Origin of the sequence: Pseudomarimonas salicorniae (genome assembly GCF_023156535.1) — a bacterium.
In the GTDB taxonomy this organism is placed as follows: Bacteria; Pseudomonadota; Gammaproteobacteria; order Xanthomonadales; family Xanthomonadaceae; genus Pseudomarimonas; species Pseudomarimonas salicorniae.
In genome coordinates this window covers 1-56,399 of the sequence record NZ_JALNMH010000012.1, presented here as the reverse complement: position 1 = coordinate 56,399, position 56,399 = coordinate 1, and the positions used below count along the sequence as shown (strand labels likewise).

The window sequence follows — 56,399 nt, the reverse complement described above, 5'->3', positions numbered from 1 at the left end:
CCGGCTCAGGCGATCGATGTCGTCGTAGCTGAGGCTCTTGCCCATGTTCTCGAACGCATCCTTGTCGCGGAAGCGCTCGCATGAAGACTCGAGGATGTCGACGATCGAAGCGAATTCGTCCATATCGACTTCCGGGCCGATACCGGCTGGATAGCTCGACAACCAGGGCCGATCGGTGCTCATTCGCTTTTCCCCCACAGGTTGATTACCGTGCCGTTACCACTGGCGTTTTGCCCGGATTGGAGCATAGGAGGCGTGATGGCACAAGGAATCCATGCTCGGGCGTATGGGGCCTTGCGCGGCGCGATGGCGCTGGCCTGCGGGGCCCTCCTTGTGCTGGCCACGGGCTGCTCCCGGCCGGCCGACGAGCAGGCCCTGCGTGACGCCATCGAGGCCATGCAGGCTGCCGCCGAGGAGCGTGATGCCTCTGCCCTGATCGATCACCTGGCCGGCAATTTCGCCGGCGAGGGCGGGCTCGACCGCGACCGTCTGCGCCGCATGCTGGTCGTCCAGTTCATGCGCAACCAGCGTGTCGGTGTCACCCTCGGTCCGATCGAGACACGCATTGAGGGCGAGCGCGCCGAGGCCCGATTCACCGCCGTCCTCACCGGCTTCGAGAACGGGCTGCTGCCGGTTCGCGCCGACGGCTACCGCATCGTCACCGGCTGGCGCATCGAGGACGGCCGCTGGGTGATGGAGCGGGCGAGCTGGGAATAGCCTAGTCGGCCACCGGCCCCTGGGCGGACCGATCCGCCTCCGGCAGCGGATAACGGCGGCGGACCCAGAGGATGCAGACGGCCGCGACCGCGAGCGGCCCGAGCACGCTGGCTTCAAAGGTCAGGCCAAAACTGACGCCGATCCGCACCAGGGCCATGACCCCGATGGTGAAGGCGAGGATCATCCGGGTCAGGTGGCGCCGCAGCCAGACATGGCGATGCACGTCAGGGTTGCGGAGCACGCGCAGGTCACCGACCAGCAGCCCCGTGAACATCGCCGCGAGGACCGCCGGGCCGACGAACAGTCGCTCGGCCCCCAGGTTGAAGCGGAAGAACTGGATCGCGGCGAACAGCGCGAGCAGGGCGGCGATGCCACGCACGGCGCAGCGTTGCCAAGGCACGCTCTTCTTCTCGCCTGCGCAGCGGCCGTCTGGTTCGGGCGCAAAGCGGACATTCATAGGGTGCGGCTGGCCGCACCGGGCGTAGCGTCCGAACGCCCGTATCGGTGCGCCCAAGGCGCACCCTATGGGGCTTCGCCGACGCCCAAGGAGGCCCGACTGTGGGAGCGCCCTTGGGCGCGACCGCGGAGATCCGCTCTGGCCGCGGTCTGTGGTGAATCCGTAGCGCTGCGGTCGCGCCCAAGGGCGCTCCCACAATTTGACTGCGGCAAGGCCTGCTTTGCGGCGCAAACCGGACCTTGCAGCACCGTTGCGTGTAGGAGCCAGCTTGCTGGCGATAGGCGCCACGGATGGGACGATCGCCAGCAAGCTGGCTCCTACATTCGGGTGTTGTGGAAGGTCTTCTTTGCGCCCGAAATACGCCATCGGTTCTGATCCGTCAGGGGAAGGGGACCCGGGCGGGAAAACACTGGCCAGGAGCCATCGACTGGTCGCCGGAGGGCGGGCGGCGGCCGGCTGCTGGGTTTCGGGCGGTCACTGGCCGCCTGCTTCGTCGCAGGCGGCGTAGCCCGGGACATAGAGCCCCAGCTGGATATCGCGACGCACCGACCAGCCCTGCACCTCGCGTGCCGGCGTGGCGATGCCGCTGCCGCCGCGGGCGCTGGCGGCGCGCTCGCGATGCTGGGCGGTAAGCAGGGGGTCGTCGTCGAAAAGCAGATCGCCGAGATAGTAGGTGCAGCGGCCGGGCTCAATCACATGCATGTGCACATGCTGTTGCACCGTGCTGCCGGGATAGCTCGCCGGACGGATACTGTCGAAGGCGTATTCGCCGGCGGCGTCGGTCAGCGCCCAGGCGCGCAGTCGGCCGTGGCGGGCGCCTGGGCTCCGCGGATCGCGGGCCTTTGGGTAATGACCCTGCGCGTCGGTCTGGTAGGCGTAGACAACGACCCCCGGCTGCGCCACGCCGGCGGCGTCGGTGACCCGGCCGCGGATGCGCAGTCGCTCGCCGGGCTCCTCCGGGCCGGCCAACCGGGCGTGGGCGGACAGGCGGGCAGGCAGGCCGGCGAACACCGCCTCGCAGCCCTGGCAGGGTAGTCCGACAATGGGTTCGGAGCCGGTCACGCGGTTGGCGTGGGCGTCAGCCTTCCGGACGGACTCAGAGGCGCCCACCTGCAGCCACAGACTGCGCGGCGCCCGACGCCAGCCGAACAGTTCCAGCCGGACGCGGGACGGTCGGCTCGAGACCTGCAGGCAACCGTGCTCGTCCGTGCGCGCCCAGCCGGTCGAGGCGCCGGACTCCGGCGACACGCCGCGGACCAGGGCGTGGGCCACGACTTCACCTGGCGTTTCATCGATGCATGCGCGGCGCAGCTCGTCCGCGTCCGCATCGCCCAATACATTGCCGAGCTGCCTGGGTGCCGCCCAGAGCAGGCCCTTGGGGGTGTCGGGATCGCCGGGGGCGACCGGCTCGGCGTAGGCATGGGCCAGCAGTCTGCGTGCCCAGGCGACATCCTCGGCCAGGCCCCTGTCGAGATCGCCGCCGATCAGCGGGTCGGCGCGCAGGCTGCGCCGCTGGGCGAAGACATGGGCGACGCCGCGAGCCGTCACTTTGTCGCCCAGGTCGGCGATCAGCTTGTCCTTCGCGGGGTCGACCAGTTGGCCGACGTGCCAGTCAGGCGGCAGTGAACCCAGCCTTGCCTGCAGGGCCGCTTCGGGCGCGCCGATCGTCAGAACAAAGACGCGAAAGCGCGGATCCTCAAGCTCGGCCGCGGCGCTTTCGAGGCTTCTGAAGGCGGCGGCCAGCGCATCGTGCTGCGCCGTCCCGGGAAGCAGGACCAGCAGCCCGGCGTCGTAGCCATGTCGGCACATCGGGCAGGCAGTGCTGCCGGCCAGGGGGCCTTGCCAGAAGCGGGCTTCCATCGCCGGCAGGCCGTCCCAGCGGGTGACCGGGACGCCGTCGGCCGGCAGGGCGAAGGCGCACAGGAGCAGGGCAAGAAGACGCAGGGCAGGGGTCATGATCGGCTTCCCGGTTAGAGTGACCGGTAGACGCGACCGACGTCCGCAGGTGTTAACCGCGCAGCGCATTTCGGCCCGGCTGTTAACACCCGGTGCGCCGGGCGCCTCTTCCTGCCATGAACGGGAGGCATGCGGTGCAGCAGGACGCGCAAGCGCCAGTGGAAATGGAGGTCGGCCGCTGGGTCGCCGCGGCGCGCGGCGGCTCGCAGGCGGCGTTCGCCTCGCTGTACCGGCGCTTCCTGCCGCTGGTCCACGGCATCCTGATCAGTCGCTGGCCGCCGGCGGATGCCGATGAGCTGACCCAGGAGTGCTTTGCCCGCGCCTTCGAGCGCCTGCACCAGCTTCGCGAGGAGCAGCACTTCGGCGCCTGGGTGGCGAGCATCGCCCGCCATGCCCGCCCGACCCTGCGCGAGGTGTCAGGCAACGAGGCTTCGCTGGAGCGATTGGCCGATCGCGGCGCCACGCCGGAGCAGTGCAGCGAAGCCGAGGTCATCCTGCGCGCTCTGGGCGGGCTGCCCGAGGCCTACCGCGAGACCCTGGCCCTGCGCCTCATCGAGGGGCTCAGCGGGCCCGAGATCGCTGCGCTGACCGGGCTCGCCGCCGGGTCGGTGCGGGTCAACCTGCACCGGGGCATGGCCCGCCTGCGCGAGGCGCTGGGTCTCGCCCCCGCCGGCCATGACGAGGAGGCCGCCCGTGCCTGAACATGACGATTCACTGTGGAACCCGCAGGCGGCGGGCGATGCCGAGCTGGCGAGGATCGAGTTGCAGCTTCGGCGATATTCCGCACAGGCGCGGGGGCTGGCGGAGGCAACGCCGGTCCGGCTGCCCACGCGGATGCGGCGACGCCGCTGGCCGCTGGCGGTGGCGGCCGCGCTGCTGGCCTGCGCCGTGCTGGGTCCGGTGCTGCATGCCTATCGCCTGCACTGGCAGGATGGCGCTGCCTGGTCGGTGCGCGGTGCGGACAGCGTCCGGGAGGCCCTGGCGCCGGGCGGCACCCTGCGCACCGGCGCCGGCCAGCGCCTCGAAGTGAGCATCGCGCGCATCGGTGCCCTGTGGCTGTCGCCCGACTCCCAGCTCGCCATGCTGCGCACCGCGCCCGGCGGCCACCGCGTCCGCCTCGACCACGGCCACCTGCGCGCCCGCGTCTGGGCCCCGCCAGGCTATTTCGGCGTGAACAGCGGACAGGCCGAGGTGATCGACCTCGGCTGCGACTTCGATCTGTGGGTGGAGGACGACCGCTCCGGCCGGGTCGCGGTGCGTAGCGGCTGGATCGTCATGCGCCTGGCAGGGGTGGAGCAGACCGTCCCCGCGGGCCACGTGCTGCATTTCGACGCCACCCGGCCCGGTATTCCGTTGCGCGATGAGGCGCCCGCCCCACTGGGCGAGGTGATCGGGAAACTCGATGCAGGACTGGCCTCGGGCGCCCTGACTCCCGCGGAGCGCGGCGACCTCGTTGCCGCGATCCTTGCCGGGGCCGAGGATGCGGACGCCTTCACCCTGCTCAGCCTGCTGACCCGACATCCGGATCTGGCAGCCGGACCGCTCTATCCCCGTCTGGCCCAGGCTTTGGGGGGGGCGCAGATCGAGCCGGCCCACCGGCAGCGCTGGGTCGAAGGCGATGCCGAAGCCATGCACGCGTGGTGGCGGAAGCTGCCCGTGCCGCCCAAGCAGTGGTGGCGCTACTGGCGGGACGGGTTCGATGCGTGGATAGGTGAGTGAGTCGGGGGCTGTTAGGTGAGGGGGGATGCTGACGGGCGGGGGCTTCGCTCCTCCCCTTGCGCGCCCGGAGGGCGTGTAGGGGGAGGCTGGGAAGGGGTTGTTCGCTCCCCTGCGTCCGCCAGCTCCATGCATCCCCAAGCCATATAGGGTGCTGCCTTGGCGCACCGTGCTCTTGGATGGAACGATATGTTGTTCCCGCAGGCACGTGCGGTGCGCCAAGGCAGCACCCTATGGGCTGTCGCGCGCGTAGCGACCACGTCGACCGTTCGCGGTGAGGTATCGAACCGCGAGCGATGGTTTGGCGGTGCCGTTCGGGCTTCGATACCTCAGCCCGAACGGGTGTAGGTTCGAGGCGACTTTGTGGTCGACTTCGTGGGTGCGCTGGGTGGTCCAGCCACCCCCTCCCCATCTCCCCCTACGCCGCTGCGCGGCGTAGGGGCGGGAGTGACAGAAGGATTCGGTGGACCTCAGGCCGCCTTGGGCGCGGCGGCGAGCTGGCGGAGGACGTAGTGCAGGATGCCGCCGTGCCTGAAGTATTCGACTTCCTTCGGCGTCAGCAGCAGGACGTCGACCTCGAAGCTGAACTTCGAGCCGTCGGGGCGGGTGGCGCTGACCTTGGCGGTGCGCGAGGCGCCGTCATCAAGGCCGGTGATCTCGAGCACCTCGTCACCCTTGATGCCGAGCTCCTTGACGCCGTCGCCGTCCTGGAACTGCAACGGCAGCACGCCCATGCCGACCAGGTTGGAGCGGTGGATGCGCTCGAAGCTCTCGGCGATCACCGCCTTCACGCCGAGCAGCAGGGTGCCCTTGGCGGCCCAGTCGCGGGACGAGCCGGTGCCGTATTCCTTGCCGCCGACGACGATCAGGGGCACGCCCTCTTCCTTGTACTTCATGGCGGCGTCGTAGATCGCCATCTTCTCGCCGCTGGGCTGGTGCAGGGTGTTGCCGCCTTCCTCGCCACCAAGCATCAGGTTCTTGATGCGGATGTTGGCGAAGGTGCCGCGCACCATCACGTCGTCATTGCCGCGCCGCGAGCCGTAGGAGTTGAAGTCGGCCGGCTGCACACCGCGCGACTGCAGGTAGCGGCCCGCCGGGCTGTCCTTCTTGATGCTGCCCGCCGGGGAGATGTGGTCGGTGGTGATGGAGTCGCCGAACACGCCGAGCAGGCGGGCGCCGTGGATGTCCTGGATCGGCGCGGTCTCCATCTTCATGCCGTCGAAGTAGGGCGGGTTCTTGATGTAGGTGCTGTCGTCCCAGCGGTAGGCCTCGCCGTCCGGTGATTCGATGCGGTTCCAGCGGCTGTCGCCGCGGAACACATCGGCGTAGTTGGCCTTGAACATCTCCGGGCCGACCGTGTCGGCAATCGCCGCGCTGATCTCCTTGCTTGAGGGCCAGATGTCCTTGAGGAAGACCGGGCTGCCGTCCTTGGCGGTGCCGAGCGGCTCGCTGGTGAGATCGATGTCGGTGCTGCCGGCCAGCGCATAGGCGACCACCAGCGGCGGCGAGGCGAGGTAGTTCATCTTGACCTCGGCGTGCACCCGGCCCTCGAAGTTGCGGTTGCCGGAGAGCACCGAGGTGACCACCAGCTCGCCCTGGGCGATGCCGGCGCTGACCTCGACCGGCAGCGGGCCGGAGTTACCGATGCAGGTGGTGCAGCCGTAGCCGACCACGTGGAAACCGAGTGCTTCCAGGTCGTCCATCAGCCCGGCCTTCTTCAGGTAGTCGGTGACCACCAGCGAGCCCGGTCCGAGCGAGGTCTTCACCCAGGGTTTCACCTTCAGACCCTTCTTCACCGCATTGCGGGCAACCAGGCCGGCGCCCAGCATCACCGCCGGGTTGGAGGTGTTGGTGCAGGAGGTGATCGCCGCGATCACCACCGCGCCGTCGCGCAGGTCGATCTTCTCGCCGCCCATCTCGATGGTGGCGCGGCCCTTGGCCTCGACCTGGTCGTTGCCGACCGCCGTGCCGCCGCCTTCGGAGGCGAAGGCCGCCGCCTGGAGCGAGGCCTTGTCGCGGGCGGCGACCATCGGGGCCAGGCTGTCGCGGAAGTTCTGCTTCATGTCGCTCAGCAGGACGCGGTCCTGCGGGCGCTTGGGGCCTGCCAGCGAGGGCTTGACCTCGCCCATGTCGAGCTCCAGCACCGAGCTGTACTCCGCCTCCACCGACGGATCGCGCCACATACCCTGCGCGCGCGCATAGGCCTCGACCAGGGCGATCTGCTTCTCGCTGCGTCCGGACAGGCGCAGGTAGGCCAGGGCCTCGTCGTCAATCGGGAAGATGCCGCAGGTGGCGCCGTACTCCGGCGCCATGTTGGCGATGGTCGCGCGGTCGGCCAGCGGCAGGTGGTCCAGGCCCTTGCCAAAGAACTCGACGAACTTCCCGACCACACCGTGCTTGCGCAGCATCTGGGTGACGGTCAGCACCAGGTCGGTGGCGGTGGCGCCCTCGGGCAGCTTGCCGGTCAGGCGGAAGCCGACCACCTGCGGAATCAGCATCGAGCTGGGCTGGCCGAGCATGGCCGCCTCGGCCTCGATCCCGCCGACGCCCCAGCCCAGCACACCGATGCCGTTGATCATCGTGGTGTGCGAGTCGGTGCCGAATACGGTGTCGGGGAAGGCCTCCAGCACGCCGTCCACCTCGCGGGTCATGACCACGCGGGCGAGGTGCTCGAGGTTCACCTGGTGGACGATGCCGGTGTTCGGCGGCACCACCTTGAAGTTGTCGAAGGCCTTCTGGCCCCAGCGCAGGAAGCTGTAGCGCTCGCGGTTGCGCTCGAACTCGATCTTGCCGTTGAGGTCCAGCGCCTCGGGCTTGCCGAACACGTCGACCTGCACCGAATGGTCGATGACCAACTCGGAGGGAATCAGCGGATTGATCCGCTTGGGATCGCCGCCGAGCTGCTTGACCGCGTCGCGCATGGCCGCGAGGTCGACCACGCAGGGCACGCCGGTGAAGTCCTGCAGCACCACCCGCGCCGGCATGAAGGCGATCTCGGTGTCCGGCGCCTTCTTCGCCTCCCAGCCCGCCACGGCCTCGATATGCGCCTTGGTGACGCTGACGCCGTCCTCGCAGCGCAGCAGGTTCTCGAGCAGGATCTTCATCGAATAGGGCAGCCGCCCCAGGTCGAAGCGATCGCCCAGCTCGGCGAGTCGATGGATGCGGTATTCGGTGCCGTCGACGTTCAGGGTGCTGCGGGTGGCAAAGGAGTTGCTCATGGAGGGGCTCCTCGGGCTGGCAGGACGGGACACGCATTGTCGCGCGTTTCGTGAACAGGCGAAGTATGTCTCATTGAGTATGAATTTCCCGGTACGTATAATCGAAACGGACTCGCTGTACCGCCGATGCGCTGGAGGATCGCCATGGAAGCCACCGTTGCCGAACGCGGCCAGATCACCCTGCCCAAGGCGGTGCGCGATGCGCTGGGACTGACCAAGGGCACCACGCTAAAGGTCGAGCTCGATGGGGGGCGGATCATCCTGCGCAAGGACGTCAGCGAAGCGCTGCGCAAGGTCCGCGGCAAGTTCAAGCTCGTCGATGGGCTTTCAAGCACCGACGAGGCCATGCGCGCCATCCGCGGCCGTGCGCCGGGCGACCCGGCCGACGTCTGAGCGCCCCGCATGATTGCCCTCGATTCATCCGTGCTGTTCGACATCCTGATCGGCGACCCCGAGCATGCCGAGGCCTCCGAGGTGTGCATCGGCGACGCGCTGGCCCGGGAGGACGTAGTGGTCTGCGATGCCGTCGTCGCCGAGGTCCAGGCCATGCTCGACACTTCGGTCAGTCTGATGGACACGCTCGCCACCCTCGGCATTCGTTTCGAACCGACCCAGGAAGCAGCGGCCATGCGCGCGGGACACATGAACAAGCGGTTCCGTGCGCGCGGCGGACGGCGCGAGCGGGTGGTCGCCGATTTCCTGATCGGCGCCCACGCGATGCTGCAGTGCGACGGCCTGATCACGCGTGATGCCGGCTTCTTCCGCGACTACTTCAAGGGGCTGAAGGTCATCCTGCCCAAGCCTGCCTGAAATCCCCGTGGCCGAGCTTCGCGGCCCGGCCCTGAACCCGATCCAGTACACCGACCATTCCGGAGAACCCCATGTTGGAAGCCTATCGCCACCACGTAGCCGAGCGCGCCGCGCTGGGCATCCCGCCGCTGCCGCTCTCCGCCCAGCAGACCGCCGAGCTGGTCGAGCTGCTGAAGAATCCGCCGGCCGGCGAGGGTGAGTTCCTGCTCGAGCTGCTGACCGAGCGCGTGCCGGCCGGCGTCGATGATGCCGCCAAGGTCAAGGCCTCGTACCTCGCCGCCATCGCCTTCGGCAGCGAGAAGAACGCGCTGATCAGCCGCGAGCGCGCCACCGAGCTGCTCGGCACCATGCTCGGCGGCTACAACGTCGCCCCGCTGGTCCAGCTGCTTGATGACGCCACCCTCGGCGGCGTCGCCGCCAATGCGCTCAAGCACACCCTGCTGGTGTTCGATGCCTTCCACGACGTCGCCGAGAAGGCGCGCTCGGGCAATGCAAACGCCAAGGCCGTGATGCAGAGCTGGGCTGACGCCGAGTGGTTCACCTCGAAGCCGGAAGTTCCGGCCTCGATGACCCTGACCGTATTCAAGGTGCCGGGCGAGACCAATACCGACGATCTGTCGCCGGCGCCGGACGCCACCACCCGCCCGGACATCCCGATGCATGCGCTGGCCATGCTGAAGAACAAGCGCCCCGACGCGCCCTTCGTGCCGGAAGAGGACGGCAAGCGCGGCCCGATCGGCGAGATCCAGAAGCTCAAGGAGAAGGGCCACCTGGTCGCCTATGTCGGCGACGTGGTCGGCACCGGCTCCTCGCGCAAGTCGGCGACCAACAGCGTGCTGTGGTGGACCGGCGAGGACATCCCGTTCATTCCCAACAAGCGCTTCGGCGGCGTCTGCCTCGGCAGCAAGATCGCGCCGATCTTCTACAACACCATGGAGGACGCCGGCGCCCTGCCGATCGAACTCGATGTCTCGAAGATGGAGCACGGCGACGTCGTCGAGCTGCGCCCCTACGACGGCAAGGCGATCAAGAACGGCGAGACCATTGCCGAGTTCCAGGTCAAGTCCGACGTGCTGTTCGACGAGGTGCGCGCCGGCGGCCGCATCCCGCTGATCATCGGCCGCGGCCTTACCGCCAAGGCGCGCGAGGCGCTGGGCCTTGAGCCCTCGACCCTGTTCCGCCTGCCGCAGGCACCGGTCGACAGCGGCCGTGGCTACACCCTGGCGCAGAAGATGGTCGGCCGCGCCTGTGGCCTGCCGGAAGGCAAGGGCATCCGCCCGGGCACCTATTGCGAGCCGAAGATGACCACGGTGGGCTCGCAGGACACCACCGGCCCGATGACCCGCGACGAGCTGAAGGATCTCGCTTGCCTGGGCTTCTCCGCCGACCTCGTGATGCAGAGCTTCTGCCACACCGCGGCCTATCCGAAGCCGGTCGACGTCAAGACGCATCACACCCTGCCCGAGTTCATCTCGACCCGCGGCGGCGTCTCGCTGCGTCCGGGCGACGGCATCATCCACAGCTGGCTCAACCGCATGCTGCTGCCGGACACCGTCGGCACCGGCGGCGACTCGCACACCCGCTTCCCGATCGGCATCTCCTTCCCGGCGGGCTCGGGCCTGGTGGCTTTCGCCGCCGCCACCGGCGTCATGCCGCTGGACATGCCGGAGTCGGTACTGGTGCGCTTCAAGGGCCAGATGCAGCCGGGCGTGACCCTGCGTGACCTCGTGCACGCGATCCCGCTGTACGCCATCAAGCAGGGCCTGCTGACGGTCGAGAAGAAGGGCAAGAAGAACATCTTCTCCGGCCGCATCCTCGAGATCGAGGGCCTGCCGGAGCTGAAGATCGAGCAGGCCTTCGAGCTGGCCGACGCCTCGGCCGAGCGCTCCGCCGCCGGCTGCACCGTGCGCCTGGACCAGGCCCCGATCATCGAGTACCTCAACAGCAACATCACCCTGCTGAAGTGGATGATCGCCCAGGGCTACAAGGACGCCCGCACCCTGCAGCGCCGCATCGACAAGATGCAGGAGTGGCTGGCCAACCCGAGCCTCATGCAGCCGGACGCGGACGCCGAGTACGCCGCGGTGATCGAGATCGACCTCAACGAGATCGTCGAGCCGATCGTCTGCTGTCCGAACGATCCGGACGATGCCAAGACCCTGTCCGACGTTGCCGGCGACAAGATCGACGAGGTCTTCATCGGCTCGTGCATGACCAACATCGGCCACTTCCGTGCCGCGGCCAAGCTGCTCGAGGGCAAGCGCGACATCCCGACCCGCCTGTGGGTCGCGCCGCCGACCAAGATGGACCAGTCCGAGCTGACCAAGGAAGGCGTCTACGGCACCTTCGGCGCCGCCGGCGCGCGCATGGAGATGCCGGGTTGCTCGCTGTGCATGGGCAACCAGGCGCAGATCCGCGAGGGCGCCACGGCGATGTCGACCTCGACCCGAAACTTCCCCAACCGTCTGGGCCGCAACACCAACGTGTACCTGGGCTCGGCGGAACTGGCGGCGATCTGCTCGCGTCTTGGCCGCATCCCGACCCGCGAGGAGTACATGGCGGACATCGGCGTGATCAATGCCAAGGGCGCCGAGATCTACCGCTACATGAACTTCGACCAGATCGAGGAGTACAAGACCCCCACCGAGGGCGCCGCGGCTTAACGCGTCGTTTCAAGAAGTTGATTCCCAAGCCCGGCCCCGTGCCGGGCTTGGTGTCTGTGGAGGGCGCGATTGCGCAGCCGGTTTGAGTGCTCGGTAGCGCCAACCTCCAGGCTCGGGCTAAGCGAGCCAGAGGCGCAAACGGGTCGTCGGCCACCGCCCCCGAACGGACAGGCTCTTCGTAGGAGCGGACTTGGCCGCGACCGCGGAGACTCGCTCGGGCCGCGGTCTGTGGTGAACACGCCACGCTGCGGTCGCGCCCATGTGCGCTCCAGCTGGCTCCCGGTAAAAGGAGTGTGGTCGAAGGCGAGGGGATGTAGACGCGCAAGAATGGCGCGAAGTGCGCATTCGAACTGTCCCATCAAAGGGGCCGGTTTTCTGTGGGAGCGCCCATGGCGCGACCGCAGCGCTACAGATAGACCTCATACCGCGGCCAGAGCGAACCTCCGCGGTCGCGCCCAAGGACGCTCCCACAGTCGGGCTTCGTTGGGCGTCAGCGAAGCCCTATAGGGAGCGTCTTGGACGCACCCATACGGGCGGTCGGGCGGTATGCCCGGTGCGGCCAGCCGCACCCTATGAATGTCTTTTTCGCGCCCAAAACATCCACCCCTGCCTTGCCCCGCCCGGGTTTGCTGGCACACTACGCGCCCCGCGCGGGTCCCCGCGCCTGTCCCGGCATCGCGTGAAGACCCCCGAACCCCTGCAGGCCCTGATCGAAGACGGCCTGATCGATGAAGTGCTGCGCCCGCTCAAGAGCGGCAAGGAAGCCTCGGTCTACGTGGTGCGCGCAGGAGACGAAGTGCGCTGCGCCAAGGTCTACAAGGACATGGCACAGCGCAGCTTCAAGCAGCGCGTGCAGTACGAGGAAGGGCGCAAGCTGCGCGGCAGCCGCGAATCGCGGGCGGTGGGCCGGGCCAGCAAGTACGGCCGGCGCCAGCAGGAAGCGGCCTGGAAGAACACCGAGGTCGATGCCCTCTATCAGCTGCGCGATGCCGGCCTTCGCGTGCCGCAGCCGCATGGCTACTTCCACGGCGTGCTGGTGATGGAGCTGGTCACCGATGCGGAGGGTTTCAGCGCGCCGCGCCTTGGCGAGGTCGAGCTGGACGCCGACCAGGCGCGCGCCTTCCACGCCATCCTGCTCCGGCAGGTGATCGGCATGCTCTGCTGCGGCCTGATCCACGGTGACCTCTCGCCCTACAACGTGCTGGTCGGCCCCGAGGGCCCGGTGATCATCGACTTCCCCCAGGTGGTCAGCGCGGCCGGCAACAACGCCGCGCGGCGCATGCTGCTGCGTGACGTCAATGCGCTCACCGCCTTCCTCGGCCGCTCGGCGCCCGAGCTGCTCGACACCTGGTACGCCGAGGAGATCTGGGAGCTGTTCGAGCGCGGCGAGCTGCGGCCGGATACCGAACTTGCCGGCGACTGGCGACCCGATGAGCGCGAGGTCGACCTCGACAGCGTGCGCGAGGCGATCAACGACGCCCGCGAGGTTGCCCTGATCCGCCAGCAGGGTCGCGAAGAGGCCGAGGCCGACTGATCGCGCCCGGTACTCCGGCTACAGCGTCTCTCGCCGGCCGAGCCGCCAGGGCATCAGCACACAGCCGACGAGGCCTCCGGCCAGGCCGATCAGCAGGGCGAGGTCGGCGCGGGCGGGATCGGTCGCCAGCTGGTTGACCGGAATCTGCCAGGGCAGCACCACACCGACTTTCGCCGAGGTGGCGACCACGGCGAAGAAGGTTCCGGCGATGCCCAGCGCCAGCCCGGGCACGAAGCTGGCGTAGCGCAGGGCCACCCACAGCTGCACCACCACCAGCAGGCAGGCCGACAGCGCGATGCGGCCGAGCAGCTGCAGGTAGGCCGGGTAATCCAGCGGCCCGCTGGGCGCCGCTTCAGGATGGATCGCCGACGCCGCCATCAGGGCCAGCGGCGTCGCCAGCGCCAGCAGCGCGCTCATGCCCAGCAGCAGGCCCAGCACGCAGGCCAGCTTGGCCGCATACAGCTGCCAGCCGGGCAGGGGCAGGGCGCGCAGATGCTCCCAGCTGCGCGGGCCGTGGTCGGCGTGGGCGACCAGGGCGGTCAACGCGGTCAGGCTCATCGGCAGCATGAAGAAGGCCCAGATCGCTGCCGAGCTCATCAGCGCCATCGACCAGGGCATCGGCGCGTGCAGCCGCAGCAGGTTGAAGAACAGGAACACCGCGACCAGGCCGGGCGCCACCGCCGCCAGCACCAGGGCCAGCGAGCGGCGCAGCTTCATCACCTCGACTAGGACCACGCCCGAGAAGCGCACGGCAGGGGGATGCAGGGACATGGGCGGCCTCAGGCGGCGGGGGAGGGGGCGGCGTCGGCGCCGGCCAGGTGATACAGCGATTCCAGGCTGCGCGGCCGCGGCACCAGGGCGTGCACGCGCAGGCCGGCAGCGCAGAGCGCCTGGTTCAGCGCCGCCGCGGCCTGCTCGATGCCCTCGCCGGCGGCCAGTCGGGCCAGCAGACCCTCGGGGCCGGCTTCGACCTCGAAGCCATGCTGCCGCGCGATGGCCAGGGCGGCATCGGGGGCGTCTGTCCCGACCAGCAGTTCCGCCGGCAGGCCGGCCTTCAGCGCATCGAGCCGGCCCTGGCTGACCAGGCGCCCGGCGCAGAGGATTCCGACGTGGCTGGCGGTCTGCTCGATCTCACCGAGCAGATGGCTGGACAGCAACACGGTGGCGCCGCTGCGTCCCGGCAGGTCGCGCAGGAAGCCGCGCAGCTCGGCGATGCCTTCCGGATCGAGCCCATTGCTGGGTTCGTCGAGGATCAGCACCGAGGGCTCGCCGAGCAGAGCGCGGGCAAGTCCCAGCCGTTGGCGCATTCCAAGAGAGTACTCGGCAACCCGTCGTCCGGCCGCGGCACGCAGTTCGACCAGCTCCAGCACGCGATCGATCTCGCCGCGGGGAAGGGCGAGCAGGCGGCGGGTCAGGTCGAGGTTCTCGCGACCGCTGAGGTGGGGATACAGCCCCTGCGCCTCGAGCAGGGCGCCTACCCGGCGCGCCGCCGCCGGCCGGTCGCGGACCACGTCGATGCCGCAGATCCGCGCGCGGCCCGCGGTCGGTCGCAGCAGGCCGAGCAGCAGGCGGATCGTGGTCGTCTTGCCAGCGCCGTTGCGGCCCAGAAAGCCGTAGACGCTGCCGGTCGGCACCTGCAGGTCGACCTGGTCGACGGCCAGCCGCTCGCCGAAGCGGCGGGACAGGCCTTCGGTTTCGATGGCGAGGGTCATCGGCGAGGTCCGGACTTTAAGTAAGAGCTAAAACTACCCTGACGAAGAAATTTAAGTCAAGATTAAAACTGACGCGCCGCCCAACGAGGCCCCGATGAACGCCGAACGCCGTTTTCGCGCCCAGTGCCGCTGGCTCCGCCGGGCCACCCTGGTCGTTTTCGTCGGCCTTGCCCTGCTCCATGGTCTGGGCATGGTCGGCCTGCCGCTGCTGTTTCCTGCCGGCGCGGTCAGCGAGCCCGGCGATCGGCTGATCCGCCACGCGATCAGCGCCCTGCCGGGGCTCGGCTATCTGTGGGCGCTGTGGGCGGTGCAGCAGGCCCTCGGCCAGCTCGCCGACGGGGCGTTGTTCCAGCAGACCGTGGCCCGCGCCATGCGGCAGATGGGCGCGGGCGTGCTGACCGGCGCCCTGCTCAGCGTGTTCGTGGTGATCAACCTCGCCCGCTGGGCCAGCGGTGGCGGGGGCAGCTATCTCTACTTCGACCTCTCCGCCATCGTCCTCGGCGTGGTCGGCGCCGCCCTGATCATGCTGGCCCGGGTGGTCGACCAGGCCCGCGCACTGCAGTCCGAGCTGGACGAGATCCTCTGATGCCGATCCGGGTGACCCTCGATGCCATGCTGGCCCGACGCGGCATGACCGCGCGCGAACTCGCCGCCGGCGTCGGCCTCAGCGAGACCCAGCTCTCCCTGTTCCGCAGCGGCAAGGTCCGCGGCATCCGCTTCCGCACCCTGGCGAAACTGTGTGCGGTGCTGGAGTGCGCGCCGGGCGAGCTGTTGGGCTATGAGCATGATGAATCGGACCTCGCGGAAACGGACGGCGACTGACGCGTCGTGGGGTGTCCGGAGCCTCCTTGGTGTAGGAGCCAGCTTGCTGGCGATTGCTGGCTGATAGCTGCAATTCGCCAGCAAGCTGGCTCCTACGGTGAATCCCGCCGGGGGCGATGTCGGCCTGCGACATCTGGGTGCCCGCGAACCCATGCGCCCGATTGAACCGATTGCCCGCTCGTCGGCACCTTCACAATGAGGATCGACTTCGGCAGGGACGGACATGCAGCGCGACGCAGGGCGCATCTACGACGAATACCTGGTCAGCGCCGCTCGCAGCGGTGATCGCGCTGCCTGGGAACGGCTGGTCCAGCGCTGGCAACCGCGGCTGCTGCGCCATGCGCTGCGCCTGAGCGACGGCGCCGACAGCGCCCGCGACAGCACCCAGGAGGCATGGATCGAGATTTTCCGCGGCCTGCATCGACTGGATGACGTGGTGGCCTTCCCGGCCTGGGCCCTTCGCATCGTCACCCGGCGCTGCCAGCGTGCCTGGCGCAGACAGGACGGGGCAGCCGAGGAATCCTTCGACGAGCGCCACGAGCTGCCCTTGCCCGAGCAGGACAGCGCCGAGTTCGCCGTCGATCTGCAGACGGCGCTGGATGCGCTTCGGCAGCTACCGCCCTCGCAGCGCGCGACGCTCGCGCTGTATCACCTCGATCACCTGAGCGTGGCGGAGATCGCCATTGCACTTGACGTTCCACCGGGCACGGTCAAGACCCGGCTGATGCACGCGCGGCGCAAGCTGCGCGCAATGCTCGACCCCGAGCAAGGAGCCCACCATGGACAAGCATGACGACATCATCCGCAGCGCCCTCGACGCCGAAGACCGCGCCCTGCTCGCCGCCCACGCCGAACCCGGCTACTTCGCCCAGGCCATCGGCCTGTTCCGCGGACGCCTCGGCTGGACGATCTGGATCTCCTACCTCGGCGGCCTGCTCGCCTTCGCCGGCTCGATGTACGGCCTGTGGCAGGTCTGGCACCTCGAAGACCCCGCGGCCATGCTGCGCTGGGGCGTGCTCAGCGTCCTGCTGTTCCAGTTCTCCAGCGTCGCCAAGGGCTACCTAGCCAACCACCTCGAGGCCAACCGCACCCTGCGCGAGATCAAGCGCGTGGAGCTGCAGATCGCCCTGCTCCGGGAGCCTGCCAAGGACTGAGGCCCTCGAGCCCGGGGTCGACCTCGGTCGACCCCGGTCGATCCAGCGAAACGTTACCTTCGCAATGTAGGAGGGGGCTCGCCCCCGACCGCGGCGCCGCGCATTCACCCCAGACCGCGGCAGCCCGCAACGCCGCGGTCGCGGGCAAGCCCACTCCCACAGTCGGGTCTCGTTGGGGCGGTGGTGGCTCGGCCCGGCCCGGGCCGGCATACCAGCAGGCAGTTCCCGCGATCCGTCACCCGGCGAGCTTCTTGTAGGAGCGGACACGGCCGCGACCGCAGAGCCTCACATTCACCCCAGACGGGGGCAGATCCCAAACACCGCGGTCGCGCCCATGTGCGCTCCTACAGTCGGGCTTCGTTGTGGCGGTGATGGCGAAGCCCGGCTAGGCGGCCCTTGGGCTCCCACAGTCGGGCTTCGTCGTGGCGGTGATGCCGACACGCGGTTCGGCTGCCCACCAGGCAGTATCCGCGGTTCGTCTGCCGGCGAGCTTCTCGTAGGAGCGGACACGGCCGCGACCGCAGAGCCCCGCATTCGCCCCAGACCATGGCCGATCCCAGGCGCCACGGTCGCGGGCAAGCCCACTCACACAGTCGGGCTTCGTCGGAGCGGTGATGGCCGGGCCCGAGCCGGCATCCCAGCAGGCAGTTTCCGCGGTTCGTGAGCCGGCGAGCTCTTGGTAGGAGCGGACATGGCCGCGACCGCAGAGCCCCGCATTCACCCCAGACCGCGGAAGCTCCGAACCGCCACGGTCGCCGGCAAGCCCGCTCCTACAGTCGGGTTTCGACGCATCACCTCGATCGGATCGAAGCCCGGCAGCGGGCCGACCCCCTCCCCGAAAGTCGCGAGCCCGCAACCTACGGCTCCCGCATCACCCGCGCATGCGCCCGCACCGGAAACGTGCCCATTCCGCGCACCTTGGGCGGCACCGCTGAAAACCGGAATCCGGAAACCGGCAGCGCCGACAGCCCGGTCATATGCTCGACAATCGGAATGCCGGCGCCGAGCAGCACCGTATGCACCGGGCGCGTGCGGCCGCGGGTGTCGTCGATATTGTGCGAATCGATCCCCACCAGCGCCGCACCGGCATCGCGCAGGAACTCCGCGGCCTTTTCGGTCAGGAACGGATGGCCCTCGAAATAGGCATCGGTCCCCCAGTGCCGGTCCCAGCCGGTATGCACCAGCACCGCATGGCCGCGGCAGTCGAAGGGCGCGAAGTGCTGCCAGTCGATCGCCGGCCCTTCGCTGCCCTCGACCCGCACCAGCAGCCCCGGCAGGTCGGCTGCGCGGGCCAGCGGCAGGCCGGCCAGGTCATGGCCATCGGCGAACCGGTGGAACGGCGTGTCGATGTAGGTGCCGGTGTTCGAGACCATGTCGATCCGCCCGATCTGGAACTCCGTCCCCGCCTCATAGAACGCCCGCGAGTCCTCGCGCGACAGGTAGTCGCAGATCAGCGGCGCCGGCAGTCCCTTGTAGGTGATCGTCCCGTGCTCGATCGTGTGGCTGAGGTCGAACAGCCGCGATGCCTCGTCCGCCCCGCACTCGACCGCATCGCCCGCGGGAGCTACGCCCGAACCCTTGTGCCGCTCGACAATCACCCGCCGGTTGAGGATCCGCACCTCGCCCACCATCAGCAGCCGGAGCTCGCGAACCAGCCGCTCCGCCAGCGCCGCATCCCCGATGTCCTCGCCGTCGAGATCCAGACGGAAGTCCTGCCCCTGCAGCCCGCCGCCGTTGGAAAAGCGGATATCGAAGTCGAAGCAGATGCGGTGGTCGGGCATGGCAGGGTAGGGATCGCATGGGGAACGCTTCGGCAGTCTAGCCGCGCGTTGCCCCGGCGATCGGACAGGTCGCCACGAAATCGGGACAAGCAAAGCGCGCATAGGATGCGCCGTGGTGCAAACCGCCATCCATCTGACGTTCGCCACGCCAGTTGACCGCCTTTGCCAGCAACTCTGACCACGCCCGGCTGTTCGACTGGCCACGACCGGCAGTGGTGTGACCGGCCGGAACCGGCCAGGAGTGTGCGTAGCGGAAGGTGAACTCCGGGCGCGAAGTTCGCATTCGCCCCGGTCCCGCTGTAGGAGCCAGCTTGCTGGCGATAGGCGCCACGGACGGAACGATCGCCAGCAAGCTGGCTCCTACACGCAACGTCGCTGCCAGGTCCGGTTTGCGCGCCAAAGCAGGCCTTGCCGCAGTCAGATTGTGGGAGTGCCCTCGGGCGCGACCGCAGCGCTATTGATTCACCACAGACCGCGGCCAGAGCGGAACTCCGCGGTCGCGCCCAAGGGCACTCCCACAGAATATCGGCCCATTTGATGAACCGTGGCGAATGCGAACTTCGCGCCCAAAGTACACATCGCCGAACGCACGTTCTGGGTCGGTATCAGCCGGTCAGAAGACTGCCGGAAGTGGGCAAACGGCATGCCTATCGCGGTCAGAACGGCTGGCGACGCTGGTCATCCAGGCTGGCAAACCCCGGTCACATCGCGGGCAATACGCACCGTGGCACATCGGAATCGATGGCGTTGCGACTTGGCGGAGGCGCTGGTTGCGGGTGGGCTTCCACGGGTCTTGCCCGGAGCCCGAGCCGGGATCGGCGCGAAGAGTCCAGCCAACAAAAAACCCGCGACAAGGCGCGGGTTTCTTGGCTGCCGTCCGGATCGCGTTGCGCGTCGGCGGTCTTTCGATTGGTGCCCAGGAGAGGACTCGAACCTCCACGGTTTTACCCGCTAGTACCTGAAACTAGTGCGTCTACCAATTCCGCCACCTGGGCAGGTGGGTCCGCGTGGCGCCGTGCGCCAGCGAGCCGCGAAGATTAAAGAGCGTCGAATCGGTTGTCAATCATCCGGGTTGCCACTAGTCGGGTCAGCGTCGGTTGCTCGGGGCGGGTGGGGCCGGGAAGGGCCTTGGGCCACGGTTTCAAGCTGTCAGGGGCATGAACGGGGGACGGCCGCGGGCCAGCATTCATTGCGATTGCCGGCGGTGGCGTCCACCATGCCGCAAGAACGCGAAGAACAAACGAGAAGACCTGATGCCCAAGAAGAAATCCTCCCTGCCGCCCTGGATGCCCGACAGCCTGAAGCAGCGCCTCGACGAGCCCCCCAAGGGGGGAGGACGCGGCGACGCCGGTCGTGACAAGGGCGAGGGCAAGGGCCCGGGCCGGGGGCCGAAGCGCGGCAAGCAGGGCACGGCCAGCTCGGGCGCCAGCCGTGGTGGCAAGCGAAAGGGCACCGACCCCTACGCCCAGCGCGAGGCGGCGCGCTACGAGAATCCGATCACCAGCCGCGAGGCGATCCTGCAGTTCCTCAAGGACTATGGCGAGCCGCTGGAGGCCGACCGCATTGCCCATGCGCTCGGGCTGCGCGCCGAGGACCGCTTCGAGGCGCTGAGCCGGCGGCTGGCGGCGATGGTCCGCGACGGCCAGCTGCTGATGAACCGGCGAGGCGCCTATGCCCCGGCCGAGGCGCTGGCGCTGATCCCGGGCGTGGTGATCGCCAATGCCGATGGCTATGGCTTCCTCAAGCCGGACGCCGGCGGCGACGACCTGTTCCTGCCGCCGGCGCAGATGCGCGAGGTGATGCACGGCGACCACGTGCTCTGCTCGGTCACCGGCATCGATGCCCGGGGCCGCCGCGAGGGCGCCGTGGTCGAGGTGCTGGAGCGGCGCACCTCGCGCCTGGTCGGGCGCTTCGAGGAGCGCGACGGAGTGGGGCTGGTGCTGCCCGACGACCGCCGTCAGAACCAGGACATCGTGATCCCCCGCGACGCCCGCGGCGACGCGCGTCACGGGCAGATCGTGGTGGCCGAGATCACCACGCCGCCGACCCGCGGCCGGCCGCCGTTCGGCAAGGTGCTGACCGTGCTCGGCGACGCGCTGACGCCCTCGCTGGTGGTCGAGATGGCGATCAATGGCCACGGCATCCCGCACGAGTGGCCGCGCGAGGCGCTGGACGAGGCCAACGAGGTCTCGCTGGAGGTGCTGCCCGCCGACATCGAGGACCGCGTCGACCTGCGCGGACTGCCCCTCGTCACCATCGACGGCGAGACCGCCAAGGACTTCGACGACGCGGTCTACTGCGAGCCGCACCGCAGCGGATTCCGGCTGGTGGTGGCGATTGCCGACGTCTCCCACTACGTTCGCCCCGGCACCGCGCTGGACGACGAGGCAAGCAAGCGGGCGACCTCGGTGTACTTCCCCGGCTTCGTGGTGCCGATGCTGCCGGAGACCCTGTCCAACGGCATCTGCTCGCTGAACCCGAAGGTCGACCGGCTGTGCTTCGTCTGCGACATGATCGTCGACCACGAGGGCGTGGTCACCCGCTCGAAGTTCTACGAGGCGGTGATGCGCTCCCACGCCCGGCTGACCTATACCAAGGTCTGGGCGGCGATCGGCGAGAACGATGCCGAGGTGCGCGCCGAGCTGGGCGACCTGCTTCCGCATGTCGAGCGCTTGCATCAGCTGTTCGGTCTGCTGTCCAAGCAGCGCCGGGCGCGTGGCGCGATCGAGTTCGAGAGCGAGGAGATCGACTTCCGGCTCGGTCCGGACGGCGAGGTGGTGCAGGCCCAGGCCACCGAGCGCAATGACGCCCACAAGCTGATCGAGGAGTGCATGATCGCCGCCAATGTCGAGGCGGCGCGCTACCTGTTGCGCAAGAAGATTCCCGCGGCCTTCCGCGTGCACGACCGCCCGCCGGAGTCGAAGTTCGCCGACCTGCAGGCCTTCCTCTCCGAATTCGGCCTGCGCCTGCCGGCCTGGGAAAAGGTCACCCCGAAGGACTTCACCACCCTGCTGCGCAAGGTGCGCAAGCGCCCCGATGCCCTGCTGCTGGAGCAGGTGCTGCTGCGCTCGCAGGCGCTGGCGGTCTATCAGCCGGAGAACATCGGCCACTTCGGCCTGGCGCTGGAGGCCTACGCCCACTTCACCTCGCCGATCCGCCGCTACCCCGACCTGCTGGTGCACCGGGCGATCAAGCACGCCCTGCGCGGCGGCAAGGCCGCGGACTTCGTCTATGCCGCGCACGAGATGGCGGCGCTGGCCCTGCACTGCAGCGAGTGCGGCCGACGCGCCGACGAGGCCGAGCGCGAGGTCGACGAGCGCTACCGCTGCGCCTGGATGGAACGGCATGTCGGGGCGGAGTTCGCCGGTGTCATCTCCGGGGTGCAGAGCTTCGGCCTGTTCGTCGAGCTGACCGAGTCGCGGATCAGCGGCCTGGTCCACGTCACCCAGCTGCCGAACGACTACTACCGCTTCGATCCGCAGCGCAAGCTGATGGAGGGTGACCGCAATGGCCTCGTGCTGCGCCTGGGAGACCCGGTGCGCATCCTGGTCCTGCGCGCCTCGCTGGAGGAGCGCAAGATCGACTTCCGCCTGACCGAGCACAACGGCGTGCCGATGCTCGGCGGGGGGCGGCCGCCCCCCGACCGTCGTGGGCCCAAGCACAAGGGCGGGCGGCGATGAGCGAACAGTGGATCGTCGGCATCAATGCGGTCAGCGAGGCGCTTAAGTACGACGCCAGGAACCTGGCCGAGGTGCTGATCGAGCAGCGGGCCAAGAACCCGCGGCTTGCCGAGATTGCCACGGCGGCCAAGGCCGCCGGCGTCGCCGTGCGCCAGGCCGCGCCCGATGCGCTGGCGCGTGCCGCCGGCGGGGCTCGCCACCAGGGCGTAGTGGCCCAGGTGGCCATGACCCGCAACCTCGGCGAGGGCGATCTCGATGAGCTGCTCGGGCGCTGCGAGAAGCCGCTGCTGCTGATCCTCGACGGCGTGCAGGATCCGCACAACCTCGGCGCCTGCCTGCGCTCGGCCGAGGCCGCTGGCGTCGACGCGGTGATCGTCCCGCGTGACCGCGCCGTCGGCATCACCCCGGTGGTGCGCAAGATCGCCTCCGGCGCCGCCGACCGCGTCCCGCTGATCCGGGTGACCAATCTCGCCCGCACCATGAAGACCCTGCAAGAGGCCGGCGTCTGGATCGTCGGCCTTGCCGGTGAGGCCGAGCAGTCGCTGTACCAGGTCGACCTCTCCGGCCCCATCGCCATCGCCATGGGCGGCGAAGGAGACGGCCTGCGCCGGCTCTCGCGCGAGCACTGCGACTACCTGGCCAAGATCCCGATGCGTGGGCAGGTCGAGAGCCTCAATGTCTCTGTCGCCACCGGCGTCGCCGTGTTCGAGGCCCTGCGCCAGCGCGGAGGGTAGGCAACCGCTCCCGTCGCTGCGCGGCGTCGCGGCAGGTAGTTCGGGCTTCGATACCTCAGCCCGAACGGGTGAGCTGGTGGTCCAGCCCAGCGCGCGCCGTGCCCGGTCGCGGTCAGCGCTCCCGCCACTCCCGCGGGTCGCGGCCGCACGCGACGGTCTCCTCCCTTTGCGCACGCGCAGGGGGCGGAGGGGGCGGCGGGGAGAGGCGACGCCGGGGCGCGCCGTCGTTCCGAAAAGCACTGAAGCCATCGCCGACGCGGGCGCGCGCTTGACTGCCCATGCACGCGCAATTGCGGGATACTCCGGGGCCGTCCACCGGAGACCCGCGCATGCTTACCGTCGGCGACAAGGCCCCCGCGTTTGCCCTGCAGGATGACCAGGGAAAAACGCGTCGTTCCAGCGAACTTAAGGGCAAGCCCTACGTGCTGTTCTTCTATCCCAAGGACAATACGCCCGGTTGCACCACCGAAGCCTGCAGCTTCCGCGATCACCGCGCCGCTTTCGACAAGGCGGGTATCGCCGTATTCGGCGTCTCGGCCGACAGCAGCGCCTCGCATGCCAAGTTCGTCGCCAAGTACGGTCTCAACCTCCCGCTGCTGGCCGACCCCGAGCACAAGCTGCTCGAGGCCTATGGCGTCTGGACCGAGAAGAGCCTGTACGGGCGCAAGTTCATGGGCATCGTGCGCAGCACCTTCGCGGTGGGGGCCGACGGTCGGGTCAGCCATGCCTGGCCCAAGGTCAAGCCGGCCGGTCATGCCGAGGAAGTGCTGGCCGCCCTGAGCGGCAAGCCGGCCAAGGCCGAGGCCAAGCCCACGGCGACCAGGTCCAGGGCCGCGAGCGGATCGGCCACCAAGGCCCCCGCGAAGAAGACCGCCGGTTCGGCATCGGCGAGCAAGGCCGTAGCCAAGAAGTCGCCGAGCAAGAAGGCGCCGGTCAAGCAGCCGCCGGCCAGGAAGGCACCGGCGAAGAAGGCACCGGCCCGGAAGGCCCCGGCGAAAAAGGCGGCCGTGAAGTCGGCGCCGGGCAAGCGCTGAGTTCGCGGTGAACCCGGCTACGACATCGATGCAGCGGGCGGTGCCCTGGCTGACCCTGGCCGGGGCACTGCCTTTTGCCGCCTGCGTGCTGGCTGCCCTGCTCTGGCCGCAGCGCGGCGGCATGGCGCTCAATCTGTTCATCGCCTACGGCGCCCTGATCCTGAGCTTTATCGGCGGCACGAGATGGGGCGCGGCACTGCTCTCGGGCGCCGGGCCCTGGCGCTTCGTCGAGGCCGTGCTGCCCAGCCTGCTTGGCCTTGCCGCACTGGCCACCCACTTCCGCCCCTCGATCGCGCTCGGCCTGCTGGCCGGCGGATTCCTGGTCTGGTGGTGGCTGGACCGCGCCGACCCCCGCTGGCCCCCCGCCTACCGCACCTTGCGCGGCGTCGTGACCTCGATCGTGGTGCTGCTGCACCTCAGCTGGTGGGTGCTGCCGCGCTGAGCGGCCGAGGCGCCCGGACACCATTCGCGAAGAGGATTCCGACCACAAGGGGCGGTTTGCGGCGGCGCCCGGCGTCGATCCCACCGCCGGCACGCCAAGGTGGCGAAGCGGCGTAGGGCCCGGGAAACGCACGTTCGTCCGGCTCCGCATGTCCCGTGCGGGGGAACGGTGCTGCGACGTCAGCAGTGGTGCTACAGGCCGTGCGCGCCTCTCGCCTGCGTCAAGGCGGCAAGCGTCGACTCAGCCCGTGCCTTGCCGGGAACCCGGCGCCGGTCCCTTGATCAAGGTAGGGCATCGCCGCCTGAGGGTAGGCCTCGTGTCCAGTTGCACCTACCATACGCGCCCGAGGCGACGTCCAAGACCGCCTCACGGCGGCCGGCCTTTCGGCACCTGCCCACCCCCACACCTGGCCGATCAAGGCCTTCACGTTCAACCAGGAGAAGGCCAGCATCCGGTGGCCTGGCAGCGAGGGAATGCATGTACGTTAGTCGTTGGTCGTCGCGGATCGGTCGCCTGCTCGACCGCCTGCCGCCGTTTTCCTGGATCAATCGCGCGCTCTACAAGCGTGCGTTCGCGCGCAACCGCCACGAGAACCTGTTTCTCGGCGTCTATGGCAGCTTCGCCGAGGCGGCCGCGGCGGCCCCGCAGGTCAAGCCGGTGGGCTATGACAACGAGGGCTCGGTGGCCCTCTACGGCGACGAGCTGCGCCCGCGCGATTACCCGGCGGTGTTCTGGATCGACCGGCTGGTCGCCGCGGGTGCGCGTCGGGTCTTCGACCTCGGCGGTTACACCGGGATCAAGCACTACGGTTTTTCGCGCCTGATCGACTACCCGGAGGACCTGGTGTGGACGGTCGGCGACGTGCCGGCGGTGGTCGAGGAGGGGCGTCGTGTTGCCGAGGCGCGCGGCCTCGAGTCGAGGCTGAAGTTCACCACCGACATGGCCGACATGGTGACCGCCGACCTGCTGTTCGCCTCGGGCAGCGTGCAGTTCCTCGAGGAGTCGCCGGGCGCGATCCTGCAGCGGACCGGTGCGCGTCCGCGCTGGATCGTGCTGAATACCTCGGCCATCCACCCGAAGCTCAGCTACATCACCCTCAACAGCATCGGCACGGCCTTCTGTCCCTACCGCGTGCAATCGCGGGACTCGCTGGTGGCCGAGCTCGAGGCGCTGGGTTATCGATTGGTGGATGAATGGCGCAACCCGGGCAAGGGCATCACCGTGCCCTTCCACCGCGAGTGCGACCTTGAGGAGTACCGCGGATTCTGCTTCGAGCGCGCGAACGCCGGCTAGAAACCTGTTCTTTCACGCCCCGATCCTGCACGAAGGGTGTCATGAGCGCCCGCTTCGAAGCAGGACGGTGGCGAGGGCGCGGATGAATCCGCCGCCGACGTGAGAGAAGGAGCGCCGAGCCGATCATCCGGTGTCGTGCTGGTGAGCCACGACGCGGCCGGGCAGATTCGAAAGCAGGGGCTACTCAGGCTTGGGCGCAAGGCACCGGTTCCGGCCCCGGTTCGGGCGCAGAGCGGACGTTCGCCACCGCCCCGGATCGGGCGGGCTCTTCGTAGGAGCGGACATGGCCGCGATCGCGGAGATTCGCTCTGGCCGCGGTCGGTGGAGAATACGCCGCGCCGCGGTCGCGCCCATGTGCGCTACGGTCGGGCTTCGTTGGGCGTCAGCGAAGCCCCATAGGGTGCGTCCTGGACGCACCGATACGGGCGTTCGGACGGTACGCCCGGTGCGGCCAGCCGCACCCTATGAATGTCTTCTTTATGAATGTCTGCTTCGCGCCCGGATTGATCCTTACCGCTCCCGTCTGACACGGGCGCGGCGCAGGTCGGCGAGGAGGGTCTTTTCCGCCTCAGCGCGGCGGGGTGGGGCATAGGCCCACGTGCTGTAGCGCTGGCAGAGCCGCTGCAGCTCTGGTTGCGCGGACAGAAGCCCGGCGGTTTCCCCCGGCGACATGTGTACGGCGACCGGATAGCCGGCGCGGCGCAGTCGCGCACGCAGCCGGTGCCAGGCGCGATCGATCGGGTGCTCGCCATCCGGCGGCCGGCGCAGCAACAGGACCAGGGTGGCGGTCAGCGCGAGGCCTGCCGCGATCACCAGCGCGATGCCGAGCTGCCCCCAGTCGGCCTTGTCGATGCCGAAGGGGCGCAGCAGCTGCTGCTGGCGGGCGGCGCCGAAACCGAGCACCCAGTCGTTCCAGCCGCGCCGCAGCCAGTCGACGGCGTTCAGCAGCGGGGCGCCGGCCTCGCGCCAGGCGGTCTCCTCGCGAAGCGCCTGGGTGCCCTGTTCGATGCGTTCGGGGGAGACGGCATTGGTCGGGTCGACACGCAGCCATCCGCGCCCCTCGATCCAGATCTCGGACCAGGCATGGGCATCCGACTGGCGGACGATCAGGTAGTTGCCGATCGGGTTGACGAAGCCGCCCTGGTAGCCGGTCACCACCCGGGCCGGGATGCCCGCTGCGCGCATCAGCACGGTGAAGGCTGAACTGAAATGTTCGCAATAGCCGCGGCGCGTTTCGAAGAGGAAGTCGTCGACGCTGTCGCGACCCAGGAGCGGTGGTTCCAGGGTGTAGGTGAATTCCTCGCTGAACCAGCGCAGCGCTGCCTGGGCAATCGCCTCGGCGCTGCCGTGCTGCTCACGCCATTGGCGGGCCAGCGCGACCGCGCGCGGATTGAAGCCATCCGGCAGATGGCTCAAGCCGCGCTGCAGCGTTCGCATCATCACCGGTTCGAAGCGGTAGTCGAGGGTTGACCGGTAGGTTTCGCGGCGCAGGCTGCTCAGGGGCCGTTCGACGCGCAGGGCCCGGCCATGGTCGAAGCGGGCGTCGGGCGGCGCCGCCTGCGCCAGGTCAAGGGCGAACAGGTAGCGGCGGTCGGTGGGCTCCTGTTCGACCGTGTAGTTCACCACCGACTCGCCCTCAACGACCGGGGCCGGCCCGACGTTGGCGATGTAGCCCCGGGTCCAGCGCCGCCCGTCGAAGCTGCTCAGCACCGGGCCGCGGAAGTAGCGCTGCGGCGAGGGCGGGATCTCGCCCTCGAAGTTCACCCGCATGACCGGGGTGTCGTCGACGAAAAGGCTGGAGATGTCGCCCGGGCTCATGTCCTCCGCCAGACCGGTGCGACTTGCCTCGGTGTTCTGCGGCAGCCCCCACAGCGGCTGGGCGAGGCGCGGAAAGAGGAAGAACCCGGCCATGGCCAGCGGAAGCGAGCAGGCCAGCATCCATCCGGCCGTGCGCAGCCTGCGCCGCGGGCGCTCGTCCTCGACCAGGGCGCCCTGTCCGCCGGGGCACTCCTCGGCGGACAGGCGTGCCAGCGTTGCCACCGAGAGCAGGCCGGAGAACAGCGCGAGCAGCAGGGTGACCGGGCCCTGGTCCTGCAGGAAGGCCGCCATCAGCGCGAACAGGCCGAAGACCGCGCAGCTGCGCGCATCGCGCAGGGTACTGGTCTCCATCAGCTTCATGCCGAGCATGACGGCAAGAAGGGCCGAGCCGGCGTCGCGGCCAAAGGCGCCGACCGCGGTGATCTGGAATAGCCAGACCACCGCCGCCAGGGCCAGGAAGGTCAGCAGGACCCGGAGGGCGCGTGGGAGCAGGCGCCCGCCGAGTGCGCAGGTGCCGCCCAATACGAAGCAGACCAGCAGCGGGCCCTGCACGCCGGGCGGCATGACCAGGCCAAGCGGGAGCACCGCACTCGCCGCGGTGAGGACGATCCAGCGGCGCGCGCCGGGGGTCAGGGAGGCGCTCATGCCGGCAGCAGCGCCAGCTCGCGCAGGCAGCGATGGCGATGCAGCGGACCGCGGTCGGGGCCGATCTGTCGACCCGGCAGGCGCAGCTCGCTGCGCAGACCCTGCCGCTCGGCCTCGAGCAGCCAGCGGGTCAGACGTGCGATGCGCTGCTCGGCGCCGAGGCCAGCCAGCGTATGCCAGTCGAGTACGGCGTCGCGCCCGCCGGGGGTGTCGAACTCACGGACCAGCAGCCGCCCGGCCTGGGCACTGCGTTTCCAGGCCACCGTGCGCAGGGCATCGCCGCGCCGGTAGTCGCGCAGTCCGTGGATCTCCTCATCCGGACCGCGCCGGCGCTGGGGCGCGCCATTCCGGCTGGGCTTGGGCAGGGGTGGGGCGTGGGCCTCCGGCCGGGGGTAGACCAGCACCCGCGCCTGCGGATGCAGCCAGCTCCAGACCACGAACAGGCCGAGCGGCCGGCGCGTGCGAAGGCTGAGGCGCCCGACGCTCAGCCAACCTCTATGTTCAGCGGGTACGGTCAGGGTCACCACGGACTCGCCTTCGCTCGGCATGCTGAAGAAGCTGGACTGCGCGCCGCGCACCAGCTCGATGCCATGCCGCGGGCGCGATTCGGCGGCATCGAAGTGACACTGCAGCTGCAGCGTCTCGCCGGCGTGCACCGGCTCGGCGTGGACGGCGACCAGACGCAGACCGCGCAGGGCGAGGTAGCCCTGCAGCAGGCTGGTGTGGGCGGTCGAGGCGAGCAGGAAGGCGAGGATCAGGGCCGGGTTGTTGTCGTAGTTCAGCGCGCCCAGCCCCATCAGGGCGAGCAGGCCGCCCAGCGCGACGCCGAAGGCGGTGGGCAGGACGTAGAGCCTGCGCCGATGGAGCAGGATCGGCAGGGCCTCGGGCTGCTTCAGCCGGGTCAGGGCGGGCAATCGCCGTTCGGCGATGGCCAGCGCTCTCGCCCGCAGACGGCCGATGCGTTCGCGCATTGCGCTAGCTCACCGGTACCGCCCGCAGGATGGCGCGGGCCACGTCCTCGGCGCCCGGTCCCTCGGCGTCGACGCCGAGCCGGTGCGCGGCGACCTCGACAAAGGCTTCCTGCAGCAGCTCGGGCACCACGTGATCCTGACCACGCAGCACGGCCAGCGCCTTGCCCACGCGGAGCAGGGCGAGGCCTGCACGCGGTGACAGGCCGACGCGCACGCCCTGATGACGCCGGCTCTCGGCGAGCAGGGCCTGCAGGTAGGCGATCAGGCGTTCGCTGGCGTGGACCCCGAGCGCGGCCTCGCGCAGGGCCAGCACCTCGGCGGCGTCGAGCAGCGGGGTGGCGCGCGCGATCAGCCGCTGGCGCGTCTCGCCGGCCAGCATGTCGCGCTCGGCCGCAGCGTCGGGGTAACCGAGGACGATCCGCATCAGGAACCGGTCGAGCTGCGAGTCGGGCAGGGGGAAGGTGCCGGCAAGATCGACCGGGTTCTGGGTGGCGATGACGAAGAAGGGCGAGGGCAGCTCATGGCTCGAGCCGTCGACCGTCACCTGCTGTTCGGCCATGGCTTCGAGCAGGGCGCTCTGGGTGCGCGGCGGCGCGCGGTTGATCTCGTCGGCCAGCAGCAGCTGGGTGAACACCGGGCCGGGATGGAAGGCGAAGCGCCGGGCCTCCTGGTCGAAGATGGATACGCCGAGGATGTCGGAAGGCAGCAGGTCGGCGGTGAACTGCATGCGCTGGAAGTCGAGGCCGAGCGTCGCCGCCAGCGAGCGGGCAAGGGTGGTCTTGCCAAGGCCTGGGAGATCCTCAATCAGCAGGTGTCCCCCGGCCAGCAGGCAGGCAAAGGCCAGCTCCACCTGGCGCGCCTTGCCCAGGACCAGCGCGTTCACCTGGGCGATCGCCCGCTGCAGGGACTCGCGGCGCTGGTCGGTTAGGATCGCGGCGTCGGACATCGGCGAAGCTTCCTGCGCAGAAGGAGTTGGCAGTGTACCCAGCCACGGGTGAGGGCGGGATTCGCGGTCTGCCGCCCACGGCCATTGCGGTGCTGGCGCTGCAGGCGCTGAAACTGCTGTTGGCCTGGCAGCTGCCGCTGTTCGGCGACGAGGCCTTCTACTGGCTGGAATCCCGTCATCCGGCGCCGGCCTACGACGACGTGCCCGGCCTGACGCCCTGGCTGATCGCCCTGTCGACCGCGCTGCTTGGAGATGCCGCGATGGCGATCCGCCTGCCCGGCCTGCTCATGTCCTGGGCCACGCTGTGGCTGCTCTACCGGGTCGCCGTGCGCGAGGCCGGGCCGGAGACCGGATGGCGCGTGCTGCTGCTGGCCTCGCTGCCGCCGATGATGGGGTTGTCTGGGGTGATGATGCTGCCCGACGTTGGCATCAACCTCGCCGTGCTGCTCTGCCTGTATGGCGCCGGGCTTGCCCTGCGCGGGGATCGATTCGGGCCGCTCTGGCTGGCCGGCGGCCTGCTGCTCGGCACGCTCGCCCATTACCGGTTCGTGTTGCCACTGGCTGCGGCCGCTCTCGCCGTGCTGGCGCTGCCCGGCCTGCGCGGCCTGCTGCACGGGCGCGTGCTCGCATCGGCCTGCCTTGGCCTGGCGCTCGGACTTGCGCCCGTGCTCTGGCAGATGCTGGCCGGCGATGGCCAGACCCTGCGCTTCCAGTTCGCCGAGCGTCACGCCTTCGACTTCCAGCCACATCTGCTGGCCGACCCCCTGTTGCAGGCGGTCGTGGTCAGTCCTCTGCTCTACGCCCTGCTGCTCTGGGCGGGCTGGCGCTCTCGCCGGGCCACGCCGACGGTTGCGGTGTTTGGCGCCTGGGGCATTGCACTGCTCGTGCTGATCTGGCTGATCGGCCCGTGGGCGGACAGCCAGCGCAGCCGACTGCACTGGCCTGCGCCGGCCTACCTCGCCCTGGCCTTGCCGCTGGGCCTTGCCTGGACGTCGCTGGGCGCCCGTCTGCGCGCTTGGACGCTGGGGCTGGGCGCGCTGGTGTGCACGCTCGGTGCCGTCTACCTGACGGTGGTGTCCTTTGCCGCCTCCAGCCTGGCCGGCAGCCGTCTCTACCCGGACAACTTCGTTGGCGCGGGCGAGCTCGCCGCCGCACTGGCGCCGCGGCTGGAACAGCTGCCGCCCGGCGCACCGCTGGCGGTCGACCATTTCCTGCTCGCCGCCCAGCTGGAGCAGCGCTACGCCGCAGAGGGCTCGCCGCGGCCGGTCTTTGTGCTGGACCATCCGCACAATTTCAAGCACGGCAGGCAGCGCGAGCTCTCCCGGATGGGCCGCGATGCCCGGGCGCTGGACGCGGTGGGTGCCAGCGATGGCCTGGTGGTGATCGAACCGGCTGCGCTGACCCTGCGTGATCGCCCCGCCTGGCTGTGGACGTTCTGCCTCCGACATCCCCATGCGCGCTGGAGCGATGAGCTGTGGTCGGATCGCGGTGACCAGCGTCTTGCGCTGTTTCGACTGCAGGCGGGTACGCCGGGCCGCTGCGAGCCGCCGGTGGTCGGCTATATCGATCTGGTGGAAGGGGCCCGCGTTCGGCCGGGGCAGACCATAGGCGGCTGGGCCATCGCTGGCGGCAGCGGCGTCAGTGGCCTTCGCCTGCGGGTGTCGGGCGCAGCGCCGAGCGTGCCGGAGTGGCCCATGTCGCTGCCTTCGTTGGCCGGGATCCTCGGCGAGACCGGCGACCCCTCCATGCCCGACGTGGGCTGGCAGCTGCGGCTGCCGGACAGCCTGCCCCACGGCCGCTTCTGGCTGCAGCTGGAGGCGCGCACCGACAGTCGCGACTGGCATCCGGTGATCGCGACTCCGGTGGAGCGGTCGGATTAGTCCGGCGAGGCGGGAAAGGCCCCCGACACCGGCGCTCAGGGAAGCTCGACGCCGGCGCGCCGAAGCAGCTTGCACAGCGCGATCAGCGGCAGGCCGACCAGGGCGGTCGGGTCCTCGCTGTCGAGTCCCTCGAAGAGGCAGATCCCCAGCCCTTCGCACTTGAAGCTGCCGGCGCAGTCGAACGGCTGCTCGGCCTCCACATAGCGGGCAATCGCTTCGGCCTCGAGTGTGCGAAAGCGCACCCGCGTGGTGTCCATGGCCGCGAACTCCAGGCCGCCGGGGCCGAGCAGGCAGACCGCGGTGTGGAACTCGACCGGTCGCCCCGAGCACTGCATCAGCTGCTCGATGGCCCGGTCCCGCCCGCCGGGCTTGCCCAGCGCGCGACCGCCGAGGCTGGCTGCCTGGTCGGAGCCGATCACCAGCGCCTCGGGATGACGTGATGCGACCTCCGCGGCTTTGGCCCGGGCCAGTCGCGCCACCATCGATTCCACGGTTTCATTCGCCTGCTGGGCCTCCTCCACCTGCGGCCGCTCGCAGCGGAACGGCAATCGAAGACGCTGCAGCAGCTCGCGGCGATAGGAGGAGGTTGAGGCGAGGATCAGCGGAGGATGCTGCGGCGCTTCGTTCATGGCTCGTGGCGGCGCAGCGACGAAGGCTCACGGGCCTCCTGCTCCTCGACGGCGCGGGCCGCCTCCTCGAGCTCGGCCCCGGCGCCCTCCAGCTGTTCAAGGCGCTGGGCGATCTGGTTGTGCGATCTTTGCAAAGCCGCCACCGCGCGCTGCAGCTCGTGCAGCGATGCAGAGTCGGCATTCTTGGCGATCCACAGCCGGTGCTCAAGTACGTTGCGCAGGCCCTGCTGCACAGGACCGTCCGCCTCGAGGGACGCCTGGGCGACCGCCCCGATGTCCGGGGCCACCCGGCCAACCACGGCGCGCATGTCGGTCATCCGCTTGCGGGCCTGATGAAGCACTTCCTCCAGCGCATCCGCGTTGTCCAGCAGGCGGCGCAGCTCGTTGTGCCGGCGCCGGTCGCGCCAGGCCTGCAGTCCGAGCACGATGCAGGCGATCGTGAGCAGTCCGGTGATGATCAGCAGGGTAGTCACGGTGGGCGTCTCGGTCGGTCCAGCCTTCGAAGTCTGCTACAGCGTGGGGGCGGGGTAAACCTGAGGGGGCCGGTAGGGCCGACGGGCGCATTCGGGCGCTTGTTTGCCGTTCGCCGCGGCCTCGGATGGGCAGGCTTTTCGTAGGAGCGGACATGGCCGCGACCGCGGAGGTTCGTCCTGGCCTCGGTCTGTGGAGAACACGCCACGCCGCGGCCGCGCCCATGTGAGCTCCTACAGTCGGGCTTCGTTGGGCGTCAGCGAAGCCCCATAGGGTGCGCCTTGGGCGCACCGATACGGGCGTTCGGACGCTACGCCCGGTGCGGCCAGCCGCACCCTATGAACGTCTGCTTTTCGCCCGAACCTGCCGACCAGCCCGTCACCCCTCGGCCACGGTCCTGACCGGCAGCGGCACATTGCAGACCTCGAGGCGGCCGACGGGATTGACAAACCATTCTTCGCGGCGATGGCGGCGGGCCTCGATCAGCAGGCGGAAGCTGCGGCTGTGGGTGTCGAGGCGCTCGCGGCGGGGCCGCTCGGATTCGGGCAGGTCGGCGGCAAGCCGGATGCGGCGGATGGGCACGTGCTGCTCCGGACTCTCGTAGAAGCCCAGCGGCCCGGTGCCGCGGGGCAGGCTGCTGAGATGCTCGATGCCCTCGATGACCCGGCCGACGGTGGTGATGTTGCGGTCGAGGTGGCGCGGCGCGTGTCCGGTCACCACATACAGTTCCGCCCCGGTGCTGCTGTCGGCCGCCATGTCGCGGCCGGCGCCGAGGGTGGCGTAGCAGTGCAGCAGCCAGGTGCGCTGGTTGTCGGCGTCGCGGCCGACCGGGAAGCCCAGCGAGAACCCGGTCCGCGCGGCGTAGGCGTCGGGGTCGAGCAGGGCCTCGAAGGGCAGGCCGTCGACCGGACGATCGAACTCCGCCGGCAGCCTCTCTTTCGCCTGGCGCAGGGCGCGCCGCGCCTCGGGTTTCTCGGCATTGGGATCGCCCCACTGGACCACGTAGTTGTCCTGCGAGCGCAGGATGGCAAGCCCGTCCCAGTGTCCCTGGCCGGCCAGGATGCGGATATTGGCGACGTGCTCGGGAGCGAACTCCGGCGCCAGCTCGAGGAGGATCTGGCCCCGTTCGATATCCATCACGAGCAGGCGGTCGGCAGGGATCTCCTTCCATTCTTGCGGCGCGCTCTGCGCCAGCACCTCGGCCGTGGTCAGCGTGGTCGCGCTGCCCGGCAGGGCGGCGGCGAGGGCGATCAGGGCGGCGGTCAGTCGGGCATGTCCCACGGCGAGTGCTCCTGGAGTTCGGCAAGTTGTTCCTGCAGCTGTTGCAGCAGGCGCTCCCAGTGTCGGCGCTCGCCGAACCAGGGGAAAGCAGCGGGGAAGGCGGGATCGTCCCAGCGCTGGCAGACCCAGGCGTGGAAATGCAGCAGGCGCAGCGAGCGCAGGGCCTCGATCAGGCCCAGTTCGTGGGCGTCGAATTCGCGGAAGGTGCGGTAGCCCTCCAGCACCCAGTCCATCTGCTCGCGTTGTTCTTCGGCGCTGCCGGAGACCAGCATCCAAAGGTCCTGGACGGCAGGGCCCATCAGGCAGTCATCGAGGTCGACGAACTGCGGCGCGTCGTCCAGCCACAGCACGTTGCCGGCGTGGCAGTCGCCGTGGAGGCGGATCATCGGCGGATCGATGCGTTCAAGGCGCTCCTCGACGCGGTCGAGTACGGCGTCGCCCAGCGCGGCGAGGTTGTCGGCCAGCTCGGTCGGCAGCAACGGTGAGTCGAGCAGGGCATCCAGCGCGGTATCTCCGTAGCGCTCGATGTCCAGGCTGATCCGCTGGCTGAATGGCCGCCGCGCGCCAACGCTGTGCAGCAGGCCGAGGAAGCGGCCGAGCGAAGTCAGCGTCGCCCGGTCACCCATCTCCGGGGCGCGCCCTCCGCGCACCGGAAACAGGGCGATGCGATGGATGCCGTGCGGGTGCAGGCTGCGCCCGTGCGTCGAGAGCGGCGGCACGACCGGGACATTGGCGGCGGCCAGTTCCGCCGCGAAGGCCTGTTCCTCGGCGATGGCGGCGTCGGTCCAGCGCCCGGGGCGGTAGAACTTGGCGATCAGCGGCGCGGCGTCCTCGATGCCGACCCTGAAAACCCGGTTCTCGTAGCTGTTTAGGGCCAGCACCCGGCCATCGCAGGGCAGGCCCAGCGCCTCCAGCGCCTCCACCACAGCCTGCGGATCGAGCCCGGAGAAGGGATGGTCTGGTGTGGCCGTGTCATCGGCGGGCAGGGCAGGGAGCATCGCGCGATGTTAGCCCGGAGCGGTCGCGAAGTCGCCGCGCCAAGCGAGACACAGGTTTGGGCGCAGAGTGCGCATTCGCCACGGTTCATCAAATGGGCCGATATTCTGTGGGAGTGCCCTTGGGCGCGACCGAGGAGTTCCGCTCTGGCCGCGGTCTGTGGTGAATCCGTAGCGCTGCGGTCGCGCCCGAGGGCACTCCCACAATTTGACTGCGGCAAGGCCTGCTTTGCAGCGCAAACCGGACCTGGCAGCGACGTTGCGTGTAGGAGCCAGCTTGCTGGCGATCGTTCCGTCCGGGACGCCTATCGCCAGCAAGCTGGCTCCTACAGCGGGGCCGGGGCGAATGCGAACTTCGCGCCCGAAGCGCGCATCCTGCCGGCCGCTTCGATCGCGGGCTCAGCCCAGCCCCGACTGCTCCAGACGAGCGATCGATTGCTGGTATGCCGGCAGCAGGTAGCAATGGGTGCCGACCGGGCGCAGGCCGATGGCGGCGAACTGCCGGGCGTAGAACAGGGCGCTGCGGGCGAAGAAACCCTCGTGGTCGCCCTCGGCGTCATCGCCGCGGCAGAACAGGTCGATGAAGGCCATGCCGTGGGCCAGTTCGGGAAAGCCCGACAGCCCGCGCTTGATCTCCGTCGCCGGCAGGTAGTGCAGGACGTCCGAGCAGACGATCAGGTCGACGCTGCGGTCGAAGCGCAGCGATTCCAGCTGGCCGAAGCGCACCAGCCGAAGATTGCGACTGCGGCCGTAGCGCGATACCGCGTACTCGCTGCCGTCGAGGCCCAGGTAGTCGAGCTTGGGGCGAAGCTTGAGCAGCGGTGCCCGCCAGTGGCCTTCGCCGCAGCCGATATCGAGCACGCTGCGCAGCGGCCGGCCGAGGTAGTACTCGCAGGTCGCCACCGCCACCGCGGCCTTGCGCGCGGTGTGCGCCCGGCGCTCGGCGCCGACCGCGCCGCGATACCAGCGGTCGTAGTAGTCGCGATCGTACTGTTTGGCCACCGCCTCAGCGCTTGCCGCGCGCCGGGCCGGCGTGGGCGCGGATGAACTCGCGGACCTGCGGATAGACCACCTGGCGCCAGCGCCGGCCGCTGAAGATGCCGTAGTGTCCGGCGCCCTCGACGGTGATGTGCCGGGCCTTGGCCTTGGGCACGCCGCGGCACAGGTCATGCGCGGCCTGGGTCTGGCCGAGCCCGGAGATGTCGTCCAGTTCGCCTTCGATGGTCAGCAGGGCACTGTCGCGGATAGCCTCCGGCTGCACCTTCTCGCCGCGCACCTCCCAGGCGCCGCGGGGCAGCAGGTGTTCCTGGAAGACGATGCGGATGGTGTCGAGGTAGTACTCGGCGGCCATGTCGAGTACCGCGTTGTATTCATCGTAGAAGCGGCGGTGGGCCTCGGCGTCCTCGAGGTCGCCGCGCACCAGGTCGCGGTAGAAGTCCCAGTGCGAGGTGGCATGGCGGCTGGGATTCATGGCGACGAAGCCGGCATGCTGGAGAAATCCGGGATAGACCTTGCGACCCATGCCCGGGTAGTTCTCGGGCACCTCGTGGATGACGTTGTTCTGGAACCAGGACAGCGGCTTGGTGGTGGCGAGGTTGTTGACCGCGGTCGGACTGCGCCGTGCATCGATCGGCCCGCCCATGAAGGTCAGGCTGCGAGGAGTCGCCTCGCCGCGCGAGGCCATCAGAGACACGGCTGCCAGCACCGGAACGGTGGGCTGGCAGACCGAGATCACGTGCAGGTCCTTCGCGCCGATCTTGCGGATGAAGGCCTGTACATACTCGATGTAGTCATCGAGATGGAACGGCCCGTCCGACAGCGGCACCATGCGCGCGTCGATCCAGTCGGTGATCCACACCTTGTGGTCCTGTAGCAAGGTGCGCACGGTGTCGCGGAGCAGGGTCGAGTGGTGGCCGGAAAGTGGCGCGACCACCAGCACCTTGGGGTCGTCATGCAGGTCGTCGATGACCTGTGAGTCGTCGCTGTAGCGCTTGAAGCGCAGCAGGCGGCAGAACGGCTTGCGTTCGGCTTCGATCTCGACCACCGGCAGCGCGTGGCCGTGGGCCTCGATGCTGTGGATGCCGAACTCGGGCTTCTCGTAGCCCTTGCCGATCCGGTACAGCAGCTCGTTGGTGGCGGCGATGCGCTCGGCGCCCGGCAGCCGCGACAGCCAGCTGTCCGGCGAGGAAAACATCTTGGCAGCGGCCTCCGCGCCGTACACCCAGGGGCTCATCAGCGCCCGCGACAGCTCATGCATGCGATAGAGCATCGGTCCTCCCGACGGTTCTTGCTGCGCCGCATCATCGCATGCCCGGCGCGGCTCCGTCCCCACCCGGTTCACGATTCGTCGGTCGTTCGCGGCGGCTGGGCTATGCTTGCGGGAATTCCCCTAAGGCGGAGCCCGCATGGCCAGCATCTACGACTTCAGCGTCCAGGATATCGACGGCGAGACCCGCAAGCTCGACGAGTATCGCGGCAAGGTCCTGCTGATCGTCAACACGGCCTCGAAATGCGGTTTCACCCCCCAGTACACCGGCCTGCAGGCGCTGCACGACAAGTACGCTGACAAGGGCCTGGCCGTGCTTGGTTTTCCCTGCGACCAGTTCGGGCACCAGGAGCCCGGCGACGAGAACGAGATCAAGAATTTCTGCTCGCTCAACTACGAGGTCGACTTCCCGATGTTCTCCAAGATCGAGGTCAACGGCGACGGCGCGCATCCGCTGTTCAAGTTCCTCAAGAAGCAGGCCAAGGGCCTGCTGGGCAGCGAGATGATCAAGTGGAACTTCACCAAGTTCCTGGTCGACAAGAACGGCAAGGTCGTGCGCCGCTACGCGCCGACGGATACACCCGAGAGCATCGAGAAGGATTTGAAGGCAGTGCTTTAACAGCCGGGATTCGGGATTCGTTTCAAGCGAAGAGCCGCTCGTCTTGGCGGACTGGAGGGTGGTCGCACGTTTGGCCGCCGAACAGCGTTGCAAGTCAGGAGCGGCCGGACCCGGCGAAGACGCCTCGCGCTGCCGGCTCCTAACGAATCACGAATCACGAATCACCGCTTCGCGGTGCCGCACCTGCCCCTCGCCCTCGACCACCCACTTGCGGCAGGTGAGGGACTCGAGGCCCATGGGGCCGTAGGCGTGGAGTTTGCTGGTGGAGATGCCGATCTCGGCGCCGAGGCCGAGTTCGCCGCCATCATTGAAGCGCGATGAGGCGTTGACCATGACCGCCGAGGCGTCGACCTCGTTGATGAAGCGGGCCGCGCGGTCGGGGTCGCGGGTGGCGATCACCTCGGTGTGGTGTGAACCGTGTTGGCGGATGTGGGCCAGGGCGGCATCAAGGCCGTCGACCACGCGCACGGCCAGGACCCGATCGAGAAACTCCTGGCCCCAGTCCTCTTCGACAGCCGCGCTGGCGTCGGGCAGGGCGGGCAGGGCGCGCGGGCAGGCGCGAACGGCCACCGCATGACGTTTCATCGCCTCTCCGACCCGGGGCAGGAAGTCCCCGGCGATCCCGGCATCCACCAGCAGGCACTCGAGGGCGTTGCACACGCCTGGACGCATCGCCTTGCCGTCGACGAGAAGACGAATGGCCGATTCCGGGTCGGCGTCGCGGTCGACGAACAGATGGCAGACACCCTTGTAATGCTGGATGACCGGTATGCGGCTATGGGCCACCACGTGGCGTATCAGTGCCTCGCCGCCGCGCGGGATGACCAGGTCGATGAGGTCGTCGCGCTCGAGCAGGGCGTGCAGCATCGAGCGGTCAGGGTCGTCCAGCACGCTGACGCAGGCCGGGTCGATGCCGTGCTGGGCAAGGGCCAGATGCAGGGCCCCGGCCACCGCGGCATTGCTGTGCCGGGCCTCGCTGCCGCCGCGCAGCACGCAGGCGTTGCCGGCCTTGAAGCAGAGCGCGGCGGCGTCGGCGGTCACGTTGGGGCGGGACTCGTAGACCATCGCGATGACCCCGATCGGCGCGGGGCGGCGGCGGATGCGCAGGCCGTCGGCGCGCAGGCTGGGCGCGCTGTCGTCGCGCAGCGGATCGGGCAGGATGGCGATCGCCTCCAGCGCCTGGGCCAGGCTCTCGATGCGCGGGGCGTCAAGGCGCAGTCGGTCGATCAGCGCGGCGCTCCGCCCGGCGGCTTCGGCAGCCTCCAGGTCTCGCTGGTTGGCCTGTTCGATGTGGGCGGCCTGTCCGCGCAGGCGCGCTGCCATGCTCTCCAGCACCGCATTGCGTTGCAGGGCGTCGAGCGCCACCAGTGAGGGCAGGGTGTCCCGGGCGGCGCGCAGGCGGGAGTCGAGGTCGGGATGGCTCACAGCAGCACCAGGTCGTCGCGGTGGATCACCGATTCGGAGGGGCACTCGCCGAGCAGCTCGACGATCTCGCGGCTGTGCCGGCCGCGGATCTTGCTCAGCTCGGTCGCGCGGTACTGGACGATGCCCTTGGCGACGGTCTGCTCGCCGGCATGCACCTCCACCGCATCGCCGACGTCGAACTGGCCCTCGCAGTCGAGAACGCCGCGCGGCAGCAGGGACGCGCCGCGCCCCGCCAGCGCCTCGGCGGCGCCCGGGTCGATGCGCAGCACGCCGCTGGTCGGCAGGGCGTGCAGCATCCAGTGCTTGCGCGCCGCGCGCCGCTGCACCGCCGGGCGCACGTAGCTGCCCTCGCAGCGGCCTTGCAGCAGGCGCATCAGGGTGTCCCCGTTGCGGCCATCGCAGATCACGGTGCCGATGCCGGCCTCGGCGCAGCGTCGGGCCGCCAGCAGCTTGGTGCGCATGCCGCCGGTGCCGACCAGGCTGCCCGCGCCCCCGGCCAGGGCCAGGATCTCCTCGGTCACCGCATCGACTTCCACCAGTTTGCGTGCGTCGGCGACCTTGCGCGGGTCGGCGTCGTAGAGGCCGTCGATGTCGGTGACCAGGACCATCAGGTCGGCTTCGGCAAGCACGGCGACATGGCCGGCCAGGCTGTCGTTGTCGCCGACGCGAAGCTCGTCAACGGCCACCGAATCGTTCTCGTTAATCACGGGCAGCACGCCCAGTCCGCGCAGGGAGCGCAACGTGTTGCGGGCGTTGAGGTAGCGCCGGCGGTGCGCCAGATCATCCTGGGTCAGCAGCAGTTGCGCGACGGGAAAATCGAAGAAGCGCGCCCAGAAGCGCATCAGTTCGGCCTGGCCGATGGCCGCCAGGGCCTGCTTGCCGCTGATGCCGGCGGGCGCATCGGCGGCGCGCTGGGCCATCGCGGCGCGCCCGGCGGCGACCGCGCCGGAGGACACCAGCAGCACCTCGCGATCCTGGCTGCGCGCTACCTGCACGAAGCGGGCGATGTCCAGCACGTGACGGGTCGACAGCGCCTGGCCGCCAGGAGCGATCAGGTTGCTGCCGATCTTCAGGACCAGGCGGCGCCAGGGGGGGAGGGTCATGGGTGGGGCTTCGGGAGTCGGGAATCCGGAGTCGCCATTGTAGGAGCCAGCTTGCTGGCGACCGCGCGCCAGGAAAGGCAATCGCCAGCAAGCTGGCTCCTACAGATGGAGGCGGAGACGCCAGCGGGCTGGCGCCCGCTGCAATCAGCCCAGCGCGTCCCAGCCGGGGCGCGGCTCGAAGCGCGGGCCGTGGCGCTTGGCCAGGGTCTCGAGGCGCGCCTTCAGCTTGGCCGGGCCGGCGGTCTTGATGTACTCGATCGGGCCACCGCGGAAGGGGGCGAAGCCGGTGCCGAAGATCACACCGGCGTCGAGCAGGTCGGCGTCGGCGACGACGCCCTCGTGCAGGCAGGCCACGGCCTCGTTGAGCAGGGCCAGAACCAGGCGGTCCTGCAGGTCCTCCGGGGCGGTGTAGCCCTCGGGCAGCTCGGGCTTCTTCGCCTTGCCGTCTTCCCAGACATAGAAGCCTTCGCCATCCTTGCGCCCGCGCTTGCCTGCCTCGAGCTTGCTCTCCAGGCCGTTGGGAATCGGCAGGTTGAGGAAGTCGGCGAGGATCTTGCCCACCGAGGCGGCGACGTCGAGGCCGACCGTGTCGGCGAGTTCGATCGGGCCCATCGGCATGCCGAAGCTGACCGCGGCCTTGTCGATGGCCGGGCCCGGAATGCCCTCGCTGTAGCAGGTCATCGCCTCCAGCAGGTAGGGCATCAGGATGCGGTTGACCAGGAACCCGGGCGTCCCGGCCACCGGCACCGGCAGCTTGTCGATGGCGCGACAGAAGGCGGCGAGGCGGCGCTCGGTCTCGGCGTCCATGTCGGCATGGCGGACGATCTCGACCAGGGGCATCATCGCCACCGGGTTGAAATAGTGCAGACCGGCGAAGCGCGCCTTGTCGGAGAGCTCCGCGGCGAGGTCGGACAGCGGAATCGACGAGGTGTTCGAGGTCAGCAGGGCATCGTCCTTGAGCGACTTCTCGGCATTGGCGTAGAGCGACTTCTTGGCCTCGAGGTTCTCGAAGATCGCCTCGATGACCAGATCGGACTTCGCCACGCCCTCGCCCTCGACATCGGCCTTCAGGCGGGCCTTGGCGGCGCTGACCTTGTCGGATTTCTTCAGCTTCTTCTCGAACAGGGTGCCCGCGCGCTCGAGCGCCGGCGAGATGTACTTCATCTCGCGGTCCTGCAGGGTCACGTCGAAGCCGCGCAGGGCACACCAGGCGGCGATATCGCCGCCCATCACCCCGGCGCCGACCACGTGGACGTGCTGGATGCCGTGCTCCTTGCCGCCGAGGTTCTTCAGCCGGTCCATCAGGAAGAACACGCGGATCAGGTTGCGGGCGGTCGGTGTCTGGGCCAGCTTGGCCACGCTGCGCGCCTCGGCCTTGAGCCGCTTGCGCACCGGGCCGCCGGCGCGGCGCCAGGTCTCGATCAGCGCGTAGGGCGCCGGATAGTGGTCCTTCTTTGCCTTGCGTGCGACCTGCTTGGCCAGCATCGGCGCCAGGGCCTGCCGCACCGGCCACAGGTTGGTCGCCCAGGCGGTGGCGCGCTGCTTGAGCGGTCGGGTCGTGCCGCGTTTGGCCAGCTCGATCGCGCTGTCCAGCAGCAGGGCGGGCTCCACCACCTTGTCGACCAGGCCGATGGCCCGCGCCGCCGAGGCCGACAGGGTGCGGCCGGTAAGCATCATGTCCATGGCCGCCGGGGTGCCGACCAGATGCGGCAGGCGCACGCTGCCGCCCCAGCCCGGATAGATGCCGAGCTTGACCTCGGGCAGGCCGATGCGGGTCGATTCGCTGCTGCTGGCGATCCGGTAGCGGCAGGCGAGCGCCAGCTCGGTGCCGCCGCCCATGCAGTGGCCGTCGATGGCCGCCACGGTCGGCACCGAGAGCTCGGCCAGCGACTGGAACACCTTCTGGCCATACTCGATCGCTTCCAGCACGACGCCGCGCTGGTCGAACTCGACGAATTCCTTGATGTCGGCGCCGGCGACGAAGCCGGCCTTCTTGGCCGAGGCGATGACCACCGCCTTGGGCTTCTCGATGGCGATGCGCTCGACGATCTGTTCCAACTCGGCGAGGACCTCCTGGGCGAGCGTGTTGACGCTGCTCTCTGCGCGGTCGAACTGGAGCAGGAGCACCCGTCCGTCGCGCAGCTCGGGACGCCAGTGTCGGAATCGCAGACCATCGAACATGGGAGTTCTCCGTCAAATCGGGCCCGGAGGCGGGCTGAGTCCTGCATGATCCCGGCAGGGTGGGGCCAAGGTCAACGCGTGGGCGCGTGAACTTTCCTTGAAAGTGGCGGTCTTCTCACCAGCGGGCCGGGACAGGCCCAACGGGCCCGCGGGCCGGACAACACGGAGCAACGGCCCGGATGGGCGAGAACGAACTGGACCAGTCGCTGGTGCAGCGGGTGCAGAAGGGCGACAAGCGCGCCTTCGATCTGCTTGTCGCCCGCTACCAGCACCGCATCATCAGCGTGATCACCCGATACGTGCACGACTGGGCCGATGCCCAGGACGTGGCCCAGGACACTTTCATCCGCGCCTACCGGGCGCTGGGCAATTTCCGCGGCGACAGCCAGTTCTATACCTGGCTGTACAAGATCGCGATCAATACGGCCAAGAACTGGCTGGTGTCGCAGGGTCGGCGACCGCCGACCGACGACATCGACGCGGCCGACGCCGTGCAGTACGAGGCCGGCTCGAGGCTGCGCGACGTCGACACCCCGGAACATGAACTGATGCGTCGGGAGATTGAACAAACCGTGGCCCACACGGTCGAAGCACTGCCGGATGAATTGAGAATGGCGATCACGCTGCGCGAAGTGGACGGGCTCAGCTACGAAGAGATCGCCGAAACCATGGGATGCCCGATCGGAACCGTCCGCTCGCGCATTTTCAGGGCGCGTGACGCCATCGACCAGAAACTCCGCCCACTGCTGGACAATCAACAACGGGTACGCCCATGAACGAGCAGATCAAGGAACAGCTCTCCGCCCTGATGGACGGTGAGCTTGGCAAGGACCAGGCGCGTTTCCTGCACAAGCGGCTGGAGAGCGACGCCGAGCTGCGCGCCGACTGGTCGCGCTGGCACCTCGCCCGGGAAAGCCTGCAGGGGCGCGTCAGCACGCTGTGTGATGCTTCCTTCCTGGAGCGCGTTTCCGCCGGCATCGCTGGTGAGTCCACGCCACGTGCCGGCATGTTGCCCACGGCCCTGCGCTGGGCGGCGGGCGCGGCGGTCGCGGCCTCGGTCGCCGTGGCGGCGCTGGTCGCGTTGCCGCAGCTGGGGCAGGCACCGGGTTCGCCGGGCCCGGTCGCGGCCCGGCCTGCCGGCATCGAAGCGCCGATCCACGTGGTCGATTCCGGCGTCCGCGAGGCCGACCTTCGGCCCTCGCTGGGCGCGGTGACGCAGTCGGTGGCGGCCACCCAGGGCACGCCGCGGATGCCCACCGTGCAGCTCGATCCACGGGTCGATGGCTGGCTGCTGCGGCACAACGCGGCCACCCTGCAGCCGCTGCATGACAGCTTCGTTCCCTACATTCCCGTGGTCAGCCCGTACCGGCCGCCGCAGGGGCAGGTGGTTCTGGAGACCGGAGGTCGCACGCCTTGAGGCGCCTGCTTCTGGTCCTGCTGCTGGGCAGCGCGGCCGCGGCCCAGGCCCAGGCCCCGTCGGGGCCCCGGCAGCTTGACCCCTCGGCCACGCTTGACCGGCTGGGCATTGCGCTGCAGGAGCACAGTTTCGAGGGCGTCGTGGTCTATGCCCGCGACGGTCAGCTCGATGCGCTGAGGGTGCGTCACCTTGCCGGGATCGGCACCGACCTGGTCGACCGCCTGACGGGGCCCGAGCTTCCGCTGCGGCGCGGCGCCGGCGTGGCCCAGCTCGGCAGCGGCACGCCGCTGGGTTTCGAGGCCGCGGCCGCGGGCGCCGTCGCCAAGCTCGAGCCACAGAATCACTACCGATTCGAGCAGGTGGGCGAGGATCGAGTGGCCGGGCGACCGTCCGAGGTGGTCGACCTCCGCGCCGGCGACGGACTGCGCTACTCCCGTCGCTACTGGATTGATCGCGATACCGGGCTGCTGCTGCGGGCCGCGGTGTATGGCGCTGATGGCAGCCTGGTCGAGCAGTGGATGTTCTCCAGTCTCGAGCTTGGCATCGAGCCTTCCTCGCCTGGCGCGGCCCCGTCCCCGGCGCAGACGCTGCGCGCGCCTAGTGCCACGGACATTCCGCGTACGCGAATCCAGGTGGTTGACCTGCCGGCTGGCTTTGCCCTGGTTTCGGCCGCGGTCGATGAGGAGCAGGAACACCTGGTCTTCAGCGATGGGCTGGCCCGGGTGTCGCTGTTCGCGCAGCCGCTCCCTGACCAGGCCGCGGTGCTTTCGGGTCACCAGCGACGCGGCGCGCTGTCGGTGTTCGGCCGGTTGTTTCGCGGGTTGCAGATCGTCGTGGTCGGCGAGGTGCCGGCCGCCACCGCCGAGCGCTTCGCACAGTCGGTCGAACCCGTGCGTGGCGGTTGAGACGCCGGTCGAGGTCGTCTCGGCCGATGCCTCGGGCGTGCTGCTGCGTGCCCGGGGCGGCTGCACGGGCTGCACCGGCTGCGCCGGCCGCTGCGGGCTCGGCTGGCAATCCGGGCGTCCGCTGCGCCTGCCGCGCGAACAGTTCGATCCACCGCCCCGGCCGGGCGAGCACCTGATCCTGCGCTGCGAGGCGGTCGAGCTTCGCGATCGAGTCCTGATCGGCTACGGGCTGCCGCTGGCCGGGCTGCTTGCCGGCGGTCTGCTGGGCGCCGGGGTCGCCTCATTCGGCGATCTCCCGGCGAACCTCGTGGTTGCGTTCGGGGCCGTGGCGGGAACTTTGTCCGGCCTCGCGGTTTCCAAGCATGTCCTGCGGCCGATGCCATCGCTTCGGTTGCTCGGGGTGCGCCGCGAACCTGATCCCCAGCGGATCCGCGACGGGCGCGACCCCGATCCATCCACGACATAGGAGGTTGTTTCCGTGAAGAAGGCAGTCACCTGGGTAAGCCTTGTGCTGTTCGCCCTGGCGCTCTCCGCGCCGGCCCTGGCCCAGCTTCCCGATTTCACCGGCCTGGTCGAGCGGGTCAGCCCGGCCGTGGTCAACATCTCCGCCCAGCGGTCCAGCGAGCGCGGCGCACGCCGTGGTGCTCAGGAGCCCAGCCCGGAGGAGATGCCCGAGTTCTTCCGCCGCTTCTTCGGCCAGCCCGGCGCCCCTCAGATGCCCCAGCAGCGGACCTCGATGGGCACCGGGTTCCTGATCAGTGCCGATGGCTATGTCATCACCAACCACCATGTCGTGGACGGTGCCAACGAGATCTACGTGCGCCTGACGGATCGCCGTGAGCTCAAGGCCGAACTGGTCGGCAGCGACGCCCAGACCGACATCGCCGTGCTCAAGGTCGAAGGTCGCGGGCTGCCGTACCTGCGCACGGGCAATTCGCGCGAGCTCAAGCCCGGCCAGTGGGTGGTCGCGATCGGTTCCCCGTTCGGCTTCGAGAACTCGGTGACCGCCGGCATCGTCAGCGCCGTGGGCCGGGCCAGTTTCGATCCGAGCCAGCAGTACGTGCCCTTCATCCAGACCGATGTCGCCATCAACCGTGGCAATTCGGGTGGGCCGCTCCTGAACACCGATGGCGAGGTGATCGGCGTCAACTCGCAGATCTACTCCAACACCGGCGGCTTCATGGGCGTGAGCTTCTCGATCCCGGTCGAGATCGCCATGCGTTCTGCCGATCAGCTCAAGGAAAAGGGCTACGTATCCCGAGGCCTGCTCGGGGTGAATATCCAGGAGGTCAACCGCGATGCCGCCCGCGCGCTCGGGATGGAACGCCCGATGGGCGCCGCCGTGACCGGCTTCAGCGAGGGTAGCGCCGCCGAGAAGGCCGGCATCCAGATCCAGGACGTCATCGTCGCCTTCGAGGGCGAGGAGATCCGCAGCGCCTCCGATCTGCCGCCCCTGGTCGGCCTGACCGAACCGGGCAGCAAGGCGACCGTGACCGTGATCCGCGACGGCAAGCGTCGGAACTTCGAGGTCGTGATCGGTGAGGCGCCGCGTCCGGACTCGCAGGCCAGCACCGCGGGCGGCGCTCCGGCGGCGGGCAATCCACTCGGCATCGTCGTCGAGGACCTCAGTGCCGAGCAGCGCGAGGCTCTCGGCATCGAGGCGGGCCAGGGTGTCCTGGTCCGCGACCTCGAGCCCCAGGTCGCCATGGCTTCCGGCCTTCGGATGGGCGACGTGATCCTGATGGTCGGCCGGAGCAAGGTCGGCAGCGCCATGGCGTTCGCCGAGCTGACCCGGGAGCTGCCGGCAGGCGAGCCGGTGCTTCTGCTGGTACGCCGAGGCGAGGCAACCCAGTTCATCACGGTCACGCCGGACGGCGAATGAGTCACGCGTGCCCCGGCCGGCCACGGCGGGCCGGGGCACGGTGGGTTTCACGCCCCCGTAATGGCCCGGCTGTGCGACAATAGCGAGTTTTTAGCCCGCCGGCGCCCTAGCTGCATGGACCGTATCCGAAACTTCTCCATCATCGCCCATGTCGACCACGGCAAGTCGACCCTGGCCGACCGCATCATCCAGCTATGCGGAGGCTTGGCCGATCGCGAGATGGAAGCCCAGGTGCTCGACTCGAATCCCATCGAGCGCGAGCGTGGCATCACCATCAAGGCGCAGTCGGTCTCGCTGCCCTACGTGGCGCTTGATGGCCAAACCTACCAGCTGAATTTCATCGATACCCCCGGCCATGTCGACTTCAGCTACGAGGTCAGCCGCTCGCTGGCCGCCTGCGAGGGCGCGTTGCTGGTGGTCGATGCGGCGCAGGGCGTCGAGGCGCAGTCGGTGGCCAACTGCTACACCGCGGTCGAAATGGGTCTCGAGGTGGTGCCGATTCTGAACAAGATCGATCTGCCGACTGCCGACATCGACCGCGCCAAGGGCGAGATCGAGGCGGTGATCGGCATCGGTGCGGCAGACGCCGTGGCGATCAGCGCCAAGACCGGGCTGAACGTGCGCGATGTGCTGGAAGCCATCGTACATCGCATCCCGCCCCCCAAACCGCGCGGCAGTGACCAGCTGCAGGCGCTCATCATCGACTCCTGGTTCGACAACTATCTCGGCGTGGTTTCGCTGGTTCGCGTCATGCAGGGCGAGATCAAGCCGGGCGACAAGATTCTTGTAATGTCGACCGGGCGCTCCCACCAGGTCGACAAGGTCGGCGTGTTCACGCCCAAGCGCACCTTCCGCGAGCGCCTGGCTCCGGGCGAGGTGGGCTGGATCACGGCATCGATCAAGGACGTCCACGGGGCGCCAGTGGGCGACACCCTGACCCTGGCGGGCAACCCCGCCAAGGCGCCGCTTCCCGGCTTCCAGGAGATGCAGCCGCGCGTCTTCGCCGGCCTGTTCCCGGTCGAGGCCGACGACTATCCGGACCTGCGCGAGGCGTTGGAGAAGCTGCGCCTCAACGATGCCGCGCTGCGCTTCGAGCCGGAGAGCTCCGAGGCGATGGGCTTCGGTTTCCGCTGCGGCTTCCTTGGCATGCTGCACATGGAGATCGTCCAGGAGCGCCTTGAGCGCGAGTACGACCTCGACCTTGTCACCACGGCGCCGACCGTGATCTACGAGGTGCTGACCACCGACGGCGAGACCCTCTCCCTCGACAATCCGGCCAAGCTGCCGCCCTCACCCAAGGTCGACGAGATCCGCGAACCGATCATCGTGGCCAATGTGCTGACCCCGCCGGACTACGTCGGCAACGTCATCAAGCTCTGCGAGGAAAAGCGCGGTACCCAGCGCGGCATCCAGTACCTCGGCAGCCAGGTGCAGATCAGCTACGAGCTGCCGATGGCCGAGGTCGTGCTCGACTTCTTCGATCGCCTGAAGTCGGTCTCGCGTGGCTATGCCTCGCTCGACTACCACTTCGAGCGCTTCCAGGCCGGCCCCTTCGTGCGCGTCGACACCCTGATCAACGGCGACCGCGTGGACGCCCTGTCGGTCATTACCCACCGCAGTCAGGCCGACCGGCGTGGCCGCGAGATCTGCGAGAAGATGCGCGAGCTGATCCCGAGGCAGATGTTCGACGTCGCCATCCAGGCGGCCGTCGGCTCGCAGATCATCTCCCGCTCCACGGTCAAGGCGCTGCGCAAGAATGTGCTGGCGAAGTGCTACGGCGGTGATGCCAGCCGCAAGCGCAAGCTGCTGGAGAAGCAGAAGGAAGGCAAGAAGCGCATGAAGCAGGTGGGCAGCGTGGAGATCCCGCAGGAGGCCTTCCTGGCGGTGCTGCAGATGGACAAGTAGTCTCCGGGTGATTCGTGATTGGTGATTGGTGAAAGGCAAGAGGATATCCGGACCGTGAAGAGCAATGGCAACGCAGGGGCTGAATCGATGTGGAGCGGCGATTTCCTCGCGAACCGCTGTCTTGAAGACGAATCACGAATCACGAATCACGGATCACGGCTCCGCAAGGAGCCGAAATGAGCGTCGACTTCGCGGCAATCCTGGTTGCGCTGTCGGCGCTGACCGGGCTGATCTGGGCGGCCGACGCGCTGTTCTTCGCCAGGAAGCGGGCCGAGCGCGCCGGTGGCGCCGAGGTGGCCGAGCCGGTGGTGGTCGAGTACGCGCGCTCCTTCTTTCCGGTGATCTTCATTGTCCTGCTGATCCGCTCCTTCCTTGCCGAGCCGTTCCGCATCCCCTCCAGTTCGATGATGCCGACCCTGCTGATCGGCGATTTCATCCTGGTCAACAAGTTCGCCTATGGGCTCAAGGTGCCGGTGCTTGACTACAAGTTCGTCGAGATCGGCGAGCCGGATCGGGGCGATATCGTTGTGTTCCGCTATCCGGTCGACCCCCGTCAGGACTACATCAAGCGCGTCGTCGGCCTGCCGGGTGACGAGGTGATCTACCGCAGCAAGCGGCTTTTCATCAACGGCGAGGAAGTCGCTGCCGACTCGACCGGCCGCTACGTCGGCACGGGCAGCGGTGCCGACATGACCGGTGCCCAGGTGCTGGAGGAAAAGCTCGGCGAGCAGATGCACCAGATCCTTCAGCGTCCGGAAGCCTTCCGGCGGGGAGACGGCGAGGGTCGCTGGGTGGTCCCCGAGGGCCACTACTTCGTGATGGGTGACAACCGCGACAATAGTCTCGACAGTCGTTACTGGGCCTTCGTCCCCGAGAAGAACCTGGTCGGCCGGGCCTTCCTGATCTGGATGAACTGGGACAGCCGCAACGGCGGCGTGGATTTCAGTCGCATTGGAACCGTCATACACTGAGTCCCGCCGCGGCCAGGCGGGCCGCCGACCATGATGGCTCAACAACGGGGGTTCTCCATGACCACGCGCAAGGCTCAGCAAGGCATCACCCTGATGGGCATGATCATCACCCTCGCGGTGCTGGGCATCTTCGGCTACTGCGGGATGAAGATCTTTCCGATGTACCAGGAGTACTGGAGCGTGAAGGATTCGATGGAGGAGGTGGCCAAGACGCCGGGGATCGCCAACGCCGGGCGCGCCAAGGTTGTCGACCTGCTCTTTCGCCGCTTCAATATCTCCTACGTCGAAAGCGTTAAGAACGAACACATCACGCTTGATACCAAGCGCGGCGCCGTGCTGACCATCAAGTACGAGGTCCGCCGCCACGTTGCCTACAATCTCGACGTGGTCGGCAAGTTCGAACACTCGGTCGAACTCTCCAACTAAGCCCCTGTGGCCTGGCCCCGTGCCTTCCGCGACCCGGAGCTGGAGCGTCTTGCGCTGGTGCATCGCAGCGCCGGCCGGCGCAACAACGAGCGCCTGGAGTTCTTCGGCGACGCCCTGATCGGTGCGGTGGTCTCCGAGATGCTGATCGAGCGTTTTCCCCGTGCGGACGAGGGGGCGCTGACCCGGATGCGTTCCTCCCTGGTGCGCGAGTCGGCGCTGGCGGCGATCGCCCGGCGCTACGGATTCGGTGATCGGCTGGAACTCGGCCCCGGGGAGCTGAAGACCGGCGGGCATCGGCGCGATTCGATCCTTGCCGACGCAGTCGAGGCGATGGCCGCGGCGGTGTACCTGGACGGCGGTTTCGAGGCGCTTCGCGAGGTGTTGCGGGTCTGGTTCTCGCCCCCGCTGGCCGAGCTCGACCTGCATGCGGGAAAGGACGCCAAAACACGGCTGCAGGAGTGGCTTCAGGCGCGCCAGCTACCCTTGCCGGAGTACGCCGTGCTGGAGGAACTGGGTGAGGAGCACTGCCGCGAGTTCCGCGTGCGCTGCACGCTGAACGAGCCGGCGCTGGCTCGTGAGGGGCTGGGTAGCAGCCGCCGCGGCGCCGAACAGGCCGCAGCGGAGTCGATACTGGAAGCATTGGACGGGCAGGGATGATGAGCGATCAGGAGTCGAGCAGTCAGCAGGGCGCGCCCTCGGGCGGGCCCTTCCGCGCCGGGACCGTGGCGGTGGTGGGGCGGCCCAATGTCGGCAAGTCGACGCTGGTGAATGCCGTGGTGGGCTTCCGGGTCAGCATCGTCTCGCGTCGGCCGCAGACGACCCGGCACCGGATCCTCGGCATCAGCACCGAGGCGGACGGGCAGATCGTGTTCGCCGATACCCCGGGGCTGCACGCCTCAGGCAAGCGCGCGATCAACCGCTACATGAACCGCACCGCCAGCGGCGCGCTGCTGGGTGTCGACCTCGCGGTGCTGGTGGTCGAGGCGGCGGGCTGGCGCGAGGACGACCAGCGTGCCCTGGCGGCCATCCGCGAGGCCGAGGTGCCCTGCGTCCTCGTGATCAACAAGGTTGACCGGATCAAGGACAAGTCCAGCCTGCTGCCGCTGATCGCCGAGCTGTCGGGCAAGCACTCGTTCGCCGCCGTGGTGCCGATCTCGGCCCAGCGTGGCGTAGGCGTGGCCGACCTGCGGCGCAGCCTGCTGGCCTTGCTGCCCGAGCGCGAGGCGCTGTATGGCGAGGACGAGGTCACCGACAAGTCCGAGCGCTTCCTCGCCGCGGAGCTGATCCGTGAGCAGCTGATGCGCCAGCTCGGCGACGAGTTGCCCTATGCGACCACCGTGGAGATCGAGGGCTATCGTGAGGACGGCCGCCTGCTGCGGATCGACGCCGTGATCTGGGTCGAACGGGACGGCCAGAAGGCGATCGTCATCGGTGCAGGGGGTTCGCAGATGCGCACCATCGGGCAGGGTGCCCGACTGGCCATGGAGCGCCTGCTCGATCGCAAGGTCTTCCTGCAGCTTTGGTGCAAGGTGCGCGAGAACTGGAGTGATGACGAAGCCCAGCTCAAGCGCTTCGGCTACACCGACTGAGCCTTTCTCCCGCAGGAGGGCGATCGGGCAGCGATGAGCCGCAATGATCCGGGAATGCACGCCGCCTACGTGCTGCACGCGCGGCCGTATCGCGAGTCGAGCCTGCTGCTGGAACTGCTGGTTCACGGCATGGGCCGTGTCGGTGCGGTGGCCCGCGGAGTGCGCGGGGCGAAGTCCGGCGCCCGGCGCGCCGCATTGCAGCCCCTGCAACCCCTGCACGTCGGCCTGCAGTGCCGGGGTGAACTGGCCCTGCTGACCCATTGCGAGGCCGCCTCGCAGCCGCTGGCGATCCGCGGCGACGCGCTTCTGGCCGCGCTCTACGTCAACGAGCTCTGTCAGCGCCTCCTGCCCCGTGACGAGCCGGTCGACGAGCTGTTCCTGCGCTATGCCAGCTGCCTCGCCGAACTGGCCGAGGGCGGCGTGCTGGCCGCGCCGCTGCGGCGCATCGAATGGGCTTTGCTGGAGGCCACCGGATACGGCATCGATGTCTCCCGCGATGCCGCCGGCAGCGCGCTGCAGGAGGACGCGCGCTACTGGCTGGATGAGCACGGTGCGCTGCTTCGGCGGCCGGTCGAGGCCCGTCCCACGGTGGCCGGCGCGACCCTGCTCGCCCTGGTCGCGGGCGAAACGCTGCCTGCCGGCTCCGAGGCGCTGGCCCTGCGCCGTCTGCTCCGCGACCGGCTCTCGGCCGTGCTCGGGCCGCGTCCCCTGCGCTGCTGGGGAGTGCTCGACGAACTGGCCGAGCTGCGCCGGGTCGATCCTGCTCAGTCGGGCGCGCCACGGGCGAGCAGCGCCGCACAGGCTGCATCGAAGGACTGAAGCACCGCGGCCTCGGGTCGACCGGCGAGCGCAGTCGCGGCAGCCGACAGCCCGGCTGCCCCGCAGAACCCGCAGGCCGCACGCAGCCGGTGAAGCTCCTCGCCAAGCCGTACCCGGTCGGCCTCGGCCACCGCCCGGCCGACCCGCTCGCGCACGGCCGGCAGGTCGGCCAGCAGCAGGTCGCGCAGCGCCCGACGCGATCGACGGTCCGCGCCCAGCGCACGTTCGGCCGCCTGCTCGTCCCAGGCCGGAAGCAGGTCGGGCGCCATCATCGCCAGCACCTGCCACAGGGACTCGGCCGTCATCGGCTTGGCCAGGCAGGCATCGGCGCCCTGCTGCCGGCGCTGCTCGCCGAGCTCGGCCGGCAGATCGGCGCTGACCAGCAGGACGGGCAGGGCAGGGCCATGCCGCTCACGGACCCAGCCCAGCATCGCGTCGCCCCGGTCGGCACCCAGGCGGTCATCGAGAACCAGCAGGTCGGGCGCTTCGGCTTCGAGCACCTCGCGCAGGGCGCTGGCTGTCGAGACCAGGCGGACCTGACCCAGCGGCGCCAGTGCACCGCAGAGGAATTCGGCGCTGACCCGGTCATCCTCGGCGACCATCACCCGCCGTTCCATCATCCGCTCCCGTTACACTGGCGATCCCGATGGTGCGAGGCGATGTCCTGATGCGCAAGCGCTCGACAATCCGGTTCGCCGCCGGCTGGCTGGCCTGCGCACTGCTGAGCGCCGGCACCGCGCTGGCCGACAGCGAACTGGGGCTCCGGCGGATGGCCGGCGACGGCTTCGAGATCAGCGGACTTCGCATCGTGCTGCGCGATGCAGCGGACGCCGCGGCGCCGCGCCTGCGGCTCGACATCGAGCGCGCCCGCGTCGCCGGCACCGAGTTCCGGTCGCTGGTCTGGGAGTGTTCACTGGGCCGCGAGGGCGACGCGCTTCGCTGCGCCGGCCCGCTGCGCTGGCGAGGCGGGCCGCGCGGCACCCTGCGGCTGGTCCGCGAGGACGGCTGGCAGCTGCGCTGGCGCGACGGCGAGCGGCGGGTGGACGCGCGCCTCGACGCCGCGTTGCAGGCGGTGAGCCTGTCCTGGCGCCAGCTGCCGCTCAGCGCGCTGGAGGCCTGGGTCGCAACGGCCCTGCCCGAGGGCGTTTCGATCACCGGGGGACAGCTGACCGGCAAGGCCGACGGTGATGTCGGCCTGAGCGCTTGGAAAATGGAGTCAGGTTTCGATGCGCTGGCCCTGGACAGCGAGGACGGCCTGACCGCGGCGGCGGACGTGGCCGGTTCGCTGCAGCTGCGCTGGCGTGGCGGGGATAGCCCCTCGGTCGACGTCAACGCCGAATTCTCCGCAGGAGAATGGCTCAGCGGGCAGTGGTACATACGCGTGCTGCCTGGTTCCTCCCTGGCGCTGGGGGCGCGGCAAGGCGCAGCGGGCTGGGTCCTCGATGGGCCGCTGCGCTTCTCCGATCCCCGGGGCGCGGACGTCCGCCTGGCCCTGCCCGCGACCGCCGGCAACTCCGATACGTGGCGGGTCGAGGCCGCCCTGCCCAACCTCGCCGACGCCGGGCCGCGCTATCTCGATGGACCCCTCGCCGCGTTGGGCTTCGGCGGGGCGGGGTTCGCCGGCGCACTCCGTGCGGAGTTGGAAGGTGGCCCGGAGGGCGTGCAGCGGATCGCCCTGCAGGCCGATGGGCTGACCTTTGCCGATCCCAAGGGGGTGATCGTGCTCAGCGGCGCTGATGGCGACTGGCGCTGGCAGCGGGAGGGCGAGTCGGAAACCTCTTCGCTGCGCTGGCAGGCGTTGTCGATCCAGGGCATCGCGCTGGGGCCCGCCGAACTGCGCGGGCGAAGTCGAAACGGCCTGTTCGAGGCCGAGGCACCGCTCGACTTTGCGCCCTTTGGCGGAAGCCTGCGGCTGCATCCGCTGCGCTTCCAGCCGCTGCAGGCCAGCGCCGAGTTCGATGCGGAGATGGCCGATATCCGCCTTGCCGCCCTGAGTGCGCAGCTGGGCTGGCCGGAGTTCGAGGGCGTGGTGTCCGGCAGCCTTCCCGCGGCCTCCTACCGCGACGAGGTGCTGGCCAGCGACGGCACCCTCCGGATCGGCGTCTTCGACGGGACGGTGACCGTCGGCAGCCTGCGCTGGGAGCGGCCGTTCGGCATCGCGCCCAGCCTCTCGGCCGAGGTCGAATTCGACGGGCTCGACCTCAAGCCGCTGACCGGCGCCTTCGGCTTTGGCGAAATCACTGGACGGCTGGACGGCCATGTTCGCGGCCTGCGCATGCTGGACGGCTCGCCGGTGGCGTTTGACGCCATGCTTCGCACCGACGACGAATGGAAAGGCCGTCGGCGGATCAGCCAGCGCGCGGTCAACAATATCGGCTCGGTCGGGGGCGGTGCGGCGACCGCCGGACTCCAGGCCACCGTGCTCAAGCTGTTCGATACCTTCGGCTATCGCCGCATCGGGATCTCCTGCCGGCTTTCCAACAATGTCTGCGAAATGGGCGGCGTCGAAGATCTCGACCAGGGCTACGTGCTGATCGAAGGGGCCGGGATCCCCCGGGTCATGGTCAATGGCTACCGGCGCCGCGTCGACTGGCCGGTGCTGCTGGCAAGGCTCGAGGCGGCGGCCAGCGGCGGTGGCATTAGCGTCGACTGAATGCCCCGCGCAGGGCACGGCGTGGATCGTGCGACACTCGCCCAGGTCATCGATACGGAGTTCCGAACATGCCGTCCCTGCGAAAGCTCGGGTTCGCCCTGCTCACCGGCTCCCTGCTGGTGCTCTCCGCCTGCGTCACCATCAATGTCTATTTCCCCGCGGCCGAGGCCGAACAGGCTGCCCGCGAATTCGTCGACAAGGTGATCGGTCCGAACGAGGCCGAGCGCAAGGCGCCGCCGCCCGCCGACTCCGGCAAGCCGCCCTCGCTGGGCCTGCTGTCCTTCCTGATCTCCGACGCGCATGCGCAGTCGGCCGACATCAATCTCAAGACGCCGGCCATCCAGGCCATCCAGCAGCGCATGGCCACGCGCTTCCAGAGCCAGCTGGCCCCGGCCTTCGAGGCCGGAGCGCTGGGCTTCGGCAACGACGGCCTGATCGTTCTGCGCGACGCCTCCCAGGTCGGCCTGCGCGAGCGCGCCGCGCTCAATCAGGCGCTCGCCGAGGACAACCGCGACCGCAACGCGCTGTACCGCGAGGTTGCCGTCGCCAATGGCCATCCGGAGTGGGAGCAGCAGATCCGCGAGACCTTCGCCCGACAGTGGATCGAAGGCGCACGCAGCGGCTGGTGGTACCAGGATCCGCAGGGCAACTGGAAGCAGAAATAGCCATCGTTCTGGAGTGTCTGGAACGGGCGCATATTTGCCGTTCGCCCTGGCCGGCGAATGGGGCCTGTTTTGCGGCTAGAGCAGGATCAAAAGCTTTCAGACCGACCTGCGGTCGGCCCGAGTCACTTTCTCTTGATCGGCAAGAGAAAGTAACCAAAGAGAAGCCGACCCGACTTCCGCGCCGTCATTGCTGCGCAATGCCGGTTCCCTGCGT

51 protein-coding genes and 1 tRNA gene (1 of these 52 running past the window's edge) are annotated in these 56,399 nt (G+C 69.2%); 31 read left to right on the top strand and 21 right to left on the bottom strand.

The genetic code is table 11. The features are described 5' to 3' along the window. Positions 1-183, bottom strand: the start of a protein-coding gene (locus M0G41_RS14340) for an AMP-binding protein (protein ID WP_248210512.1). It extends 1,497 nt beyond the left edge of the window; 183 of the gene's 1,680 nt are visible here — the first part of the coding sequence; the start codon lies at positions 181-183; its stop codon lies off the left edge, out of view. Positions 184-258: 75 nt separating this feature from the next. Between M0G41_RS14340 and M0G41_RS14335 the strand changes: the two genes are divergently transcribed. Beyond that, on the top strand, positions 259-717 hold the full coding sequence (locus M0G41_RS14335) for a nuclear transport factor 2 family protein (RefSeq protein ID WP_248210511.1): 459 nt from the start codon (positions 259-261) through the stop codon (positions 715-717). Between the two features lies 1 nt (position 718). On the opposite strand, the gene M0G41_RS14330 is transcribed toward M0G41_RS14335, so the two are convergent. Then, positions 719-1,096, bottom strand: coding sequence for a hypothetical protein (locus M0G41_RS14330; RefSeq protein WP_248210510.1), 378 nt, complete (start codon positions 1,094-1,096; stop codon positions 719-721). Between the two features lie 552 nt (positions 1,097-1,648). Continuing rightward, a complete protein-coding gene (locus M0G41_RS14325) occupies positions 1,649-3,130 on the bottom strand; it encodes a dioxygenase family protein (protein ID WP_248210507.1) in 1,482 nt (493 codons plus the stop codon). A gap of 116 nt (positions 3,131-3,246) precedes the next feature. On the opposite strand from M0G41_RS14325, the gene M0G41_RS14320 reads away from it, so the two are divergent. Together M0G41_RS14320 and M0G41_RS14315 are read left to right on the top strand one after the other, a co-directional pair. After that, on the top strand, positions 3,247-3,831 hold the full coding sequence (locus M0G41_RS14320) for an RNA polymerase sigma factor (protein WP_248210505.1): 585 nt from the start codon (positions 3,247-3,249) through the stop codon (positions 3,829-3,831). Then, positions 3,824-4,849: a FecR family protein gene (locus M0G41_RS14315; RefSeq protein WP_248210503.1), complete on the top strand. Its 1,026-nt coding sequence runs from the start codon at positions 3,824-3,826 to the stop codon at positions 4,847-4,849. The genes M0G41_RS14320 and M0G41_RS14315 overlap by 8 nt, the downstream gene beginning before the upstream one ends. Before the next feature lie 467 nt (positions 4,850-5,316). Here the strand turns inward: M0G41_RS14315 and acnA are convergent, their stop codons facing one another. Next, entirely contained in the window at positions 5,317-8,064 is a 2,748-nt protein-coding gene (gene acnA, locus M0G41_RS14310; RefSeq protein ID WP_248210501.1) for an aconitate hydratase AcnA, read from the bottom strand. A gap of 144 nt (positions 8,065-8,208) precedes the next feature. On the opposite strand from acnA, the gene M0G41_RS14305 reads away from it, so the two are divergent. The 4 genes from M0G41_RS14305 (at position 8,209) to M0G41_RS14290 (ending at position 13,071) form a co-directional block, all read left to right on the top strand. Continuing rightward, positions 8,209-8,457, top strand: a complete 249-nt coding sequence (locus tag M0G41_RS14305; RefSeq protein WP_248210500.1) for an AbrB/MazE/SpoVT family DNA-binding domain-containing protein — start codon at positions 8,209-8,211, stop codon at positions 8,455-8,457. A gap of 9 nt (positions 8,458-8,466) precedes the next feature. Continuing rightward, the gene (locus M0G41_RS14300; RefSeq protein WP_248210498.1) at positions 8,467-8,874 is read left to right on the top strand and encodes a type II toxin-antitoxin system VapC family toxin; all 408 of its coding nucleotides are present in this window, start codon (positions 8,467-8,469) and stop codon (positions 8,872-8,874) included. A 71-nt stretch (positions 8,875-8,945) separates the two neighbouring features. Next, positions 8,946-11,537 (top strand): bifunctional aconitate hydratase 2/2-methylisocitrate dehydratase, encoded by a 2,592-nt coding sequence (acnB, locus tag M0G41_RS14295; protein ID WP_248210497.1) that lies wholly within the window; start codon positions 8,946-8,948, stop codon positions 11,535-11,537. A 679-nt stretch (positions 11,538-12,216) separates the two neighbouring features. Continuing rightward, positions 12,217-13,071, top strand: a complete 855-nt coding sequence (locus tag M0G41_RS14290; protein WP_248210496.1) for a PA4780 family RIO1-like protein kinase — start codon at positions 12,217-12,219, stop codon at positions 13,069-13,071. A gap of 18 nt (positions 13,072-13,089) precedes the next feature. Here the strand turns inward: M0G41_RS14290 and M0G41_RS14285 are convergent, their stop codons facing one another. Then, positions 13,090-13,842, bottom strand: coding sequence for an ABC transporter permease (locus M0G41_RS14285; RefSeq protein WP_248210495.1), 753 nt, complete (start codon positions 13,840-13,842; stop codon positions 13,090-13,092). 8 nt (positions 13,843-13,850) lie between these two features. After that, positions 13,851-14,783, bottom strand: coding sequence for an ABC transporter ATP-binding protein (locus M0G41_RS14280; RefSeq protein WP_248210494.1), 933 nt, complete (start codon positions 14,781-14,783; stop codon positions 13,851-13,853). Positions 14,784-14,877: 94 nt separating this feature from the next. On the opposite strand from M0G41_RS14280, the gene M0G41_RS14275 reads away from it, so the two are divergent. The 4 genes from M0G41_RS14275 to M0G41_RS14260 all read left to right on the top strand — a co-directional run bounded on the left by M0G41_RS14275 (position 14,878) and on the right by M0G41_RS14260 (position 16,759). After that, positions 14,878-15,369 carry a DUF2975 domain-containing protein gene (locus M0G41_RS14275; protein WP_248210493.1) on the top strand — a complete coding sequence of 164 codons (492 nt, stop codon included), beginning with the start codon at positions 14,878-14,880 and terminating at the stop codon, positions 15,367-15,369. Continuing rightward, positions 15,369-15,605, top strand: a complete 237-nt coding sequence (locus M0G41_RS14270; RefSeq protein WP_248210491.1) for a helix-turn-helix domain-containing protein — start codon at positions 15,369-15,371, stop codon at positions 15,603-15,605. Before M0G41_RS14275 ends, M0G41_RS14270 begins: the two co-directional genes overlap by 1 nt. Before the next feature lie 223 nt (positions 15,606-15,828). Then, positions 15,829-16,398 (top strand): RNA polymerase sigma factor, encoded by a 570-nt coding sequence (locus M0G41_RS14265; RefSeq protein WP_248210489.1) that lies wholly within the window; start codon positions 15,829-15,831, stop codon positions 16,396-16,398. Next, a complete protein-coding gene (locus tag M0G41_RS14260) occupies positions 16,385-16,759 on the top strand; it encodes a DUF6768 family protein (RefSeq protein WP_248210487.1) in 375 nt (124 codons plus the stop codon). The genes M0G41_RS14265 and M0G41_RS14260 overlap by 14 nt, the downstream gene beginning before the upstream one ends. 857 nt (positions 16,760-17,616) lie before the next feature. Here M0G41_RS14260 and M0G41_RS14255 read toward each other — a convergent pair. Further along, positions 17,617-18,540 (bottom strand): cyclase family protein, encoded by a 924-nt coding sequence (locus tag M0G41_RS14255; RefSeq protein ID WP_248210485.1) that lies wholly within the window; start codon positions 18,538-18,540, stop codon positions 17,617-17,619. Between the two features lie 910 nt (positions 18,541-19,450). Continuing rightward, a tRNA-Leu gene (locus M0G41_RS14250) sits at positions 19,451-19,535 on the bottom strand. Positions 19,536-19,793: 258 nt separating this feature from the next. On the opposite strand from M0G41_RS14250, the gene rnr reads away from it, so the two are divergent. The 5 genes from rnr (at position 19,794) to M0G41_RS14225 (ending at position 25,723) form a co-directional block, all read left to right on the top strand. After that, positions 19,794-22,220 carry a ribonuclease R gene (gene rnr / locus M0G41_RS14245; RefSeq protein ID WP_248210484.1) on the top strand — a complete coding sequence of 809 codons (2,427 nt, stop codon included), beginning with the start codon at positions 19,794-19,796 and terminating at the stop codon, positions 22,218-22,220. Beyond that, positions 22,217-22,954, top strand: coding sequence for a 23S rRNA (guanosine(2251)-2'-O)-methyltransferase RlmB (gene rlmB / locus M0G41_RS14240; RefSeq protein WP_248210483.1), 738 nt, complete (start codon positions 22,217-22,219; stop codon positions 22,952-22,954). The genes rnr and rlmB overlap by 4 nt, the downstream gene beginning before the upstream one ends. Positions 22,955-23,283: 329 nt before the next feature. Then, positions 23,284-23,988, top strand: coding sequence for a thioredoxin-dependent thiol peroxidase (bcp, locus tag M0G41_RS18920; RefSeq protein ID WP_425511260.1), 705 nt, complete (start codon positions 23,284-23,286; stop codon positions 23,986-23,988). Positions 23,989-23,995: 7 nt separating this feature from the next. Continuing rightward, the gene (locus tag M0G41_RS14230) at positions 23,996-24,430 is read left to right on the top strand and encodes a DUF3429 domain-containing protein (RefSeq protein WP_248210482.1); all 435 of its coding nucleotides are present in this window, start codon (positions 23,996-23,998) and stop codon (positions 24,428-24,430) included. Between the two features lie 477 nt (positions 24,431-24,907). Beyond that, positions 24,908-25,723 (top strand): methyltransferase, TIGR04325 family, encoded by an 816-nt coding sequence (locus tag M0G41_RS14225; protein WP_248210481.1) that lies wholly within the window; start codon positions 24,908-24,910, stop codon positions 25,721-25,723. Between the two features lie 510 nt (positions 25,724-26,233). On the opposite strand, the gene M0G41_RS14220 is transcribed toward M0G41_RS14225, so the two are convergent. The 3 genes from M0G41_RS14220 to M0G41_RS14210 are packed head-to-tail and all read right to left on the bottom strand — an operon-like array spanning position 26,234 to position 30,103. Next, positions 26,234-28,186: a transglutaminase TgpA family protein gene (locus M0G41_RS14220; protein WP_248210480.1), complete on the bottom strand. Its 1,953-nt coding sequence runs from the start codon at positions 28,184-28,186 to the stop codon at positions 26,234-26,236. Beyond that, entirely contained in the window at positions 28,183-29,157 is a 975-nt protein-coding gene (locus M0G41_RS14215; protein ID WP_248210479.1) for a DUF58 domain-containing protein, read from the bottom strand. Before M0G41_RS14215 ends, M0G41_RS14220 begins: the two co-directional genes overlap by 4 nt. Positions 29,158-29,161: 4 nt before the next feature. Further along, positions 29,162-30,103 carry an AAA family ATPase gene (locus tag M0G41_RS14210; RefSeq protein WP_248210476.1) on the bottom strand — a complete coding sequence of 314 codons (942 nt, stop codon included), beginning with the start codon at positions 30,101-30,103 and terminating at the stop codon, positions 29,162-29,164. Between the two features lie 32 nt (positions 30,104-30,135). On the opposite strand from M0G41_RS14210, the gene M0G41_RS14205 reads away from it, so the two are divergent. After that, a complete protein-coding gene (locus tag M0G41_RS14205) occupies positions 30,136-31,983 on the top strand; it encodes an ArnT family glycosyltransferase (protein ID WP_248210475.1) in 1,848 nt (615 codons plus the stop codon). A gap of 35 nt (positions 31,984-32,018) precedes the next feature. Here the strand turns inward: M0G41_RS14205 and M0G41_RS14200 are convergent, their stop codons facing one another. The 6 genes from M0G41_RS14200 to M0G41_RS14175 form a co-directional block, all read right to left on the bottom strand. Beyond that, entirely contained in the window at positions 32,019-32,612 is a 594-nt protein-coding gene (locus tag M0G41_RS14200) for a Maf family protein (RefSeq protein ID WP_248210474.1), read from the bottom strand. Beyond that, positions 32,609-33,085: a hypothetical protein gene (locus M0G41_RS14195; RefSeq protein ID WP_248210473.1), complete on the bottom strand. Its 477-nt coding sequence runs from the start codon at positions 33,083-33,085 to the stop codon at positions 32,609-32,611. The genes M0G41_RS14200 and M0G41_RS14195 overlap by 4 nt, the downstream gene beginning before the upstream one ends. Positions 33,086-33,461: 376 nt before the next feature. Further along, on the bottom strand, positions 33,462-34,364 hold the full coding sequence (locus M0G41_RS14190) for a peptidylprolyl isomerase (RefSeq protein WP_248210472.1): 903 nt from the start codon (positions 34,362-34,364) through the stop codon (positions 33,462-33,464). Beyond that, positions 34,346-35,362: a serine/threonine protein kinase gene (locus M0G41_RS14185; protein WP_248210471.1), complete on the bottom strand. Its 1,017-nt coding sequence runs from the start codon at positions 35,360-35,362 to the stop codon at positions 34,346-34,348. The genes M0G41_RS14190 and M0G41_RS14185 overlap by 19 nt, the downstream gene beginning before the upstream one ends. Before the next feature lie 396 nt (positions 35,363-35,758). Next, complete coding sequence (locus tag M0G41_RS14180; RefSeq protein ID WP_248210469.1) at positions 35,759-36,361, bottom strand: methyltransferase; 603 nt, start codon at positions 36,359-36,361, stop codon at positions 35,759-35,761. A gap of 4 nt (positions 36,362-36,365) precedes the next feature. Next, entirely contained in the window at positions 36,366-37,628 is a 1,263-nt protein-coding gene (locus M0G41_RS14175; protein ID WP_248210467.1) for a polyhydroxyalkanoate depolymerase, read from the bottom strand. Positions 37,629-37,764: 136 nt separating this feature from the next. On the opposite strand from M0G41_RS14175, the gene M0G41_RS14170 reads away from it, so the two are divergent. Continuing rightward, positions 37,765-38,244 carry a glutathione peroxidase gene (locus M0G41_RS14170; RefSeq protein WP_248210466.1) on the top strand — a complete coding sequence of 160 codons (480 nt, stop codon included), beginning with the start codon at positions 37,765-37,767 and terminating at the stop codon, positions 38,242-38,244. Positions 38,245-38,391: 147 nt separating this feature from the next. Here the strand turns inward: M0G41_RS14170 and M0G41_RS14165 are convergent, their stop codons facing one another. The 3 genes from M0G41_RS14165 to M0G41_RS14155 form a co-directional block, all read right to left on the bottom strand. Next, positions 38,392-39,669 (bottom strand): glutamate-5-semialdehyde dehydrogenase, encoded by a 1,278-nt coding sequence (locus tag M0G41_RS14165; protein ID WP_248210464.1) that lies wholly within the window; start codon positions 39,667-39,669, stop codon positions 38,392-38,394. Beyond that, the gene (gene proB / locus M0G41_RS14160) at positions 39,666-40,772 is read right to left on the bottom strand and encodes a glutamate 5-kinase (RefSeq protein WP_248210462.1); all 1,107 of its coding nucleotides are present in this window, start codon (positions 40,770-40,772) and stop codon (positions 39,666-39,668) included. The genes M0G41_RS14165 and proB overlap by 4 nt, the downstream gene beginning before the upstream one ends. A 144-nt stretch (positions 40,773-40,916) precedes the next feature. Next, positions 40,917-42,953, bottom strand: a complete 2,037-nt coding sequence (locus tag M0G41_RS14155; RefSeq protein WP_248210460.1) for a 3-hydroxyacyl-CoA dehydrogenase NAD-binding domain-containing protein — start codon at positions 42,951-42,953, stop codon at positions 40,917-40,919. A 179-nt stretch (positions 42,954-43,132) separates the two neighbouring features. Here M0G41_RS14155 and rpoE point away from each other — a divergent pair, with 179 nt between their 5' ends. The 11 genes from rpoE (at position 43,133) to recO (ending at position 52,867) form a co-directional block, all read left to right on the top strand. Beyond that, entirely contained in the window at positions 43,133-43,729 is a 597-nt protein-coding gene (gene rpoE / locus M0G41_RS14150; protein ID WP_248210459.1) for an RNA polymerase sigma factor RpoE, read from the top strand. Beyond that, positions 43,726-44,370 (top strand): sigma-E factor negative regulatory protein, encoded by a 645-nt coding sequence (locus M0G41_RS14145; protein WP_248210457.1) that lies wholly within the window; start codon positions 43,726-43,728, stop codon positions 44,368-44,370. The genes rpoE and M0G41_RS14145 overlap by 4 nt, the downstream gene beginning before the upstream one ends. Beyond that, positions 44,367-45,275: a MucB/RseB C-terminal domain-containing protein gene (locus M0G41_RS14140; RefSeq protein ID WP_248210455.1), complete on the top strand. Its 909-nt coding sequence runs from the start codon at positions 44,367-44,369 to the stop codon at positions 45,273-45,275. The genes M0G41_RS14145 and M0G41_RS14140 overlap by 4 nt, the downstream gene beginning before the upstream one ends. Continuing rightward, positions 45,265-45,741, top strand: coding sequence for a SoxR reducing system RseC family protein (locus tag M0G41_RS14135; protein WP_248210454.1), 477 nt, complete (start codon positions 45,265-45,267; stop codon positions 45,739-45,741). Before M0G41_RS14140 ends, M0G41_RS14135 begins: the two co-directional genes overlap by 11 nt. A gap of 12 nt (positions 45,742-45,753) precedes the next feature. Then, positions 45,754-47,157, top strand: a complete 1,404-nt coding sequence (locus M0G41_RS14130) for a Do family serine endopeptidase (RefSeq protein ID WP_248210453.1) — start codon at positions 45,754-45,756, stop codon at positions 47,155-47,157. Between the two features lie 114 nt (positions 47,158-47,271). Then, positions 47,272-49,062, top strand: coding sequence for a translation elongation factor 4 (lepA, locus tag M0G41_RS14125; RefSeq protein WP_248210452.1), 1,791 nt, complete (start codon positions 47,272-47,274; stop codon positions 49,060-49,062). Positions 49,063-49,238: 176 nt separating this feature from the next. Further along, positions 49,239-50,033 carry a signal peptidase I gene (gene lepB, locus M0G41_RS14120; protein ID WP_248210451.1) on the top strand — a complete coding sequence of 265 codons (795 nt, stop codon included), beginning with the start codon at positions 49,239-49,241 and terminating at the stop codon, positions 50,031-50,033. A gap of 57 nt (positions 50,034-50,090) precedes the next feature. Next, a complete protein-coding gene (locus tag M0G41_RS14115; RefSeq protein WP_248210450.1) occupies positions 50,091-50,459 on the top strand; it encodes a DUF4845 domain-containing protein in 369 nt (122 codons plus the stop codon). Between the two features lie 6 nt (positions 50,460-50,465). After that, complete coding sequence (gene rnc, locus M0G41_RS14110; protein WP_248210449.1) at positions 50,466-51,116, top strand: ribonuclease III; 651 nt, start codon at positions 50,466-50,468, stop codon at positions 51,114-51,116. Next, the gene (gene era / locus M0G41_RS14105) at positions 51,116-52,048 is read left to right on the top strand and encodes a GTPase Era (protein WP_248210694.1); all 933 of its coding nucleotides are present in this window, start codon (positions 51,116-51,118) and stop codon (positions 52,046-52,048) included. The genes rnc and era overlap by 1 nt, the downstream gene beginning before the upstream one ends. A 33-nt stretch (positions 52,049-52,081) precedes the next feature. After that, complete coding sequence (gene recO, locus M0G41_RS14100) at positions 52,082-52,867, top strand: DNA repair protein RecO (protein ID WP_248210448.1); 786 nt, start codon at positions 52,082-52,084, stop codon at positions 52,865-52,867. On the opposite strand, the gene M0G41_RS14095 is transcribed toward recO, so the two are convergent. Continuing rightward, positions 52,813-53,484 (bottom strand): response regulator, encoded by a 672-nt coding sequence (locus M0G41_RS14095; RefSeq protein ID WP_248210447.1) that lies wholly within the window; start codon positions 53,482-53,484, stop codon positions 52,813-52,815. The two genes, recO and M0G41_RS14095, sit on opposite strands and share 55 nt — an antisense overlap. 29 nt (positions 53,485-53,513) lie before the next feature. Between M0G41_RS14095 and M0G41_RS14090 the strand changes: the two genes are divergently transcribed. Then, a complete protein-coding gene (locus tag M0G41_RS14090) occupies positions 53,514-55,520 on the top strand; it encodes an intermembrane phospholipid transport YdbH family protein (RefSeq protein WP_248210446.1) in 2,007 nt (668 codons plus the stop codon). Positions 55,521-55,588: 68 nt separating this feature from the next. Continuing rightward, positions 55,589-56,185, top strand: a complete 597-nt coding sequence (locus tag M0G41_RS14085; RefSeq protein WP_248210445.1) for a YdbL family probable chaperone protein — start codon at positions 55,589-55,591, stop codon at positions 56,183-56,185. Positions 56,186-56,399 lie beyond the last annotated feature (214 nt).

Bases quoted from the DNA above. Each gene is read 5' to 3' on its own strand.
- M0G41_RS14335 (WP_248210511.1), top strand. From the start codon at position 259: ATGGCACAAGGAATCCATGCTCGGGCGTATGGGGCCTTGCGCGGCGCG.
- M0G41_RS14325 (WP_248210507.1), bottom strand. From the start codon at position 3,130: ATGACCCCTGCCCTGCGTCTTCTTGCCCTGCTCCTGTGCGCCTTCGCC.
- M0G41_RS14320 (WP_248210505.1), top strand. From the start codon at position 3,247: ATGAACGGGAGGCATGCGGTGCAGCAGGACGCGCAAGCGCCAGTGGAA.
- acnA (WP_248210501.1), bottom strand. From the start codon at position 8,064: ATGAGCAACTCCTTTGCCACCCGCAGCACCCTGAACGTCGACGGCACC.
- M0G41_RS14305 (WP_248210500.1), top strand. From the start codon at position 8,209: ATGGAAGCCACCGTTGCCGAACGCGGCCAGATCACCCTGCCCAAGGCG.
- M0G41_RS14300 (WP_248210498.1), top strand. From the start codon at position 8,467: ATGATTGCCCTCGATTCATCCGTGCTGTTCGACATCCTGATCGGCGAC.
- acnB (WP_248210497.1), top strand. From the start codon at position 8,946: ATGTTGGAAGCCTATCGCCACCACGTAGCCGAGCGCGCCGCGCTGGGC.
- M0G41_RS14285 (WP_248210495.1), bottom strand. From the start codon at position 13,842: ATGTCCCTGCATCCCCCTGCCGTGCGCTTCTCGGGCGTGGTCCTAGTC.
- M0G41_RS14280 (WP_248210494.1), bottom strand. From the start codon at position 14,783: ATGACCCTCGCCATCGAAACCGAAGGCCTGTCCCGCCGCTTCGGCGAG.
- M0G41_RS14275 (WP_248210493.1), top strand. From the start codon at position 14,878: ATGAACGCCGAACGCCGTTTTCGCGCCCAGTGCCGCTGGCTCCGCCGG.
- M0G41_RS14270 (WP_248210491.1), top strand. From the start codon at position 15,369: ATGCCGATCCGGGTGACCCTCGATGCCATGCTGGCCCGACGCGGCATG.
- M0G41_RS14265 (WP_248210489.1), top strand. From the start codon at position 15,829: ATGCAGCGCGACGCAGGGCGCATCTACGACGAATACCTGGTCAGCGCC.
- M0G41_RS14260 (WP_248210487.1), top strand. From the start codon at position 16,385: ATGGACAAGCATGACGACATCATCCGCAGCGCCCTCGACGCCGAAGAC.
- M0G41_RS14255 (WP_248210485.1), bottom strand. From the start codon at position 18,540: ATGCCCGACCACCGCATCTGCTTCGACTTCGATATCCGCTTTTCCAAC.
- rnr (WP_248210484.1), top strand. From the start codon at position 19,794: ATGCCCAAGAAGAAATCCTCCCTGCCGCCCTGGATGCCCGACAGCCTG.
- rlmB (WP_248210483.1), top strand. From the start codon at position 22,217: ATGAGCGAACAGTGGATCGTCGGCATCAATGCGGTCAGCGAGGCGCTT.
- bcp (WP_425511260.1), top strand. From the start codon at position 23,284: ATGCTTACCGTCGGCGACAAGGCCCCCGCGTTTGCCCTGCAGGATGAC.
- M0G41_RS14225 (WP_248210481.1), top strand. From the start codon at position 24,908: ATGTACGTTAGTCGTTGGTCGTCGCGGATCGGTCGCCTGCTCGACCGC.
- M0G41_RS14220 (WP_248210480.1), bottom strand. From the start codon at position 28,186: ATGAGCGCCTCCCTGACCCCCGGCGCGCGCCGCTGGATCGTCCTCACC.
- M0G41_RS14215 (WP_248210479.1), bottom strand. From the start codon at position 29,157: ATGCGCGAACGCATCGGCCGTCTGCGGGCGAGAGCGCTGGCCATCGCC.
- M0G41_RS14210 (WP_248210476.1), bottom strand. From the start codon at position 30,103: ATGTCCGACGCCGCGATCCTAACCGACCAGCGCCGCGAGTCCCTGCAG.
- M0G41_RS14200 (WP_248210474.1), bottom strand. From the start codon at position 32,612: ATGAACGAAGCGCCGCAGCATCCTCCGCTGATCCTCGCCTCAACCTCC.
- M0G41_RS14185 (WP_248210471.1), bottom strand. From the start codon at position 35,362: ATGCTCCCTGCCCTGCCCGCCGATGACACGGCCACACCAGACCATCCC.
- M0G41_RS14175 (WP_248210467.1), bottom strand. From the start codon at position 37,628: ATGCTCTATCGCATGCATGAGCTGTCGCGGGCGCTGATGAGCCCCTGG.
- M0G41_RS14170 (WP_248210466.1), top strand. From the start codon at position 37,765: ATGGCCAGCATCTACGACTTCAGCGTCCAGGATATCGACGGCGAGACC.
- proB (WP_248210462.1), bottom strand. From the start codon at position 40,772: ATGACCCTCCCCCCCTGGCGCCGCCTGGTCCTGAAGATCGGCAGCAAC.
- M0G41_RS14155 (WP_248210460.1), bottom strand. From the start codon at position 42,953: ATGTTCGATGGTCTGCGATTCCGACACTGGCGTCCCGAGCTGCGCGAC.
- rpoE (WP_248210459.1), top strand. From the start codon at position 43,133: ATGGGCGAGAACGAACTGGACCAGTCGCTGGTGCAGCGGGTGCAGAAG.
- M0G41_RS14145 (WP_248210457.1), top strand. From the start codon at position 43,726: ATGAACGAGCAGATCAAGGAACAGCTCTCCGCCCTGATGGACGGTGAG.
- lepA (WP_248210452.1), top strand. From the start codon at position 47,272: ATGGACCGTATCCGAAACTTCTCCATCATCGCCCATGTCGACCACGGC.
- lepB (WP_248210451.1), top strand. From the start codon at position 49,239: ATGAGCGTCGACTTCGCGGCAATCCTGGTTGCGCTGTCGGCGCTGACC.
- M0G41_RS14115 (WP_248210450.1), top strand. From the start codon at position 50,091: ATGACCACGCGCAAGGCTCAGCAAGGCATCACCCTGATGGGCATGATC.
- era (WP_248210694.1), top strand. From the start codon at position 51,116: ATGAGCGATCAGGAGTCGAGCAGTCAGCAGGGCGCGCCCTCGGGCGGG.
- recO (WP_248210448.1), top strand. From the start codon at position 52,082: ATGAGCCGCAATGATCCGGGAATGCACGCCGCCTACGTGCTGCACGCG.
- M0G41_RS14095 (WP_248210447.1), bottom strand. From the start codon at position 53,484: ATGGAACGGCGGGTGATGGTCGCCGAGGATGACCGGGTCAGCGCCGAA.
- M0G41_RS14090 (WP_248210446.1), top strand. From the start codon at position 53,514: ATGGTGCGAGGCGATGTCCTGATGCGCAAGCGCTCGACAATCCGGTTC.
- M0G41_RS14085 (WP_248210445.1), top strand. From the start codon at position 55,589: ATGCCGTCCCTGCGAAAGCTCGGGTTCGCCCTGCTCACCGGCTCCCTG.